General features: G+C 38.6%; 51 protein-coding genes, 2 riboswitches and 1 other annotated feature (1 of these 54 running past the window's edge). Of the genes, 32 read left to right on the forward strand and 19 right to left on the reverse strand.

The window, feature by feature from the left end:
* Positions 1-226: 226 nt before the first annotated feature.
* The 5 genes from M3Z76_RS12680 to M3Z76_RS12700 all read left to right on the forward strand — a co-directional run bounded on the left by M3Z76_RS12680 (position 227) and on the right by M3Z76_RS12700 (position 6027).
* On the forward strand, positions 227-1909 hold the full coding sequence (locus M3Z76_RS12680; RefSeq protein ID WP_293927616.1) for a methyl-accepting chemotaxis protein: 1683 nt from the start codon (positions 227-229) through the stop codon (positions 1907-1909).
* A gap of 119 nt (positions 1910-2028) precedes the next feature.
* On the forward strand, positions 2029-2694 hold the full coding sequence (locus M3Z76_RS12685; protein ID WP_293927615.1) for a response regulator transcription factor: 666 nt from the start codon (positions 2029-2031) through the stop codon (positions 2692-2694).
* On the forward strand, positions 2691-4070 hold the full coding sequence (locus M3Z76_RS12690) for a sensor histidine kinase (protein WP_293927614.1): 1380 nt from the start codon (positions 2691-2693) through the stop codon (positions 4068-4070). The genes M3Z76_RS12685 and M3Z76_RS12690 overlap by 4 nt, the downstream gene beginning before the upstream one ends.
* Positions 4071-4134: 64 nt before the next feature.
* Positions 4135-4521, forward strand: coding sequence for a hypothetical protein (locus M3Z76_RS12695; protein ID WP_293927613.1), 387 nt, complete (start codon positions 4135-4137; stop codon positions 4519-4521).
* Between the two features lie 75 nt (positions 4522-4596).
* A complete protein-coding gene (locus M3Z76_RS12700) occupies positions 4597-6027 on the forward strand; it encodes an o-succinylbenzoate--CoA ligase (RefSeq protein WP_293927612.1) in 1431 nt (476 codons plus the stop codon).
* A gap of 107 nt (positions 6028-6134) precedes the next feature.
* Here M3Z76_RS12700 and M3Z76_RS12705 read toward each other — a convergent pair whose 3' ends face one another.
* The 3 genes from M3Z76_RS12705 to M3Z76_RS12715 all read right to left on the reverse strand — a co-directional run bounded on the left by M3Z76_RS12705 (position 6135) and on the right by M3Z76_RS12715 (position 7589).
* Entirely contained in the window at positions 6135-7103 is a 969-nt protein-coding gene (locus M3Z76_RS12705) for a metal ABC transporter solute-binding protein, Zn/Mn family (RefSeq protein ID WP_293927609.1), read from the reverse strand.
* 103 nt (positions 7104-7206) lie between these two features.
* Positions 7207-7440, reverse strand: a complete 234-nt coding sequence (gene yidD / locus M3Z76_RS12710) for a membrane protein insertion efficiency factor YidD (RefSeq protein WP_293927607.1) — start codon at positions 7438-7440, stop codon at positions 7207-7209.
* The gene (locus M3Z76_RS12715) at positions 7437-7589 is read right to left on the reverse strand and encodes a hypothetical protein (protein WP_293927605.1); all 153 of its coding nucleotides are present in this window, start codon (positions 7587-7589) and stop codon (positions 7437-7439) included. Before M3Z76_RS12715 ends, yidD begins: the two co-directional genes overlap by 4 nt.
* Positions 7590-7687: 98 nt before the next feature.
* Here M3Z76_RS12715 and M3Z76_RS12720 point away from each other — a divergent pair, with 98 nt between their 5' ends.
* From M3Z76_RS12720 to M3Z76_RS12730, 3 genes are read left to right on the forward strand one after another with little or no spacing between them, the layout of a single operon-like run.
* Positions 7688-8002: a transposase gene (locus tag M3Z76_RS12720; protein ID WP_293927602.1), complete on the forward strand. Its 315-nt coding sequence runs from the start codon at positions 7688-7690 to the stop codon at positions 8000-8002.
* A 53-nt stretch (positions 8003-8055) separates the two neighbouring features.
* A complete protein-coding gene (locus M3Z76_RS12725; RefSeq protein ID WP_293927600.1) occupies positions 8056-8529 on the forward strand; it encodes an NUDIX domain-containing protein in 474 nt (157 codons plus the stop codon).
* Complete coding sequence (locus M3Z76_RS12730) at positions 8507-9292, forward strand: alpha/beta hydrolase family protein (protein WP_293927597.1); 786 nt, start codon at positions 8507-8509, stop codon at positions 9290-9292. The genes M3Z76_RS12725 and M3Z76_RS12730 overlap by 23 nt, the downstream gene beginning before the upstream one ends.
* Here M3Z76_RS12730 and M3Z76_RS12735 read toward each other — a convergent pair.
* From M3Z76_RS12735 to pckA, 5 genes are all read right to left on the reverse strand, one after another.
* Positions 9284-10375 (reverse strand): GerAB/ArcD/ProY family transporter, encoded by a 1092-nt coding sequence (locus tag M3Z76_RS12735; protein ID WP_293927594.1) that lies wholly within the window; start codon positions 10373-10375, stop codon positions 9284-9286. The two genes, M3Z76_RS12730 and M3Z76_RS12735, sit on opposite strands and share 9 nt — an antisense overlap.
* A gap of 15 nt (positions 10376-10390) precedes the next feature.
* Positions 10391-10627 carry a hypothetical protein gene (locus M3Z76_RS12740; RefSeq protein WP_293927592.1) on the reverse strand — a complete coding sequence of 79 codons (237 nt, stop codon included), beginning with the start codon at positions 10625-10627 and terminating at the stop codon, positions 10391-10393.
* Positions 10628-11830, reverse strand: a complete 1203-nt coding sequence (locus M3Z76_RS12745) for a Ger(x)C family spore germination protein (RefSeq protein ID WP_293927590.1) — start codon at positions 11828-11830, stop codon at positions 10628-10630.
* 21 nt (positions 11831-11851) lie between these two features.
* On the reverse strand, positions 11852-13405 hold the full coding sequence (locus M3Z76_RS12750; RefSeq protein ID WP_293927587.1) for a spore germination protein: 1554 nt from the start codon (positions 13403-13405) through the stop codon (positions 11852-11854).
* 192 nt (positions 13406-13597) lie between these two features.
* Entirely contained in the window at positions 13598-15184 is a 1587-nt protein-coding gene (gene pckA / locus M3Z76_RS12755; protein ID WP_293927585.1) for a phosphoenolpyruvate carboxykinase (ATP), read from the reverse strand.
* A gap of 248 nt (positions 15185-15432) precedes the next feature.
* Positions 15433-15550: riboswitch (SAM riboswitch) on the forward strand.
* Between the two features lie 183 nt (positions 15551-15733).
* On the opposite strand from pckA, the gene metK reads away from it, so the two are divergent.
* On the forward strand, positions 15734-16939 hold the full coding sequence (gene metK / locus M3Z76_RS12760) for a methionine adenosyltransferase (protein WP_293927582.1): 1206 nt from the start codon (positions 15734-15736) through the stop codon (positions 16937-16939).
* A gap of 114 nt (positions 16940-17053) precedes the next feature.
* Here metK and M3Z76_RS12765 read toward each other — a convergent pair whose 3' ends face one another.
* Complete coding sequence (locus tag M3Z76_RS12765) at positions 17054-17572, reverse strand: gamma carbonic anhydrase (RefSeq protein ID WP_293927580.1); 519 nt, start codon at positions 17570-17572, stop codon at positions 17054-17056.
* Positions 17573-17731: 159 nt separating this feature from the next.
* Between M3Z76_RS12765 and M3Z76_RS12770 the strand changes: the two genes are divergently transcribed.
* The 3 genes from M3Z76_RS12770 (at position 17732) to M3Z76_RS12780 (ending at position 20894) form a co-directional block, all read left to right on the forward strand.
* Positions 17732-18532: an alpha/beta hydrolase gene (locus M3Z76_RS12770; protein WP_293927578.1), complete on the forward strand. Its 801-nt coding sequence runs from the start codon at positions 17732-17734 to the stop codon at positions 18530-18532.
* A 324-nt stretch (positions 18533-18856) separates the two neighbouring features.
* Entirely contained in the window at positions 18857-20389 is a 1533-nt protein-coding gene (locus M3Z76_RS12775; protein WP_293927577.1) for an alanine/glycine:cation symporter family protein, read from the forward strand.
* A 232-nt stretch (positions 20390-20621) separates the two neighbouring features.
* Positions 20622-20894, forward strand: a complete 273-nt coding sequence (locus M3Z76_RS12780) for a hypothetical protein (RefSeq protein ID WP_293927619.1) — start codon at positions 20622-20624, stop codon at positions 20892-20894.
* 49 nt (positions 20895-20943) lie between these two features.
* On the opposite strand, the gene M3Z76_RS12785 is transcribed toward M3Z76_RS12780, so the two are convergent.
* The 3 genes from M3Z76_RS12785 to cydD form a co-directional block, all read right to left on the reverse strand.
* Entirely contained in the window at positions 20944-22116 is a 1173-nt protein-coding gene (locus M3Z76_RS12785; RefSeq protein WP_293927575.1) for an MFS transporter, read from the reverse strand.
* Between the two features lie 41 nt (positions 22117-22157).
* Positions 22158-22257: riboswitch (purine riboswitch) on the reverse strand.
* A 20-nt stretch (positions 22258-22277) separates the two neighbouring features.
* Positions 22278-23909 (reverse strand): thiol reductant ABC exporter subunit CydC, encoded by a 1632-nt coding sequence (gene cydC / locus M3Z76_RS12790; RefSeq protein ID WP_293927574.1) that lies wholly within the window; start codon positions 23907-23909, stop codon positions 22278-22280.
* On the reverse strand, positions 23897-25534 hold the full coding sequence (cydD, locus tag M3Z76_RS12795) for a thiol reductant ABC exporter subunit CydD (RefSeq protein ID WP_293927572.1): 1638 nt from the start codon (positions 25532-25534) through the stop codon (positions 23897-23899). The genes cydC and cydD overlap by 13 nt, the downstream gene beginning before the upstream one ends.
* Positions 25535-25775: 241 nt before the next feature.
* On the opposite strand from cydD, the gene M3Z76_RS12800 reads away from it, so the two are divergent.
* Genes M3Z76_RS12800 through cydS form a run of 3 tightly spaced genes read left to right on the forward strand, consistent with a single transcriptional unit; the run spans position 25776 to position 28254 of the window.
* Positions 25776-27119 carry a cytochrome ubiquinol oxidase subunit I gene (locus M3Z76_RS12800; RefSeq protein ID WP_483310166.1) on the forward strand — a complete coding sequence of 448 codons (1344 nt, stop codon included), beginning with the start codon at positions 25776-25778 and terminating at the stop codon, positions 27117-27119.
* Positions 27110-28138: a cytochrome d ubiquinol oxidase subunit II gene (locus M3Z76_RS12805; RefSeq protein WP_293927566.1), complete on the forward strand. Its 1029-nt coding sequence runs from the start codon at positions 27110-27112 to the stop codon at positions 28136-28138. The genes M3Z76_RS12800 and M3Z76_RS12805 overlap by 10 nt, the downstream gene beginning before the upstream one ends.
* An 11-nt stretch (positions 28139-28149) precedes the next feature.
* On the forward strand, positions 28150-28254 hold the full coding sequence (gene cydS / locus M3Z76_RS19835) for a cytochrome bd oxidase small subunit CydS family protein (RefSeq protein WP_483310167.1): 105 nt from the start codon (positions 28150-28152) through the stop codon (positions 28252-28254).
* Between the two features lie 28 nt (positions 28255-28282).
* Here the strand turns inward: cydS and mnmM are convergent, their stop codons facing one another.
* Both mnmM and mnmL read right to left on the reverse strand, forming a co-directional pair.
* Positions 28283-28861, reverse strand: coding sequence for a tRNA 5-(aminomethyl)-2-thiouridylate-methyltransferase MnmM (gene mnmM, locus M3Z76_RS12810; protein WP_293927563.1), 579 nt, complete (start codon positions 28859-28861; stop codon positions 28283-28285).
* Positions 28858-29802 (reverse strand): tRNA modification radical SAM protein MnmL/YtqA, encoded by a 945-nt coding sequence (gene mnmL, locus M3Z76_RS12815; protein WP_293927560.1) that lies wholly within the window; start codon positions 29800-29802, stop codon positions 28858-28860. The genes mnmM and mnmL overlap by 4 nt, the downstream gene beginning before the upstream one ends.
* 128 nt (positions 29803-29930) lie before the next feature.
* On the opposite strand from mnmL, the gene M3Z76_RS12820 reads away from it, so the two are divergent.
* The gene (locus M3Z76_RS12820; RefSeq protein WP_293927558.1) at positions 29931-31103 is read left to right on the forward strand and encodes an MDR family MFS transporter; all 1173 of its coding nucleotides are present in this window, start codon (positions 29931-29933) and stop codon (positions 31101-31103) included.
* A gap of 60 nt (positions 31104-31163) precedes the next feature.
* Here the strand turns inward: M3Z76_RS12820 and M3Z76_RS12825 are convergent, their stop codons facing one another.
* Positions 31164-31736: a transposase gene (locus tag M3Z76_RS12825; protein ID WP_293927556.1), complete on the reverse strand. Its 573-nt coding sequence runs from the start codon at positions 31734-31736 to the stop codon at positions 31164-31166.
* 260 nt (positions 31737-31996) lie between these two features.
* Positions 31997-32203: a binding site (T-box leader), on the forward strand.
* A gap of 98 nt (positions 32204-32301) precedes the next feature.
* On the opposite strand from M3Z76_RS12825, the gene leuS reads away from it, so the two are divergent.
* The gene (leuS, locus tag M3Z76_RS12830) at positions 32302-34716 is read left to right on the forward strand and encodes a leucine--tRNA ligase (RefSeq protein WP_293927553.1); all 2415 of its coding nucleotides are present in this window, start codon (positions 32302-32304) and stop codon (positions 34714-34716) included.
* Positions 34717-34773: 57 nt separating this feature from the next.
* On the opposite strand, the gene M3Z76_RS12835 is transcribed toward leuS, so the two are convergent.
* Both M3Z76_RS12835 and M3Z76_RS12840 read right to left on the reverse strand, forming a co-directional pair.
* Positions 34774-35121, reverse strand: a complete 348-nt coding sequence (locus tag M3Z76_RS12835) for a hypothetical protein (protein ID WP_293927551.1) — start codon at positions 35119-35121, stop codon at positions 34774-34776.
* 502 nt (positions 35122-35623) lie between these two features.
* Entirely contained in the window at positions 35624-36313 is a 690-nt protein-coding gene (locus M3Z76_RS12840; RefSeq protein ID WP_293927549.1) for a hypothetical protein, read from the reverse strand.
* A 464-nt stretch (positions 36314-36777) separates the two neighbouring features.
* Here M3Z76_RS12840 and M3Z76_RS12845 point away from each other — a divergent pair, with 464 nt between their 5' ends.
* From M3Z76_RS12845 to M3Z76_RS12895, 11 genes are all read left to right on the forward strand, one after another.
* Entirely contained in the window at positions 36778-37962 is a 1185-nt protein-coding gene (locus M3Z76_RS12845) for a class I SAM-dependent rRNA methyltransferase (protein ID WP_293927546.1), read from the forward strand.
* A 13-nt stretch (positions 37963-37975) separates the two neighbouring features.
* Entirely contained in the window at positions 37976-38164 is a 189-nt protein-coding gene (locus M3Z76_RS12850; protein WP_293927544.1) for a hypothetical protein, read from the forward strand.
* Positions 38165-38216: 52 nt separating this feature from the next.
* Positions 38217-39008, forward strand: coding sequence for a phosphotransferase family protein (locus M3Z76_RS12855; protein ID WP_293927542.1), 792 nt, complete (start codon positions 38217-38219; stop codon positions 39006-39008).
* 606 nt (positions 39009-39614) lie between these two features.
* Positions 39615-41075: an aminotransferase class I/II-fold pyridoxal phosphate-dependent enzyme gene (locus M3Z76_RS12860; RefSeq protein ID WP_293927541.1), complete on the forward strand. Its 1461-nt coding sequence runs from the start codon at positions 39615-39617 to the stop codon at positions 41073-41075.
* A gap of 1 nt (position 41076) precedes the next feature.
* Positions 41077-41943 (forward strand): polyamine aminopropyltransferase, encoded by an 867-nt coding sequence (gene speE / locus M3Z76_RS12865; RefSeq protein WP_293927539.1) that lies wholly within the window; start codon positions 41077-41079, stop codon positions 41941-41943.
* 1 nt (position 41944) lies between these two features.
* Positions 41945-43144, forward strand: a complete 1200-nt coding sequence (locus tag M3Z76_RS12870; RefSeq protein WP_293927536.1) for a saccharopine dehydrogenase family protein — start codon at positions 41945-41947, stop codon at positions 43142-43144.
* Positions 43144-44271, forward strand: a complete 1128-nt coding sequence (gene nspC / locus M3Z76_RS12875; RefSeq protein WP_293927533.1) for a carboxynorspermidine decarboxylase — start codon at positions 43144-43146, stop codon at positions 44269-44271. Before M3Z76_RS12870 ends, nspC begins: the two co-directional genes overlap by 1 nt.
* Positions 44272-44521: 250 nt before the next feature.
* Complete coding sequence (locus M3Z76_RS12880) at positions 44522-46684, forward strand: bifunctional diguanylate cyclase/phosphodiesterase (RefSeq protein WP_293927531.1); 2163 nt, start codon at positions 44522-44524, stop codon at positions 46682-46684.
* A 352-nt stretch (positions 46685-47036) separates the two neighbouring features.
* Complete coding sequence (locus M3Z76_RS12885) at positions 47037-49190, forward strand: bifunctional diguanylate cyclase/phosphodiesterase (protein WP_293927528.1); 2154 nt, start codon at positions 47037-47039, stop codon at positions 49188-49190.
* A 41-nt stretch (positions 49191-49231) separates the two neighbouring features.
* The gene (locus M3Z76_RS12890) at positions 49232-49663 is read left to right on the forward strand and encodes an SRPBCC family protein (protein WP_293927525.1); all 432 of its coding nucleotides are present in this window, start codon (positions 49232-49234) and stop codon (positions 49661-49663) included.
* Positions 49664-49773: 110 nt separating this feature from the next.
* Positions 49774-49911, forward strand: coding sequence for a hypothetical protein (locus M3Z76_RS12895; RefSeq protein ID WP_293927523.1), 138 nt, complete (start codon positions 49774-49776; stop codon positions 49909-49911).
* A gap of 67 nt (positions 49912-49978) precedes the next feature.
* Here M3Z76_RS12895 and M3Z76_RS12900 read toward each other — a convergent pair whose 3' ends face one another.
* Positions 49979-51244 carry a BaiN/RdsA family NAD(P)/FAD-dependent oxidoreductase gene (locus tag M3Z76_RS12900; RefSeq protein ID WP_293927521.1) on the reverse strand — a complete coding sequence of 422 codons (1266 nt, stop codon included), beginning with the start codon at positions 51242-51244 and terminating at the stop codon, positions 49979-49981.
* A gap of 132 nt (positions 51245-51376) precedes the next feature.
* Here M3Z76_RS12900 and M3Z76_RS12905 point away from each other — a divergent pair, with 132 nt between their 5' ends.
* The 3 genes from M3Z76_RS12905 (at position 51377) to M3Z76_RS12915 (ending at position 55705) form a co-directional block, all read left to right on the forward strand.
* Positions 51377-52990 (forward strand): putative polysaccharide biosynthesis protein, encoded by a 1614-nt coding sequence (locus tag M3Z76_RS12905; RefSeq protein ID WP_293927519.1) that lies wholly within the window; start codon positions 51377-51379, stop codon positions 52988-52990.
* Between the two features lie 12 nt (positions 52991-53002).
* Complete coding sequence (locus tag M3Z76_RS12910; RefSeq protein ID WP_293927517.1) at positions 53003-53716, forward strand: pseudouridine synthase; 714 nt, start codon at positions 53003-53005, stop codon at positions 53714-53716.
* Between the two features lie 504 nt (positions 53717-54220).
* Positions 54221-55705 carry a GGDEF domain-containing protein gene (locus tag M3Z76_RS12915; protein ID WP_293927514.1) on the forward strand — a complete coding sequence of 495 codons (1485 nt, stop codon included), beginning with the start codon at positions 54221-54223 and terminating at the stop codon, positions 55703-55705.
* Between the two features lie 66 nt (positions 55706-55771).
* Here M3Z76_RS12915 and M3Z76_RS12920 read toward each other — a convergent pair whose 3' ends face one another.
* Positions 55772-55993 (reverse strand): DeoR family transcriptional regulator, encoded by a 222-nt coding sequence (locus M3Z76_RS12920; protein WP_042474511.1) that lies wholly within the window; start codon positions 55991-55993, stop codon positions 55772-55774.
* A 355-nt stretch (positions 55994-56348) separates the two neighbouring features.
* Here M3Z76_RS12920 and pepV point away from each other — a divergent pair, with 355 nt between their 5' ends.
* Positions 56349-57671 carry the 5' portion of a dipeptidase PepV gene (gene pepV, locus M3Z76_RS12925; protein ID WP_293927511.1) on the forward strand. The gene runs 63 nt beyond the window's last position, so 1323 of the gene's 1386 nt are visible here — the first part of the coding sequence; it begins with the start codon at positions 56349-56351; the stop codon falls past the right edge of the window.

The following is a 57671-nucleotide window of genomic DNA, read 5'->3' on the forward strand; positions in this document are numbered from 1 at the left end:
TTTTTTTATTCGAAGAATAGATTACAGAAAATTCAGTATTATTTACCGTGTTAAATTATTTTAATGCGACGCTTGTGATAGTATATGACTAAAAATAGGAGTATGTAGGGTTATTAATAAGAGGGATTTTATAAAAAAATGATAGAAGATGGATAATATAGAGCAAGCTTAATAACTGTGTGACTAATAATACATAAAAATAGTTTTGATACGAGGAGGGCATATTATGAAATTTAAAACATTACGTGCAAAAATTTTATTTGGTTTTAGCATCGTTTTATTAATTGTGGCAATCCAAAGCATATATGTCGTATATGAAGGGATTAAAATGAACGATGAAATTGGTGAGATGATACAAACAGAGCTAGAGCTATCAATTTATGATCAACATTTAGCAAATTCTGTATCTGCACGTATTGCGGCGGCTAGAGGCTATGTGTTGTCTGGTGATCAAACATTTAAAGATCGTTTTCATGAGTATACAGAGCTATCATTAGCAAATGAGCAAGCTGCTCATCAAATTATGGCTTCTGAAAAATTAGAAGAATTTTCAGCAAGAGCGAAGGTGTGGCGTGAGCATGTGGAGAAAGATGTGTTTGCGGTTTATGATAGCGGTGATGAGGAAAGGGCTATTGCCAATTTAATGAGCTCTGCTACAGCGGCACGAGAAATTCAATTAGGCTTTGAGGAATTGGCAGCTGGACGTGAAGAAACTGTGCGCCAAACAGGAGCAGGACTTGAGCAAGATAATGCTAGAATTAATACAATAACTACTATCGCAGCAATCGTTGTCATTGCTTTAGCTTTAGTCATTGCATTTTATACAGCAACGGTTATTTCTTCACCAGTAAAGCGCGTTTCGGAGCGTGTACAGCGCATTGCAGATGGCGATTTAACAGACGATGCTTTAAAGGTGTTATCACAGGATGAAGTTGGGCAGTTAACCGTAGCGACAAATGCCTTGAGTGAAAAATTACATAGTATGCTGCGTCAAATTCAAAGCGTTTCGAATGAAGTTGCTTCACAAAGTGAGGAATTGCTACAATCGGCTGTGGAAGTGAAAGAGGGAACAACACAAGTTGCTCTGACAATGAATGAAATTGCAGAGGGTACAGAGGCACAGGCGAGCAATGCGAGCGATTTAGCAAGCCATATGGACGATTTTGTAGCGAGTGCCCGTGCAGCTGATAACAATGGTGATGATGCCAAGGGACATTCAGATAGTGTGCTAGCATTAGCTACAGCAGGGCGTACATTAATGGAAGCTTCCACACAGCAAATGTCAAAAATTGATCATATTGTCCATGATGCAGTTGTAAAAGTGGAAGGGCTAAATAATAAAACACAGGCGATTTCACAGCTTGTACTAGTGATTAACGATATTGCTAATCAAACAAATTTATTAGCATTGAACGCGGCAATTGAAGCGGCACGCGCTGGTGAATTAGGAAAAGGTTTTGCGGTCGTGGCAGATGAAGTGCGCAAATTAGCTGAGCAAGTTTCTGTTTCAGTTGTTGATATTTCGCAAATTGTGGAAGAAATCGTAGAAGAAACAGGCGATGTAACAAATTCATTGAAATCTAGCTATGGTGAGGTACAAAGTGGTACAACAAAAATTGCAGAAACAAACGAAACATTCAATCATATTGAACAAGCGATTTCTGCGATGTCTGCTAATATAGCAACAGTTTCACAAAACCTAGAGCAAATCGTTGAAAACTCAACAAGTATTAATAAAGCCGTTGATGAAATCGCAGCGGTAGCAGAGCAATCGGCAGCAGGGGTGGAGCAAACATCTGCAACGATGCAGCAAACGACTTCAACAATGGAAGAAGTAGCAAACAGTTCTAACGAATTAGCAAAAATGGCTGAGGAGCTCAATAAACACATTCAACAATTTAAGCTTTAAAACTAAATTACAGCTCTGAAAAGTCAGGCTATTAAGGCACACATCATGTGGTTTCTTAAATAGTTTGGCTTTTCATTTTACATGGCACATGGCATAATGCAGAAAAGGGTGATAAGTAAATGAGAAAAATTTTAGTTGTGGATGATGATCCAAATATTTTACAGCTAGTGAAGCTACATTTACAGTCTTGGCATTATGATATCATTTGTGCTTCAAATGGAATCGAAGCATTACAGCAAATGACAGAGGCTGTTGATTTAGCAGTTGTTGATGTAATGATGCCGCAGATGGATGGCTTACAATTAACGAAAAAGTTAAAGGAAGAATGGGAAATTCCAATTTTGCTGTTGACGGCTAAAGGGCAAATAGAGGATAAAAGAGAAGGTTTTAGCGTTGGGGCAGATGATTATGTCGTCAAGCCTTTTGAGCCAGATGAATTGTTATTCCGCATTCAAGCGATTTTACGGCGCTACGATAAACCAACAGAAACAGCCATTGAAATAGGAGATTTACTCATTGACAGGCGCACATTACAAGTAATCAAAGGGCAAATGAAGCTTGTTTTACCCCTTAAAGAGTTTGAGCTACTTGCTATTCTTGCAAGCAGGGCACAAATTTTTCAAAGAGATTATTTAATGGAGCAAATATGGGGATTAGATTATGAGAGTGATGATACGTTAAATACACATATTAAACGCCTAAGAGAAAAGCTTGTACGGCTTGAAAGCACTGTACAAATTACGACGATACGCGGCGTAGGCTACAAGCTTGAGGTTATGCAATGAAAATTTACTCTACTTTATATTTCAAATATATTGTCGTGACATTGGCTATTATGTTTTTTAGTGGTGTACTCGCATTGCTTGCAACAAATGCCTATTATCATCGCGTTATTAAAGAGCAAAACGATGCGAAAAATGTGGCGATTGTGCAAAAGATGACACAATATATTATGGAAAATGAGCAGCTAAATTTAGATGCCTATTTGCAAACATTGGCAAATGTCGGTTATCAGTTATATGTAGTTGATGGACAAGGACAGGATACCTTTTATGGTAGTGCTTTTCGCTTAACAGAGCTTGATGATAGCGTGAAGCATGCTGTTTTGGAGGGGCAGATTTATCATGGAATGCGCGATTATCCACGCCAGCTGTTTATTACAGGTTTTTTTGCCAACGATTTAACAAATTCTGTAGGTGTACCTTTTCATTATGATGAAGAAAAATATGCATTGTTTGTTCGTCCGGATATTCGTATGCTGTTCAGTGAAATGCATGTTGTACTTGGGAATATGATGCTGATTTCTTTAGTCGCAACGTTAATGGCTATTTTGCTTGCTGCTTGGTATTTAGTAAAGCCAATACGTGCTTTAACAAAAGCAACAAAGCAAATAGCGAAGGAAGATTATGATGTGACAATTGAGATTGCACGTACAGATGAGCTTGGGCTATTGGCGAAAAGCTTTAATAAAATGGCGCAGGATTTAAAGCAGCAGGATGAGACACGCAAAAGCTTTATTCGCAACATTTCTCATGATTTGCAAACACCGTTACAAAATATAAATGGCTATGCGAATTTATTAAAAAGTAAAGAGCTAACAGACGAAAATCGCTTGCATTATGCGGACATTATCGAAGCAGAAACAGGTCGTCTCTCAAGCTTAACAAAGCAGCTCTTACTGCTGAATTCACTAGACGAGCTTGCCTATAAAAGGCAGCAAACAGCTATTAATATATCTGAGCAAATTGAACGAATTGTCATGAAAAATCAATGGCTAATTGAGCAAAAAGAGCTTGCGATATGGCTACAATTGGACGCGGCGATATTTGATGGTGATGAAACATTGCTTGAAAACCTTTGGGAAAATCTTATTGCCAATGCGATTAAATATAATCGTCAAGGTGGCGAAATTAATATTACAGTACAAAGCGATTCGGCTGTAATTACGATCGAGATTGCCGATACAGGTATCGGCATTGAACAGGAGCATCTCCCGCATATTTTCAAGCGCTTTTATCGCGTGGATGAAGCAAGACAAACGAAGGGAACAGGCTTAGGACTGGCGATTGTTCAAGAGATTATTCATTTTTACAATGGCCAAATTACGATGAATAGCAAAGAAAATGCAGGAACAACAATAATCATTAAATTGCCTAAGTAGTTCAGCTTGAGTTCAGATAGCGATATTACAATACTTCCATACACAATAGTATGGAGGTTTTTTTATGGAAAAAGTATGGAGTATACGTTTAATTCGTTTAGCAGCAATTTTTGGTTTAATAGGAGCAGTATTAGGCTCTGATATGGCAGGTTCGGGCAACTACCAATTTAGAGCAATTCATGCACATATGCTTGTTGTAGGCTGGCTATCTGTTTTTGCATGGGGATTATTTTATAAGATTTATCGTGTTCGTGTGAAAAAGTTGGTATCTTTACATGGTTGGATGACCGTGATAGGTTCAGTCGGTTTAACAATCGGCATGCTATTTTACAATGTCAATCCACTGCACATGAATGAAGTGTTCACATTAATTACGTTTATTGCAGGAGGCACTGCCCTATTAGTAAGCTTTTCGTTGTTTATTGCAATTACATTTTTGCTGGAGGAGTGAATTGTGTGAGAATTGTGTGTGTGCCTGGCACCCACACAATATGCTACAATAATTCAATGAAGGAGGCGTTTAAAATTGCAGCCAAATTGGATTAAACAGCGTGCCTATTTAACACCAAATCGCATTGGACTCCGCTTTGGAGGAGAGGGCTGGACTTTTCAGCAATTGCATGAGGAAGCATTATATAAAGCAAGACAATTAGCCAAATTTGTTGGGCGAGGCGAGAGAGTAGCGATTTTTGCACCTTCTACCCCAGAGCTGATTAAAGTGATTTATGGATGTATGCACCTACAGCTAGAAATGGTGCTTTTAAATGGGCGCTTGTCTACGGAGGAGCTTGCCTATCAAATTGAGGATGCACAGGTAGCGATGGTATTAGCCGCAGCTAGTGACGTACATAAGTTACCACAAAATATCGAAGTCATGACATTTGAGCAGCTAATAGAGACGGAAGCAATTGACATCAATATTGCGACAGAGTGGCAGGACAATCAAACGATTTCTATTATGTATACTTCTGGTACGACAGGATTTCCGAAAGGTGTACGCCAAACTGTGCAAAATCATAGTATGAGCGCGATTAGCTCTGCATTGAATTTAGGCATTACAGAGCAGGATGTATGGCTTTGTACTGTACCAATTTTCCATATTAGCGGATTTTCCATTTTAATGCGGTCATTGTTGTACGGAGCAACGGTTTGCTTATATGAGAAGTTCGATGAGCAGGCTTGTGTGCAGGAAATTGTAGCAGGACGTGTAACAACTATATCGCTCGTATCAGTTATGCTCGAGCGTGTTTTAAGTGAAATGGAGCGCTTGCAGGTGCAGGCACATCCTAATTTTAAAACAGTGCTTGCGGGCGGTGGCTCGATTCCAGTTGATTATTTACAGCGTGCAGCGAAAGTACAGCTACCTGTTGTGCAAACATATGGAATGACAGAAACGTCGTCGCAAACAGCAACCCTTGCTAGCACTGATGCATTGCGTAAAATTGGCTCAGCCGGAAAGCCGCTATTTTTTAATGAGGTACGCATTCAAGGTGCTGATGAGCCATTTGCTGAAGGAGAAATTTGCATTCGTGGCCCGCATGTCACACCAGGCTATATTGGTCGCTTTGCTGAGCGTGCAAGCACAGAAAATGGCTGGCTACTAACAGGGGATATTGGCTATTTAGATGATGAGGGCTATTTGTATGTTGTGGACCGTCGTGCAGATTTAATTATTTCTGGTGGTGAAAACGTTTATCCAGCAGAAATTGAAAATGCCTTACTTGCACATCCAAGCGTATTAGAAGCCGGTGTCTGTGGTTTAATGGATGACAAATGGGGACAAGTACCGATTGCCTTTGTCGTTTTAAAGCAAGCGGTCACAGAGGCTGAGCTACAGGCATTTTGTCAGCAAAGGCTTGCGCGCTACAAGCTACCGAAGCAATTTTATTTCGTTGATAGCCTGCCACGCAATGGGGCAAATAAGCTGTTAAGAAGAAAATTAATCGAATTATTATAAGATAAAGCGCATGAAACCATAGATTTCATGCGCTTTACGTGTGAACATAAGCTGTTGTGTGCGAATTTCGCTTACTTACGTGCGAATCATGCCATTCTACCTGTGATTTATTGCAAAGCCTTTGCCAATTGCTCAATATTATGCTGCATTAATGTGAAATACGTTTCATTATTTTTAATATCATCCTTCGTTAATACGCTTAAATTATGCAATGTTAATGCTTCTGCTCCAACTTCCTTTTGAATGACAGATGTTAAATTAGAAGAAACATTTTGTTCAAAGAATATATATTGAATGTTTTCTGCCTTTGCTAAATCCACAATTTTAGCTAGCTGTTTTTGTGACGGCTCGCTTTGTGAGTTTAAGCCTGCAACAGGTACTTGGTTAAAGCCGTAATGTCCTGCAATATAGCCGAATGCTGCGTGCGATACGAAAAATGTTTTCTTTGCTGTGCTAGCAGCCATTTCTTCAAAATCAGCGTTCAATTGATCAAGCTCTTTTGTTAAAACCTCATAATTTTTTGTGAAGAAAGCCTCTTGTTCAGGCAATGTAGCGACTAACTCATCTTTAATTGCGAGCGCAAGCTCCTTTGAAAGAACAGGAGATAACCAAACATGTGTGTCATGCTCATGATGACCGTGTTCCTCATGCTCACCTTCATGGTCGTGATCATGCTCTTCCTCATCCTCTGCATGCACGTGCCCTGTAGAAATATGGAATTGAGCCTCTGAAATATTGTTTGCAGTTGCAACTAATTTGACATGCTCATTTGCTAATGTTTTTTTAGCATTTTCTACAAAGCCCTCTAACCCTTGCCCAATATAAAAGAACATGTCAGCATCTGCTAGTGCCATCATATCCTTTTGTGTTGGTTCGAATGAGTGCTCATTTGCGCCAGCAGGGTAAATCGACTGAACATTCACGAATTCACCGCCAATACGCTCTGTAAAATATTGCAGTGGGTAAACAGTTGTATAAACAGAAATTGTATCCTCAGATGAATTTTGCTCCTCACTACCACATGCTGCTAGCAATGCGACGATAGCGAATAAAAAGAAATAAAAGGTTTTTTTCATTGTTCAACTCTCCTAAATAGTAATTATTACGATTTGAATAAATCAACAATTTTTATCATATCGTAATCATTACGAAAAAACAACAAAAAAAGCCTTCGAAAATTTATTTTTTTTTCGAAGGCCATTTTTCTGGCACTGGATCAAAGCCACCTGGATGCAGAGGATGGCATTTTAGTATGCGCGTTGTTGTTAAAATGAATCCTTTTATTGCCCCATGCTTTTGAAAGGCTTCCAATCCATAGCTTGAGCAAGTAGGGTGGAAGCGGCAGGTTGGCGGTGTCATAGGTGAAATATATTTGCGGTAAAATTGGATAATCCAAATAAAGGGATATTTCATTTTCTATGGTGCTCGTCCTGTGATTTTGTAGGCATTGGATCAATCGTTTGTTTCGTTGAAAAATTATTTTGACGTGCAATCAATATAATAGCGATAGCGAATGTTGCCATTATAGCAATCACGATAATAAAAACTAATGGAAGACTCATCTAATTCACCTCATCATCATTATAGCAAATTCCATATATTTCGCTATATAATCGTTTGACAAAATGGGTATCATAAGAAAAATGAAAGGAGCATGGAAATGAAAAAATGTCCGATGTATGTTTCGATAACGGATTTGACATGTAGCCATATCCCAAATTTATCGTCAAATGAATTTAAAGTAGAGCTAGAGCCTGCAATCGCCCGTATTTTTACAAAGCTATTTCATCAAATCAATGGTCTTGAAGGGCATAATTTATGGCGTGCCCATTTGCCTTATATACCGTACCATTATGATGCCTTAAATCATGATATTGATCGACGTCTACAAAAAATTTATGTCCTGCTGCATGAATTTGGTGATGAGCGTACGAAAAAGTTTGTTGAGCAATTGCCTTATTTTAAAGCTATATAATTGAACGCTGCCAGCTCCTTCGGTACACTAATAGCAAGAAGGAGTTGGCTACTATGTTTACGTTTATAGATGAAAATGGCTATAAAGTTGTTTTGCGCTTTGATCAAGGCCCTTTTGAAATTGAGCCTCGCCACGTTTTAGCACTTGTTCAGCATCAAGGGAAATGGCTGTGTGCAGTACATAGAGTGCGTGGAGTAGAATTTCCAGGGGGCAAGCAGGAAGAAGGCGAAACGCTGTTACAGGCAGCAGCACGTGAAGTTTATGAGGAAACGCAGGTACATATAAAAGATGTGGAATGGTTTGCTTATTATGTAGTACATACAGAAACGCCATTTTGCAAGGCAGTATTTACAGCAAAAGTGGAGGATATTGAAGCATTTGTAGGTGAATATGAAACGGCAGGGCGGCTATGGCTAACAACAGATGAGCTATTGCATCATCCGAATTTAAGCTTTTATATGCGCGATGCAGGCATGAAAAAGATGTTACAGGAAGTGAACCGTGATGAAGAAAGATGGAATGATTGAGGAAATTAGGCGTTATCCATCACCAAACGAGCAGGTGCGCTTAGATGAAATTATTTATTGGTCCAATGGTTTGCGCATCAAAGGCTTATTGGCAAGACCGAAGCAAGAAGGGCAGTATGAGGCACTGCTCTATTTACGAGGCGGCTTGCAATTTATCGGCATGGTGCGTCCTGCACGAATAGCACAATTTGCTGCACAGGGATTTGTCGTATTTGCCCCCTATTATCGTGGGAACAGAGGGGGAGAAGGGAAGGATGAATTTGCAGGTGATGATCGTTATGATGCTGTTTATGCTGTAGATGTGCTTAAGCAATTTGCCGAAGTCAATCGAGTGCATCTATTTGGCTTTTCACGAGGTGGTATAATGGCACTTTGGACAGCGATTTTACGAGATGATATTAGCTCAATTGTGACATGGGCAGGTGCAGCAGATGTAACAGCGACTTATTGGGAGCGCATCGATATGCGTCGAGGGTTAAAGCGCATTATCGGTGGGACACCAAATAAAGTGCCGGAGCGCTATAAAGAACGTACGCCACTGCATCAAATAGCGAGCATCCAAGCACCTGTATTAATTATTCATGGTACAGAGGATGCGCATGTACGTATCGAGCATGCCTATAAGCTACAGCAAGCCTTGCAGAAGGTAAATAAAGCAGTGGAAACATGGTACGCACACGGCATGCAGCATCATTATCCGCCACAGCTAAATCGTCAAACGGTTCGTCAGCTATGCATGTGGATGCAAAAGCAATCACTTTAAGCGTCTTATTTTAGCAATAAGTAGTAGCAGAAGAGGCAAAACAATCGCAAATGTTGCAGAATAAGGTAGCCAAACGCCTTGATTGTAAACATTGGCATAAGTAATATTTGGATGAATGATTTGAGAAAGCCCGATAAGTAACAACATTAATGGGAAAAGAAGTGGCTTTGCATCTCGAATATGAAAAATTTGCTTTAGCCCAATAAAAGCTGCATAAAAATAAATAAAAGTACGAATATAAATCGTAATAATCCACATAAAGGTCATAATAACTTCAATTCTTTGAAAAAATTTGCCGAGGGAAACGCGCTGTGCAAGAATATAGCTCGGATAATTTTGAGAAGCGGTATTTACTACACCAAGCACTACTATACATAAAGTAATGAGTAAAATTAACACGACTCCACTTAGCAATGTGCCGATATAAAAGCCTTTGTTTGCGGAGTTGTTTTTATTAACAGTATAAGGAAAAATCATCAATAATATAATTGCTGGAAAAGAGAAAATGCTCATAAAATAAAGTATGCTTGCCACCATTGATCTCGGTGCAGTGTCCAATATAGGCTGTAAATTTTCAAATTGAATATTTGGTGTAATAAAAATCACTAAACATATAAATAAAAAAATAAATACTGGAAAAAAAATTTCAGCTGAGCGCGCAAAGGTTTCTAAACCTAAATAGCTCGCCATCATCACAATCACTATAAATAATAGGACAAAGGCAAGATTTGGAGTTTCGGGCATAATTTCGATTTGCATAAAGCTACCGATAAAATAAAGCAATTCGGCTGCATTCATAAATGCAAAAAGTACAAATAAAAGAGCGATACCTCTTCCAAGCCATTTACCAAATACTTTTTCAATAATTTCTACAAAAGAATGCTGTGGCGCAATACGAGATACTTTAATAAATAGCATCACTAGTAAAAGGCTAAAAACAACACCAATAATAGCAGCAATCCATGCATCCTGCTTAGACATTTCTGCTAAATAGGACGGGATAATTAAAATGGATGTGCCGATAAAAAATAGAAATGTAACAATCGTAAATTGCCGTGTACTAATCATTTGCTTATCGTTCATAATATGCATCGCTCCTTAAATGTGAAGGAATGCTTCAATAACATTGCTTAAAGGTTGATAAATAAATGTCACTAATTGTACAGGACTAGGTATGCGAAGGTGGAAGCTTAATGCAATTGCTATTGCTGTTCCTAATAGCAATATGATAAAAAATAACCATGTCGTTGCAGGCTCTTGATTGTTACGCAGCGTAGTCCAATGTAAACAAATTATAATGACTACAATAATGATAATTACGATAGAAAATATCATTTACTTTGACTCCTTTATTGGATAGAACGTGGAGTTTTGTATAGTGCCTGGTGTAATTGTATCTACCTTTACATTGACAGTTACTTTGGCATTTTGAAAAAGCGTTGGCCATTGCTCTTTTATCTTGCGCCACTTTTTAGGCTCTTGGCGATGGAGCACTTGACCGAAATGTACTACATCAGCATCATAGGTTTGCTGTAATGTGTGTAGTGTGTCTTCAATTTTTTTCGCAAGAGTAACAGATGTCTCATGATTAATATAATCCATCGTCTGCTTGGTTTGTAAATCAATCCTACATTTTACCTCACCTACATTTTGCTCTACATTAACTTTTATATCGAATGAAGGTACGTCATTCTCAATGGTTCCTTTAATAGTTGTCTTAGTAGCAGTAATTTCAGTTGCTAAATTACCCTCCTCTGGACAAGCAACGATTTCAACAGTGCTTTTAATATTATTCATTAAAAAATTATAGCTTTTGCTTTGTTCTTCTGTCAGTATGCCAATCATTTTTCCGTTTTTAATAACAGCTAACCCACTATATTGTAAAATGGCGGATATTGTAATCTGATCAACATTTGCTTGCGTCTTACCAATTTGCTTATTACCAAGCAATGTAATAGTAGATAACACAAGATTGTTATTGCCATCATGTAAAAAAGTGATTAAATCATTCATTGTCATTGTGACAGTTGAGCCCCATGCCTTTTCAGAAGTTTTCAAAGAGCTTGTTATTTTATTTGCTGGTATTTTTTCAATAGGTGTTAAGACACTGACAATATCTTTAGCAGTATCCTCATGTGCCACAATAATATTAAAATCATTGCGAAATTCATGATCACGCGATAAAAAATCTAAAACTGGACGAATATCCTTTGTGACAAGCTCCTTTCCTAATATAACCATTTGTAAATGTGCAAAATACGATTTACGTGGTGATTCCAATGTTACTTTTCGAATAGCTTCATATAATGTTGAGCCTGTTGCCGAATAGGACGTTACGGGAGAGCGTCCACTCGTTGGCTGTTTAGAGGAAATTTCACCAGGATTAACAACTTGGACGGTTATTTCATATTCATCATCCACCTGATCAATACCTAATGCGACAACAATGGCAATCTCGTTTAGTTCTTTTTTGCTCCAGCAAGCACTGAGCAGAAGGCAGAGTATCGTGCATAGCAAAAGAGCCGCTATTTTCTTCATAATCTCTACTGCCTCCTTCATTTATCGTTTAAATGTTCTTTCATACTTTGTTGCTCTTGTTGGATTGCTTTGGCTAACTAAACGTGGACGCTTTGTTAAAAATTTGCGTGGAAATAGTAAAACAGCATCTTTTTGATCTTCAAGAATTAGCGGTGCAAATGGACTTAAATAAGGAACGCCAAATGAACGTAAGCTACATAAATGTAAAACGAGTGCCAATGTAGCAATCATAACGCCAAATAAACCGAAGCCACCTGCGAGTAAAATAAATGGGAATCGTAAAATCCGAATAGAATTGGATAATCCATATGATGGAAATAAAAAACTACAGATGGCAGTTAAAGCAACAATAATAACTGTTACTGCAGATACAACTCCTGCTTCAACAGCTGCTTGCCCGATAACCAATGTACCAACAATGGACACAGCTGGTCCGATTGTGCGGGGCATACGTAGCCCAGCTTCTCGCAAAATTTCAAAGGCAATTTCCATAATCAAGGCTTCGATAACAGCAGGGAAGGGCACACCTTCACGCTGAGAAGCAATACTAATGAGCATAGGTGTTGGCAACATTTCATGATGAAATGTTGTAATAGCAACATAAAAGGACGGTGCAATTAATGAAATTCCGATAGCTACAATCCTTAATATGCGTATAAACGAGCTAACAAACACATTGGAATAATAATCTTCAGATGATTGTAGGAAGGAGGTAATTAAAGCAGGTACAATAAGAACAAAAGGTGTACCATCAACTAAAATTGCTACTTTTCCTTCAAGCAGCTCGGCAGCAATAACATCTGGCCGTTCGGTATTATACATTGTTGGAAACAGCGTAAATTGAGCATCTTGAATTAATGATTCAATATAGCCACCTTCTAAAATACCATCAATTTCAATTTTATCGAGGCGTGCTAGCACCTCTTTCACTACTTTGTCATTGACAATGCCATTAATATATACGATGGCTACATCTGTTTGAGTGACAGAGCCAATCACTTTCGTTTGAATCCAGAGGTTAGGGTTTTTAATCTTTCGACGAATTAATGCTGTATTTGTACGCAATGTTTCCGTAAAAGCCTCGCGTGGCCCACGTATGACAGACTCAGCGGCAGGCTCCATGACGGGGCGATCTTTTGCATCCTTCATACTTGCGGCAAGTGCAACTGCTACTCCATCTAGTAAAATAATCGTACTGCCATTGAAAAGAGAGCGATAAAGTGCAGCGAAATCTTTAATTTCCTGTATGTCACCAATTGTTAAACAATACTGTTTCAAATAGTCAGTCGTATTCTCCATATTGAGCTCAATTTCATCGGTAAATTGCCCTGTAAGGCGCTCTAGCAATGTATTCGTCAGCTCTTCTTTATTTACTAAACCATCAATATAAATAAGGGCGATGGACTGTTTGGCAGATTTGCCAACCAATAATTGCCGTACCATCACATCATTGCTATGACCAGTAGCTTGTTTAAGCGCATCAATCGTTTTGGATAATGAAGTGAATAGCGGCTGCGGCTGTGCATTTGGTGATAACTCAGAATCAGCACGATGTGGTGTATTCGAACCCTTCATTTTTATCTCCTCCAAACGACTTTCGTTGAATAAATTGAGGATGGGCAAAAAAAGGTCAATTTAAACAGCGAATGTGGAATTAATATTGAATTGTGTGAAAATTGTGTGTGTGCCTGGCACCGAAACAAAAACAAGAATAAGCTGTCAGGGAAGTAGCGAACTACTTTCCTGACAGCTTATTTTTTAAAATTATTAAGCTAATGGGCCACCTTTTTTCGAAATTTCTTCCGAAACGTTAGCGAATTTTTTAAAGTTATCATTGAAAAGGCTTGCTAAATGTTTCGCCTTTTCATTATATGCATCCTTATCAGCCCAAGCATCACGAGGGGTTAATACTTCGGATGGCACACCTTCGATTGCTGTTGGGATGTGTAGGCCGAATACATCGTCTTGCGTTGTTTCAACATCGTTTAGCTTGCCGTCAATGGCAGCGCGAACCATTGCACGTGTGTAAGAAAGCTTCATACGGCTACCTACACCATATTCGCCACCAGTCCAGCCTGTGTTAACTAAAAATACTTGAGAGCCATGCTCATCAATTTTCTTGCCTAGCATTTCTGCATAAACTGTTGCAGGAAGCGGTAAGAATGGAGAACCGAAGCATGTTGAGAATACTGGCTCTGGCTCTGTTACACCACGTTCTGTACCTGCTAGCTTTGATGTGAAACCGCTTAAAAAATGATACATCGCTTGCTCTTTTGTTAATTTAGAGATTGGAGGCAATACCCCAAATGCATCTGCAGTTAAGAACACAATTGTTTGTGGGTGTCCTGCTACAGAAGGTTTTGCAATGTTTTCGATATAATCAATCGGGTAAGCAACACGTGTATTTTCTGTTAATGAACCATCATCATAGTTGCAAATACGTGTATTTTCATCAACTACAACGTTTTCTAAAACAGCGCCAAAGCGGATTGCGTTATAAATTTCAGGTTCTTTTTCTGCTGAAAGGTTAATTGTTTTTGCGTAGCAGCCACCTTCAATATTAAATACGCCGTTGTCTGACCAGCCATGCTCATCATCACCGATTAACTTGCGGTCGCTATCTGCTGATAAAGTTGTTTTACCTGTACCAGATAGACCGAAGAATAGTGCAACATCGCCTGCCTCACCAACATTTGCTGAACAGTGCATTGATAAAATACCTTGCTCAGGTAATAAGTAGTTCATAATACCGAAAATAGATTTTTTCATTTCACCAGCGTATTCTGTACCACCGATTAAAATAACTTTCTTTTCTAATGACACGATAATGAAAGTTTCAGAGTCTGTGCCATCCACAGCTGGATCTGCTTTGAAATTAGGAGCGGAAACAATTGTGAAGTCTGTTGTATGTGCAGTTAGCTCTTCAGCAGTTGGACGGATAAATAATTGGTGGCAGAATAAATTGTGCCATGCATATTCATTAATTACTTTAATGCCGATTTGCGAATCTTTATCTGCTCCAGCAAAGCCATTAAAGACAAAAAGCTCATCGCGCTCTTTTAAATAATTAACTACTTTTACATATAGTTTTTCAAACACTTCAGAAGAAATTGGACGGTTCACTTTGCCCCAATCAATTTTATCTTTTGTGCTTTCTTCCTCAACCGTATATTTATCTTTAGGAGAACGACCAGTATATTTGCCTGTCTCAGCGCGCAATGCACCATCAACAGTTAAAATTGCTTCTCCACGAGATGTTGCTTTTTCTACTAACTGTGGAACAGAAAGTTGAACATGAACATTTGTACCATTTAATAAATCTTTCAGTTCGTTCGCAATTTCTACTGAATTCATCGTTTAAAACCATCCTTTTGTTTATAATATTCCCATTAATAAAGGGTATTTCTTTCTTTCGAATACAAAAAGTATAACACATTAAACGAAATAGTCTATACTAATCCGTTATAAATTTATGAAATTTTATGGCGAATTCGTGTAACTGTATAAAACGGATGTCATAGGATGTAGTCCAACGAAAAATAAACGTATATAGCATTTGACAGTAGAAAAAGAATTATGTATTATATGAAATTGAACGGATACTCTTATCCCGAGCTGGTGGAGGGTCAGGCCCTATGAAGCCCGGCAACCTGCATGACTTTTCACATCATGCGTTGGTGCCAACCTGATGCAAGGAGATTTCTCCTTGAACGATAAGAGTGAAAGGGAACGAACATACAATCCTTTCTCTCATACTATATGAGTGGAAGGTTTTTTTATTGCAAATTTGAACCATTACACCTTTCAAAATCCTCGTGTTAAGAAGCGATAGCGGCTTGAAATAAGCTTGACATGGGTAACGAGTACCGTATCATATTCGCAGGAATTATAGGAGGAAATAACATGACAAACCGTAGATTATTTACATCAGAAAGTGTAACAGAAGGGCATCCAGATAAAATTTGTGACCAAATTTCAGATGCAATTTTAGATGCAATTTTAGCAGCAGATCCAAATGCGCGTGTAGCATGTGAAACAACTGTAACGACAGGTTTAGTATTAGTTGCAGGAGAGATTTCAACTTCAACTTATGTAGATATTAAAGGCATTGTACGTGATACTGTTGCAGAAATTGGCTATACACGTGGTAAATATGGCTTTGATGCAGAAAACTTAGCTGTTCTTGTAGCGATTGGCGAGCAATCGCCTGACATCGCACAAGGTGTAGACCAAGCGCTTGAAGCGCGTGAAGGCTCAATGACTGATGAAGCAATCGAGGCGATTGGCGCAGGTGACCAAGGTTTAATGTTTGGTTATGCATGTAACGAAACACCTGAGCTTATGCCGTTACCAATTAGCCTTGCACATAAGCTAGCACGTCGTTTAACTGAAGTACGTAAATCGGGTGAATTACAGTATTTACGTCCAGATGGTAAAACACAAGTAACAGTAGAATACGATGAAAATAATGTACCAGTGCGTGTGGATACAATCGTTATTTCGACACAGCATGATGAGGAAGTAACATTAGAACAAATTCAAGCAGACTTGAAGCGTGTTGTCATTGCACCAGTAGTGCCAGCAGAATTATTAGATGATGCAACAAAATACTTCATTAACCCAACAGGTCGCTTCGTTATCGGTGGACCAAAAGGGGATGCTGGCTTAACGGGGCGTAAAATTATCGTAGACACATATGGCGGCTATGCACGTCATGGTGGTGGTGCATTCTCAGGGAAGGATGCAACGAAGGTTGACCGTTCAGCAGCTTATGCAGCGCGTTATGTAGCGAAAAATATTGTTGCAGCAGGCTTAGCAGAGCGTGCGGAAGTGCAGCTTGCTTATGCAATTGGTGTAGCACAGCCTGTATCGATTGCTGTTGATACGTTCGGCACAGGAACAGTGTCATCATCACAAATTGTAGAATGGGTACGTGAGCTATTTGATTTACGTCCAGCAGGCATTATTAAAATGTTAGATTTACGCCGTCCAATTTACAAACAAACGGCAGCTTACGGACATTTTGGCCGCACGGACTTAAATGTTCCTTGGGAGCAAACAGATAAAGCGGAAGTATTAAAAGAAAAAGCAGCATTATTAGTGAAATAATAAAATGATAAAAGGCTGTCATGAAATGTAGGTCAATACCTTACTTTCTTGACAGCTATTTATTATTTATCTAGTGTAAGACTCCCACTTCAAAATAGTTAAGTGGGGTGTGGTTCACACATCTTCTTTTAATGATTTATAATATTGGCCTTTTTCTACATATTCACGGATGATGCGATCCATATCTTCGCGGTCCTCTGCGTTTACTTCGCGCACTACCTTTGCAGGACGTCCCATTGCGAGCATATTGGCAGGGATTTTTTTGCCTGGAGGAACGAGGCTTCCCGCACCAATAAAGGCACCTTCCCCAATTTCAGCACCATCAAGAATGATAGAGCCCATCCCAACTAATGCACGTTTGCGAATTGTACAGCCATGCAATGTTACTTGATGACCGATTGTTACTTCATCTTCAATCACCACGGGATTGTTTGGGCTTTGATGGATACAGCTTAAATCTTGTATGCTGACACGTTTACCGATAATGGTTGGTGCTACATCGCCGCGAATAACTGTATTAAACCATATTGTAGATTCCTCTCCAATTGTGACATCCCCTGTTATTGTAGCGAAATCTGCGATAAATGCAGTCGAATCAATTTTTGGCATTATCCCTTTATATGGGTAAATCATGTTAAAAACGCTTCCTTTCTTTATGCAAACTATGCAACCATCGTATCAAAAGTAGGGAAAAATAGAAAATAAAATTTAAACAATCGTATAAATACCGATTATAATAAAGGCATCTATTTCATGATAAAAAGAACAGGTTAAAATATAGGAGGGATTGCAATGTGGAAATGGGAGGCTGAAGGACAGCCAAAAGCAGTTGTTGCAATTGTCCATGGAGCATATGAGCATCATCGTTGGTATGCTTGGCTAATTGAAAAGCTGCGAAGCGCAGGATTTCACGTTGTAATGGGGGATTTACCAGGACACGGAGCACAGGCGAAAAATATCAATTATCACGATGAGGATTTTTTTAAATATGAGGATTATGTAAAGCAATTAATAGAAATAGGCTTATCGGAAAATTTGCCTGTATTTGTTATAGGTAATGGTTTAGGTGCAACAGTATTAATGAATGTTTTACAAAAAAAGCAGCTGGAATGTGCAGGTGTAATCTTTATTTCACCATGGATGCACTTAAAGCTACTGCCTGGGAAAATGTCCAATGCCTTAACAAGTATTAGTGCATTAACGTCTAGTGTAAGGCTCAATCATGAAATTACGATGCAGCTGATGTCTCGAAATGCAGAGGTATATGAAGAGTTAAGAGATGACATACCGCATAATACAACTGTTACAGTGAAATGGTATAAAGATTTGCAACAGCTTTTAAAGCGCTTGAAAAATCCAGAAGTAAAATTTCACAATATGCCTGTTTTGATGATGACGGGTGAAAGAGATCAAATTACGGATATACAGGCAGCAAAAAGCTGGTTAATGCAGCAGCCATTATCGCATTTTCAATATAAAGAATGGGCTGATTGTCGCCATAGTTTATATTTTGAAATGGAAAGAGAAGAAGTATATTTATACACAAAAGATTTTATGAATAATGTGTTACGCTCACTAGGCTATATTATTTAAACATATATACATTATGTTTGTTTAATAATAAATTTTAAAGTTTTGTCATAGTAAACCACTTTACACAAATTGGCTTTTTTTGTTTGACAAATAAACAGTATAAGTCATAAGAATGCTTTAACCAATTAGTGAAGTAATAACAAGAAAGGTATGTTAGAAATATTTCTAACATACCTTTCTTAGTTTGAAAGCTGATAAAATCTATCTTTTTTAAAATTTCACAATGCGAAATATTTAGAATTTTTTAAAAATGTATTGCATAAAAAATGCATATGTAATATAGTAAACTTCAAAATAATACATTATTTTCAAAGGGGGATTTTAATGGATTCAATTGTAAGTTTTTTGAATGATATTTTATGGGGACCATGGTTTATTTATGGCATTATGTTAATCGGACTATTTTTCTCAATTATTACTCGTTTTTTACAAGTACGCCATATTAAAGACATGTTTGTACTGATGTTCAAAGGGGAGAAATCGGAAAAAGGTATTTCGTCATTCCAAGCGATGTCGATTGCTTTATCAGGACGTGTTGGTACAGGTAATATCGCAGGTACAGCAACTGCGATTGGTATGGGGGGACCTGGTGCTGTATTTTGGATGTGGGCAATCGCCTTTATTGGTGCTGCTACTGCTTATGTAGAGTCAACATTGGCTCAAATTTATAAAGAAGAGAGAGAAACTGAATATCGTGGTGGTCCAGCCTTTTATATTGAAAAAGGAACTGGTCAGAAATGGTTTGGGGCTTTATTTGCTGTCGTAGCTGTTATTGCGATGTTAATTTTAATGCCAGGTGTACAATCAAATGCGATTTCGGGTGCAGTTGAGAACGCTTTCGGTACAGCACCTTGGATTACTGGTATTATTATTGTTGTTTTATTAGGTGCTATCATTATCGGTGGTGTTAAATCGATTGCAAATGCAGCACAAATTATCGTGCCATTTATGGCGGCTGCTTATATTATTATGGCATTCATCATTATTGCAATGAATGCTAGTGAAATTCCTACAGTAATTGGCTTAATTTTCTCAAGTGCATTTGGTGCACAAGAAATTTTTGGTGGTATCATTGGCTCTGCCATTGCATGGGGTGTTAAGCGTGGTATTTATTCAAATGAAGCTGGTCAAGGGACTGGGGCTCACCCTGCAGCAGCAGCGGAAGTATCTCACCCTGCAAAGCAAGGAATTGTACAGGCAGCATCTGTTTATATTGATACATTATTAATTTGTTCAGCAACAGCATTTATGATTTTATTTACAGGTATGTATAATGTACATGATGAAAAAGCAGATCCAGTTGTTGTAGAGCACGAATCAAAAGAGTATGAAATTAATCCAACGATTTTTGTTGGTGAATTTGGTAAAGGTGAATACACTGGTGATACGCAAATTTCCTTTGCACAATCAATTGAAGCAGGGGCTGCTTACACACAGCATGCTGTAAATAGTGCACTTCCAGGGTTCGGTGGACCGTTCGTAGCAATTGCATTATTCTTCTTCGCATTTACAACAATTATGGCTTATTACTATATTGCTGAAACGAATGTTTCATATTTATTCTCAGGCAAAGCTGAAAAAATCGGTATTTGGATAGCCAAGTTTGCCATTTTAATTGCAGCATTTATGGGAACAGTCCGCACATCTGGTTTAGCTTGGGCTATGGGGGATGTTGGATTAGGCCTAATGGTATGGGTGAACGTTATCGCTATTTTACTGGTGATGAAGCCAGCGATTGTTGCATTAAAGGATTATGAGAAGCAGAAAAAAGAGGGCAAAGACCCACAATTCAATCCTACTGAGCTCGGTATTAAAAATGCAGATTTCTGGGTTGAGCGTAGTAAAAAATTAAAGTAAGGCTGCATTCAATGATAGTTCTACAATTCATTAATATGGGCTAAATAGAGATAACAGGTGCTTGAAAAGCGTGTTAGTGCATGCTTTTCAGACACCTGTTTGCTGTTTTAATGAGAAGAGATAAGCAGAAATTTTGTTGGTATTTTCCCCTCGTTCCACCAAATATGACTTTCCGTAGAGGAGAACATGACGTGCTGTCCAACTTGTAAAACTCTTTTTTGCTCTTGGTAGGATTACAAATAGTAAAGTAGTTGTAGATGATTTACCTGGTGTGAAGGATGAGGCAGGCGAGCTAATTGATGCAGCTAACAAAGGTGTTTGGAGCTTCGACGATATATATGGGGAGCTAGAACAGCTTGTTGCAGGTGAAAAAGTAGGACGTCAGCAACAAGAGGACATCACATTCTTTAAATCGGTTGGAGCCTCTTATTATGATTTAGCTGTAGCACAAGGTGTTTATAAAAAAGCGTTAACACTGCAAATTGGGAAAACAGTAGAGCTTTAAAGGGGTGTTCCGAAGCGACTTAGGCTTCGGAAGCACCCCTTTTGCTCTGCTAATTACTATGTTGCTCTGCTACTTGTGCAGAAGAAGAGCCTTTTAATGAAATGGCCGCACAGCCTAATGCTGCTAGCGCAAAAATAGCGCCAAAGATGGATAAATAAATAGCCGATGATGTAAAGGCGAATACAACACCACCAACTGCCGAGCCAATGGAAATACCGATTTGTAGTGCAGCTGTATTTAAGCTTTGCTGAACGTCGGATGTTTTTGGGGCAATTTGAATTAAATATGCCTGTAATGGTGGTGTTAAAGCCCAGCTTAGTGCACCCCAAAATACAGTGATAATTAAAAATAACGGCAATGATACGATTGTAAATGGAATTAACAATAATACAATTGCAAATGCTGACACAACAAATAAAATGGTTTTTTTCGTGCCAAGTTTCCCATTTAACCAGCTACCAAGCGCATTCCCGCTTACAGAGGAGACACCGAATAATAAATAACAAGCGCTAATCCATGAAGCGCTCATATCAAAGGCTTCAACTAAAAACGCAGTTAAATATGCATAGAGCATATAGTGCCCTGCTAGCATAAATAATGTTGTAAATTGTGCGCTTAAAATTTTTACATCTGCTAATGATTTAATCTGCGCTTTTAATGGAAGTATTTCAGCAACAGGCATTCTTTCTAGGAAAATAATATTTAAAATAATCGATAAAACCGATAGTACCGCAATTCCTAAAAAGACGGAGCGCCAGCCGAATGATTCTGTAATAAAAATGCCAAGTGGCACACCGATAACAAGGGCTGAGCTGACACCGATAAAGACATAGCTCAATGCTTTTGCACGGTAGCGTGGCTCAACGATTTTCGCCGCAATTGTTAACGATAAAACAATAACAAGCGCTGTACTCATTGCAGAAACAATACGGGCAATCATAACGATTGTAAATGTCGGGCTGACATACATCATTAAATTACTTAAAGCAAAAATAACTAATGCAATAATAAATAGCTGCTTTCGTTCAATTTTGGCTGTTAACGATAAAAGTATCGGCGCAGATAGGGCATAAATAAAGGCGAAAACAGTAATCAACTGTCCTGCTGTCGCAATGGATACGTTTAAATCCTCTGCAATGCTAGGCAAAATCCCTCCAACGATTAATTCAACTAAACCAACTGCAAATGCAGTGATGGACAGAATATATACTCTCCAATTCATTTTTATCAATCCTTCCTTTCAAAATAAAAAAAACTTCCGATTACAAAAATAAAAATTTTTGTAATCAGAAGTTTACGGTTTCTGGTAGAGACCCTCAATCCATATTATTGAGGTTATACATTTGTTATCCTAGCATAAAGTGAGTCGTCTGACAACCCATTTTATTTTAGCTGCTGCATATGATAAAAAATGCCCTGTTTTTTAATCAGCTCATCGTAATGGTCTGCTTCTACAAGCTGATGCTCGTAGATGACAAAAATGCGGTCAAAGAGGGCAAGGGCATCAAGCTTATGTGTAATACAAATAACCGTTTGTGGCAATGTGAGTAACAACTCCGTACAATGTGTTGTTAATGAGCCGTCTAAATGTGCAAATGGCTCATCCAATAAATAAATGGGCGCATCGCGCAGTAAGACGCGGGCAAGTGCTAGACGCTGCTGCTCCCCACCTGATAAATTGCGCGCATTTTCCAATACCTCTTGCTCAAGTGAAAAGGGGAGCTGCAATTGCTCTAACAGTTGCTCCATTTGTCCGGCCTCTTTCTCACTTAATAAATTTTCCTTAATTGTGCCGCTAAAGAAATGATTATGCTGTAGCATAATGCCCATTTGACTCCATAGCTGTTCATGCTGAATTTGTGCAGTATTGTCCCCATTCCATAAAATTTCTCCATTGCTTGGCTGCAAATTTTGAATTAACAGTTGGAACAAGGTCGATTTTCCTGCACCGCTTGGCCCAACAATGGCAATTTTTTCACCAGCATTAATCGTAAATGAAATATCCTGCAATGCTTGAAAATCACTATTTGGGTAGCGATAGCTGACATTATTAGCTTGCACTGTTTGCAATTGTCCTTGCGGCAAAGCTTGTGTTGATATTGCTGCAGCATTAAATGCTGTTAAACGATCAAAGGCATCCTTTGCTTTTGCTTTATGCAAAGGGACTGTGCCAAGCGGGATTGCTACCTCAAAAACAGTTAATGCAATTAATAGTAGCATCGCTAAATAAAGCCCGTCTAAAGCCCCAGTGGTTACAAAATAAGCACCGAGAATGACGACCGCAAAGGCGGTTGATAAGGCGGTTGCTTGATTGACAAGCTGTGACTTTAACGCCTGTTTTTCTTCGTTTTGTATATTTTGCTCAAAATCAAGGCTGAGCTGCTGTAGTGCTTGCTCTGCAGCAGGGCGTTTCCCTGCAACTGTTAAATCGGTTAAGCCGTAAAAATATTCCGTCAAGCTTTCTGTGTAGTGCTGCTGGCTTGTTATTTCTTTTGGCTTTTGCCAAAGCAACGGCAAAATTATGCTGCAGAGAATAACGCTAACAAGCAACAGCAATGTAATCCAAATTGAAAACCAAATAGTAAATAGCATTGTGCCGAAAAAAACGAGCAATGCAACGAGCGGTGGATAGGCAACGCGTAAAAAATATTGCTGTAATGTATCAACATCCTTCGTCATACGCGTTAATAAATCGCCCCCTCGGTAGCTCGAAAGTAAAGAGTGTGCATATGGTTGCAAGCTTTGGAAAAAGCGGAGGCGAATTTTTTCTAGCAACGAAAAAGTAACACGATGTGAAATATAGCGCTCCGCATATTTGCTTGCCGATTTCGCCACACCAAACAATTTTAAAAAGGCGGTTAAAATTAAAATGATATAAAACGGTGGCAATAATGCTGCCTTGGAAATTAGAAAGCCGCTTTGTGCAAAGAGTGCCACCGCTGTTAGGCCACTGATTGTGCCAGCTAAAAGGGCGAGTAAAAAGTCTCTTTTTTCACTTAAAATCATTTGCCACATGCTGCTTCACCTCTTTCCAGTTGACCGTTCCGTACTTCATAAATTGCATCTGCATGTGCAATGCTTTCATGACGATGTGCAACAATAATGACGGTGCTACGATGATGGAACTGCTTAATAAGCTGATGAACGGCTTCGGCTGTTTGCACATCAAGTGCAGCAGTTGGTTCATCTAGCAATAAAATAGATGGCTGCTTTAACCATGCTCTTGCTAAAGCGATGCGCTGTTGCTCCCCACCTGATAAGCCAAGCCCACCTTCGCCAATTTTTGTGTCAAAGCCATTGGCAAGCTGCTTAAACCATGTTATTAACTGCACTTGCTGCAATGCTTCAAGCAACTGCTTCTCTGAATAATTGCCACCCATTTGTAAATTTTCTCGCAATGTCGTTGCAAATAAATACGGTTTTTGCGAAACGAGCATCATTTCTTGCCGCCATTGTTGCTCATCAACTGTTGATTGGGGCTTGCCGTTGATAAGTAGCTGTCCAGTATCAGGCTTCATTAATGCTGCGAGCATATGCAAAATCGTCGTTTTTCCGTGTCCAGATGGTCCAACAATGGCGATTGTTTGTTTTGCTGGAATCATCAAGGTAATTGGACCAATTGCTTGCTGCTCGTATTGAATCAAAGCATCCTTTAATGCGAGGGAAGGTGCTTCAGAAAAAGCTTCTGTTCCCCATGTAGGTGCACGCTTCGGCTCATGAAGTGCCTCCTGTAAAATTTCTGCCGCTGCTAGGCTACCACGTCCTGTGTGAAAGGCTGCGCCAAGCTCCTTCAATGCTTGGTAATATTCAGGTGCTAATGTTAAAACGAAAAAGGCTGGTGCAAAGGCAAGCGTTTGGAAGACAATCATGCGAAAGCCGATTTCCAGTGCAACAAGGCCGATACCAAGCGTTGTAATCAGCTCAATAAACAATGTAGAGGCAAAGGCAATTTTTAAAACAGTTAGTGTTGCGGCTGAAAATTGCTTGTTATGCTCATTCAGCTTGAGCTCTTGCTCACGCGCTTTACCAAATAATTTTAATGTTTGTAGACCGTAGAGCATTTCTAAAAATGTGCTGGAAAAGCGATTCATTTTCGTTAGCTGTTGTTCCACTTTTGCCTTTGTTTGAATGCCAACTAAAATATACGTTAAAGGAATAAACGGTGCTGTAATTAACATAATAACAGCACTTGTTGGATGCACGAAAAACAATGAGATAACAATGATTGCAGGTAGCATCAACGTTTTAATAAATTGTGGGATATATTGCGCATAATAAGCATGCAGCTCCTGTACCGTATGCTGTAAAATAGCAATTTTTTCGCCAGCAGGCTTGGCAGATGGCGTAGACCAATGTGCCAATAATTGTTGACGCACCTTCGTTTTGACGCTTCCTGCATAGCGATTCGCAGCAAGCTGCATGAAAGCCTGTGTTGCAAGCCTCACGCAAATTGCGACAGCTAAAAGTGCCGCATAAGGCCATATCACTTCAAAGGATGCTTTGTTGATAAAGACGCTATCCACAATTTTGACGATACTATACGCTTGCCCAATAATCGCACTAGCGAGCAGCAAGCTAAACAACATAAAAAGTGTAATATATTTTTTTTCTGAAAATGCGAGCTGCCTGAGCCAAGCCATGTTGTATCCTCCTTAATTGTGTGGGTGCCAGGCACACACACAATTCTGACAATTAACTACTATTAAGGTATACTAAGTTTGTGCTTTTTGAAAAGGAATACACTTGCAAGAATCAGCGTTTTTTGCGCTTTGTGACAAATTTCTGTATGTCGAATATGTGAATATGTACGGAAGCAAAGTAACGACAATAGATTACGCTTATATTTAATGCTACGATGAAGGAAAAATAGGCAATAAAGGAGTGAGGGAAGTGGATTCTGTTTTTTGGAGTAGGGCTTTAACGGAGCTGACGCTATCGTTCCATATTATTTTTGCAACAATTGGTGTCGGTGTGCCGTTAATGATTTTAATTGCACAATATGTAGGTTATAAGAAAAATGATATGCATTATACGATGATGGCTAGACGTTGGGCACGAGGCTTTACAATTACCGTAGCGGTTGGGGTTGTAACAGGTACGATTATTGGCTTGCAGCTATCGTTATTATGGCCACAGTTTATGGAAATGGCTGGGCAAGTGATTGCATTACCGTTATTCATGGAGACATTTGCATTCTTCTTTGAGGCGATTTTCCTTGGCATTTATTTATATACTTGGGACCGTTTTAAAAATCCAAAATATCATATGTTGCTGCTAATCCCTGTAAGTATTGGCGCTTCGATGTCCGCTCTTTTTATTACGATTGTTAACGCTTTTATGAATGCACCGCAAGGCTTTACGGTAAAGGGTGATGCATTAATCGATATTCAGCCGTTTATGGCGATGTTTACACCTGCGATGCCCACAAAGGTTGGGCATGTTTTAACGACAGGCTATATGACGGTTGCCTTTATTCTTGCAGCGATTGCTGCCTATAAATTATTGCGCGGTGAAAACCACGTCTATCATAAAAAAGCACTTGTTTTGACGATGAAGCTAGGCTTAATTTTTGCACTCGCTTCAGCAGTTGTTGGCGATTTTTCTGCAAAGTATTTAGCGGAGTACCAGCCTGAAAAACTAGCTGCGGCAGAATGGCATTTTGAAACAGAAGAGGGTGCCGACTTAATTTTATTCGGTGTGCTAGATGACGGTGAAGTGAAATATGAAATTCGCTTACCGAAGCTGCTTAGCTTCTTATCGCATACCGATTTTAACGCAGAGGTAATTGGGCTCGACCAATATCCAAAGGATGAGCATCCACCCCTTATTATCCATTACTTCTTTGATACGATGGTAGGGATAGGTGTCTTTATGATTTTACTGTCTGCTGCCTTTGTGCTTGGCAAATGGAGAAGCTGGTCATGGGTTGAAGCAAGGTGGTTTAGATGGCTTATCGTGTTAGGGGGACCGCTATCCGTTATCGCCATTGAAGCGGGCTGGTGGCTTGCTGAAATGGGGCGTCAGCCATGGATTTTATACGGCATTATGCGCACATCAGAAGGGGCAACAACCGCCACAGGTGTTGAATATTTATTTATCGCCTTTGCCGTTGTCTACTTTATTTTAGGTGTCGGCAGTGTCGTTATTTTACAGCGCATGTTCAAAAATAATCCGATTGAGAAGGAATTAAATTCAAGACAGGACGGTGAAGGCTCATGGCATTAGAAATATTAGGTATATCTGTGTTGTGGCTGTTCTTGTTCGGCTATGTGATTGTAGCGTCCATCGATTTTGGCGCAGGCTTCTTCAACGCGTATAGTTTAATTAGAGGAAATCACCAAACATTAACGAAAATTATTAAGCGCTATTTATCACCAGTTTGGGAAATTACCAATGTCTTTTTAGTATTTTTCTTTGTTGGAGTTGTTGGTTTTTTCCCGCAAACTGCTTACTATTATGGAAACGTCTTAATTGTACCTGCCTCAATCGCTTTAATTTTATTGGCAATTCGAGGAAGCTATTACGCATTTGAAGCGTATAGCGGTGTTAGTGGGCATAAAGGCTATGCGCTTGCTTACGGTATTGCTGGGCTATTTATTCCTGCAGCTTTTTCGGTCGTTTTAACCATTTCAGAAGGTGGCTTTGTTAGTATGGACAGCGGGCATCCGAAGCTAGATTATGGTGCCTTATTCGCCAGCCCTTTATCTTGGTCGATTGTGGTGCTGTCAGTTGTTGCGGTGCTGTATATCTCCGCAGTCTTTTTAACATGGTATGCGCACAAGGCTGGAGAGCGTGAGGCAACTGAAGTAATGCGAAAATATGCCTTAATTTGGGCGGGACCATTAATTGTCAGCGCATTCGGTATTATTATCGAAATGCGTCAATTAAACAATTGGCATTATGAAAATATGTTCGATGTGTGGTGGCTCTTTGCACTATCTGGCTTATTATTTGCGGGTACAGTTTATTTCATTTATAAGCGCATTCGCTATAATTGGGCGCTCGTTTTACTTATCGTCCAATTTGCGCTCGCCTTTTTCGCATATGGCGTTTCGCATTATCCATATTTACTCTATCCGTATTTAACGATTCACGATAGCTTTACGAGTGAGGCAATGGCGATTGCCTTAGTTGTCGTGTTTATTGCAGGGCTTGCATTACTATTGCCTTCGCTTTACTTAGTGTTCCGCTTATTCGTATTTAATAAAGAGTATGTATCAGGCAAATCTGATCACCATGTATAGGAGGGCAAAACATGAGTAATTTTTTAATATTTGTCGCACCATTTCTCATTGTGATTGCATCGATTGTCGCTGCTTTTTTCGTAGCGACACGCATGAGCTGGGTGGATGAGGAATAAAAATGGGGGTGTTGGCTAGCCAACACCCCTATTTGTTGCCCATTTCCTTGACCTTTTCAAGCGCCACCACAAACGGTGGGCTGTTTTGCTGATTTAAAAATTCATAGCGCAAAACATGCACATGCTTTTGTGGAAGGCTGCTAACAAAGCGTAGCACCTCATCGCGTTCCTCAGCGCCACCATCATGCCCATGATAAATGACTAAGACGATAATGCCGCCAACTTTTAATAATTGCAGCAAGGTTTCTAGTGCGGTAATCGTTGTGTTTGGCTTTGTAATAATGGAATGGTCACTGCCTGGTAAATAGCCGAGATTAAAAATTGCACCAGCTACAGGCTTTGTCACATATTTGGCGATGTTTTCATGCCCATCCTTTAAAACGAGAGCTCGGTGTTCAAGGGCATTGTCCAACAGACGATGCAAAGTTGCGTCAACCGCCTCTTTTTGTACATCGAAGGCATATACATAGCCATCGTCACCAACTAAATTGGCTAAAAATAATGTGTCATGCCCGTTACCAGCTGTTGCATCAACGGCGATATCGCCTTCTTGAATCGCGTCTGCTAAAAGGCTTTGAGCATATTGTAAAACGCGTTGTAATTTCATTTTTTCACCTCATAAAGTCTACTTTGCCATGTGTTGCGGCGTTCTAGCTCTGCATCAATACCGTTTAACACGCTCCATTTATTGACACTCCACATCGGCCCAATCATTAAATCAATCGGCCCATCGCCTGTAATACGCTGCACAACCATGTGTGGTGGTAACACTTCAAGCTGGTCAACAACGAGTTGAATATAATCTTCCTGTGTCATAAATTGCAGCAAGCCTTTTTCGTATTGCTTGACTAAAGGTGTACCTTTTAATAAATGCAGCAAATGAATTTTAATGCCTTGTACATCGAGCTTTGCTACTTCACGTGCTGTTTCGAGCATCATATCGTATGTTTCTAAGGGCAAACCATTAATAATATGTGTGACGATGCGAATATTGTGACGACGCAGTTTTTCTACACCTTCTACATATGTTGCGTAGTCATGTGCACGATTAATTAAATTTGCCGTTTTTTCATGCACCGTCTGTAAGCCAAGCTCCACCCATAAATAGGTACGCTCATTTAATTCAGCTAAATATTTCACGACATCGTCAGGCAGACAGTCAGGGCGCGTTGCAATACTAATCCCCATAACACCTTCACAGGCGAGTGCCGCTTCAAATTTTTCCTTTAATACGGCGAGGGGCGCATGTGTATTTGTATAGGCTTGGAAATAAGCCATCGTTAAGCCATCTTTCCATTTATGCTGCATTTTTGCTTTGATTTTTTCGAATTGAACAGGAATCGGATCCACTTTGTTACCAGCAAAATCACCGCTACCAGCAGCCGAGCAAAATGTGCAGCCTCCAAAAGCGACCGTGCCATCGCGATTTGGGCAATCAAAGCCCGCATCTAAAGCTACTTTATAAACCTTTTGTCCAAATTCATTGCGTAAATAGCGATTCCATGTATAGTAACGCTTTTCGTCAGAAGGAAAAGGGAAATTTGTCATCGTTGTCACTCCTCTAAAAAATGATTGTAACACGCATTGACGTAGTGAAAAACTTTTTCTTGTATATTTTGCAAAAGAGGCATAGACTGATATTTTGAATATCGAAGGAATTTGGAAGGAGAGAGGATATGCCAAGACAGGTATGGTATTTAGTCATCGGGATGTTTTTAAACACAGTAGGTAGCTCCTTTTTATGGCCTTTAAATGCTATATACATACACCATCATCTAGGAAAAACGTTGACGATTGCGGGTTTTGTGTTAATGCTTAATTCATTAGCGGCGGTCGTTGGTAATTTATTAGGTGGCTATTTGTTTGATAAAATTGGTGGCTTTAAAACAATTGTGATTGGTGTCACATTAAATATAGGCGCATTAAGCTTATTGATGTTTTGGCATGATTGGTGGCCTTACGTTATTTTGTTAACGGTTATCGGCTTTAGTGGAGGGGTAGTTTTTCCTGCAATGTATGCGTTGATAGGTGCTGCGTGGCCAGAAGGTGGGCGCAAAGCGTTCAATACGTTATTTTTATCGAATAATGTTGGGGTAGCGATTGGTCCTGCACTAGCAGGCTTTATCGCAGATATGAATTTTGAATATGTTTTTAAAGCGAATTTCTTTACTTATTTAATTTTCTTCCTGCTTGTTGTCACAACATATAAACGCTTTGATACGAAAAGTATGGCACCGAAAAATGTACTTGCAGAAAGAGGGGGCAAGGAGTCGAAGGCAGGACTTTATGCATTACTTACTTTGTGTCTCGCTTTAGTATTATGCTGGATGTCGTATTCACAATGGAGTGCGACGATTTCTTCTTACACACAAGGCTTAGGCATGTCGCTCTCACAATATAGTGTGATTTGGACGATCAACGGCTTGCTCGTTGTCGGTTTCCAGCCAGTCATTCGTCCACTCGTTCGACGTTGGGAGAAGAAGCTCAAGCATCAGCTCGCATTGGGACTTGTCTTAATGTCATTCTCCTTCTGTATCGTGGCGGTTGCAGAGGAATTCACAATGTTCGCGGCAGCAATGGTCATTTTAACATTAGGGGAAGTATTTTTCACACCTATTATTCCGACAATTGCTAATCAACTCGCCCCGAAAGGTCGACAAGGCTTTTACCAAGGCATTGTCAATAGTGCCACGACAATTGGACGAATGATTGGTCCACTCTTTGGTGGGATGATGGTCGATATATTTGATATGCAGACATTGATGTGGAGTGTCGTTGTGCTGCTGCTTGTAGCAATTATCCCTGCATGTGCCTGGCACACGAACAATAAAGAAAATTCAGAAAACTAAATACAATTCAATCGAAAAGCTAGTGTCACAACGAGTGAGGACACTAGCTTTTGTTATAGCTCAAGTCAATTGCAAATCATAATCATCCTCACAATGCATTAAATAGAGCTCTAGGGTAGCGTATCTGGAATGAGGTAAATAGGATAGAAGTGAATTTTTATGCAAAAAATTAAATGGTGCTGGAACGTTATGGTAGTAATAATAGAAAGAGCTATAAGGATAAAGAGCTAGGGCCTCTACCAAGGGGATAGTGGTATTGATTGGATTACGGTGAATATAGCGGCTAACAGCGATAATATCGAGGGCTGAAGGAACAATATCTGAAAAAAACCTTTTTTCATAGAGGTGACCAGTGTAGTCATATCTCTTCTTGAAATAATCACTATAACGACGATTAATCATCGCCATGATTTTGCTGTGGGAAGCATGAGAAGAGCGCAGTAATAAATGATAATGATTTGGCATAATGCAAAAAGCAATAATGGAAAATTGATATTTTTGATACGTGTACTCTAAAATTCGCAAGAAAGCTTGATAGTCAGCATGATGTAAAAAGATTGTTTGTCGATTATTTCCACGCATCACGATATGAAAATAGTGATGCGGCGACCAAAGACGATGTTTTCTAGGCATAGCAGCCCTCCTTTTATATGAATTGAATATAGTGTAAAAACAATGATAAATCTTGTCAAATGGCTCAAGAAAGCACTTATTGTGCAAAATGTTTGAAATTAGAAATTTGACTGTGAAAAACGAATGAAATTTGTCATTTGAATAGTAAAGTGCATAAAAAATTTTTTTTCATGAATTGTGTGGAAATTGTGTGTGTGCCTGGCACGCAAAAAAAAAACTTGTACTTTCAAGCTAATTCCTTTAGAATGAAGGCATTATATACAACGACTATGACAAGGAGTAGTAAATTTCGACACTTTTTAGAGAGTTAGCGGTTGGTGTAAGCTAACAGGTGAACAAATTGAACTCGCCTTTGAGTTTGCTTTTAGATACTAAAAGCCGTGTTTTCGCGTTAAGAAGCTGGAGCTGAGTGCAGTGTCACTAATTTGGGTGGTACCGCGGGAGTCAAATATACTCTCGTCCCTTTCTACGGAAGGGGGCGAGTTTTTTATTTTTCTAAAAATTCAGTCACTTCGGTTTGGGCGATAGAAAACAAGTCGATACTATGATTTTGAGGAGGAGTAATATGAGTTTCAATCATCAAGAAATTGATAAAAAATGGCAGAAGTATTGGGCAGATAATAAAACATTTAAAACGGTGAACGACAACAGCAAGCCAAAATTTTTCGCGCTAGATATGTTTCCATATCCATCAGGTGCAGGCTTACACGTAGGGCACCCACTAGGCTATATTGCGACAGATATTTTAAGCTCATTTAAGCGTATGCAAGGCTATAACGTGCTGCATCCAATGGGCTGGGATGCGTTCGGCTTACCAGCGGAGCAATATGCGTTAGATACAGGCAATGACCCAGCGGAATTTACAGCGAAAAATATCGCAACATTTAAGCGTCAAATGAACGATTTAGGCTTTTCGTATGATTGGGATCGTGAAATTAATACGACAGACCCGAAATATTATAAATGGACGCAATGGATTTTCATCCAATTATTCAATCGTGGCTTAGCATATGTTGATGAAGTGCCTGTCAACTGGTGTCCCGCATTAGGTACAGTGCTTGCTAACGAGGAAGTAATCGATGGCTTATCAGAGCGTGGCGGACATCCTGTAGAGCGTCGCCCAATGCGTCAATGGATTTTACGCATTACGGAATACGCGGATCGTCTATTAGAAGATTTAGATGAGCTTGATTGGCCAGAAAGCTTAAAAGAAATGCAGCGTAATTGGATTGGGCGCTCTGAAGGTGCAGAAGTAACATTTAAAATCGATGGTACAGAGCATACATTTGATGTCTTCACAACGCGTCCAGATACGCTATTTGGTGCAACGTATGCAGTATTAGCACCAGAGCATAAGCTAGTTGCTGAAATTACAACAGCAGAGCATCGTGCACAAGTAGATGCATATCTTGATAAAGTAAAAACAAAATCAGACCTTGAGCGTACAGATTTAGCGAAGGAAAAAACGGGTGTCTTCACAGGCGCATATGCAGTGAATCCAATTAACGGTGCCAAAATCCCTGTATGGATTGCGGACTATGTGTTAGCAACTTACGGTACAGGCGCGATTATGGCGGTTCCTGCTCACGATGAGCGCGACTATGAATTTGCTAAGCAATTTGGCTTAGAAATTAAAGCGGTGCTTGCTGGTGGTGATATTGAAAATGAAGCATTCACTGGTGATGGCGAGCATATTAATTCTGATTTCTTAAACGGTTTAAATAAAGAGGATGGCATTGCTAAAGCGATTGCATGGCTAGAGGAAAACGGTGTCGGTGAGAAGAAAATTTCATACCGTCTACGTGATTGGCTATTCTCACGTCAACGCTATTGGGGTGAGCCAATTCCTGTTATTCATTGGGAAGATGGCACAATGACGACTGTTCCAGAGGAAGAGCTACCATTAATGCTGCCAAAAACAAATGATATTCGCCCAAGCGGTACAGGTGAATCACCACTTGCTAATATTGAAGAGTGGGTAAATGTAGTAGACCCTGTGACAGGGAAAAAAGGTCGTCGTGAAACAAATACGATGCCGCAATGGGCTGGTAGCTGCTGGTACTACCTACGCTATATCGACCCGAATAATGATGAAATGATTATCGATCCAGAGCTAGCAAAACGCTGGTTGCCTGTTGATATTTATGTTGGTGGTGCAGAGCATGCGGTGCTGCATTTACTATACGCTCGCTTCTGGCACAAAGTGCTATATGATATCGGTGTTGTGCATTCAAAAGAGCCATTCCAAAAGCTATTTAACCAAGGAATGATTTTAGGTGAAAACAACGAAAAAATGTCAAAATCAAAAGGCAATGTGATCAACCCAGATGATATCGTTGAATCACACGGTGCAGACACGCTACGCCTTTATGAAATGTTTATGGGACCACTTGAAGCCTCAAAAGCATGGTCAACAAATGGCTTAGATGGCTCACGTCGCTTCCTAGAGCGCATTTGGCGTCTATTTATTGATGATAATGGCACGGTAAGTAGCAAAATCGTGGACACAAATGACGGCAAGCTAGAGCTTGTTTATCATCAAACAGTGAAAAAGGTAACAGAAGACTTTGAAGCAATGCGCTACAACACAGCGATTTCACAAATGATGGTATTCATTAACGAATGCTATAAGGTGGATGCTGTACCAAGAGAGTATGCAGAAGGCTTTGTCCAAATGATTTCACCAATCGCTCGTCATATTGCAGAGGAGCTTTGGCAAAAGCTTGGTCATGCTGAAACAATTACGTATTCTACATGGCCAACATTCGACCCATCGAAGCTTGTAGAAGATGAAGTGGAAGTGGTTGTACAAGTACTAGGCAAAGTGCGTGCAAAAGTAAAAGTTGCAAAAGATATTTCAAAGGAAGACTTAGAAGCTGCTGCATTAGCAGACGAAAAAGTACAAGAATTTATCGCAGGTAAAGACGTTGTCAAAGTGATCGTTATTCCAGGTAAACTAGTGAATATCGTTGTGAAGTAATAAAAAAATCAGCCACCTCTCCATTATCGAGGTTGGCTGATTTTTAATATGTCGAAATTAAGGTTCATTTAACCTTCTAGCAACTTTGAATTTTTCATCGACTTTAACAGCCATCATCCCATCAAAGCTATGTGTAATTTCGATATCTTTTATTTTGTATAGCTCAGTACCGATAGGCAGTGCAAATCCTTCTCCATGACTAGATGGCAGCTCCGTCACTTTAGTAGTAGTTTCTCCTACTTTTTCCTCCACGTCAAATTCAGGTAAAGGCTCATTTGTTACAACATAATTGGCTCCCTCCCAATTAAATATGGGATTAGACAAACCCTCCTTTTTATTACAGCCAACTAGCATAATAAGAACAAAGAGTAATGATACTACAAAAAATACCTTTTTGTTTCTCATAAACTTCACCTCTTTTCTGAATTAAATGGTAATATTTTGTTGAAATAGGCTTGTGAAATCCATAGTTTGTTTTTAGTGTAATATATATTTTTTTTACACGCTCAATTTTTCGTTAAAATACAGAAAATTAAATAATATATCAATGTGGGGTAAATCATAAAAGGGGCAAAAATACAAATGAAATAATGAAAGAGTGATAGATAGAATCATACCTCTCTTTCACTGTATTTACTGGTGGTGTTGTTTTACAAGTAGAGATTCTATTTCATCTTGAGAAAGCATTTTTGGAGATGTAGTTTTAGTGGTTAAAGCTTTTCGCAAATTCAAGAGACTAACCAATAAACTAACCAATCCTAATATGGAAATAAATATCCATATTATGGGGCTTATTAAAATGAAATAAGAATCTTTAAGATGTTTGCTTTTCATTTTATACTCCTAAATAATTTGAAATAAAAAAACTCCTACAAAATCCATTTACTAAGAGCTAATGTTGAATTTATTACTGAGAAAAACTACCGTTTGGATGACTTATAGCTCGATTGAATACACTTGTTGTTGCGCCACCATCATTCACGATTGCTGAAATTTCGAATTTTGCATCTTTTTGGAAATGGGGTACAGATTTTACGCTTGTTACTACTATTAGACCATGTTTAACTTTTAATTCAGAAAAATATGTACTATGTTGTAGCACATAAGCATTAGCGTTTGGTAAAATAGAGTAACCTCGTAGAAACCCGGCAATTTGATCAAGTGTTGTCAAAGGAAGAACATTTCGAACATGAGCTGCTGTTTCAAAGTTAAAGCTTGTACGTGAATAATTGGTAAAGCCAACTGAACCTATTCCAGCAGATGCTGAGCTAAAATAATTTACTTTATCAAATTCTTCTTGTTTTACAAATCCGATATCGTTTAAATCTAATTCTTCTAAAATTTCTTGTATATCTACCTCTTCATGTGGGTTTTCATTTGTTTTTTCATCTACCATCTGAGCTATTTGATTAAATTCATATTCTGTAGCAGGTCTAAAATTTTTGTCGGATTGATAGAATGGATTTTCAGAAAGTAATGTATCAATCTCATCTTTGGACAATTCCCGCATTGAAGCTTCTGTGGAAATACTTGTGGAAATAAAAATAAATAAAATTAACGCTGTAAAAAACACTGAAAACCATCTTAATTGTTTCATAAAATTCCTCCTCGTGTATGCCTTGGCAAATTAATAGCCGTACTTAATGATTCCTTTTGCGTAAGTGAGCTTGCCTAGTCAAATTGTGAAAATCATTCCTAAAAATAGAATTACATATCTTGCTTTTTATCCATTTTATAAGCTTGTATTTCATTATTTGTATACTGCAAAACACACATCAGTTGGTTTTATTACATAAAAACTAATTTTCGCAAATCTACCTTTTAAGTAAATATTATGTAATCCCTAGGTTATTTATAAAGTAACATGTATGCTTTATTTTCTCAATACTAATATTCCGCCATTTTTTGTCGCTAACCGCCAATATTCCGCCAAAATGTAGAAAATCAAAAAATATAGCTACACTTTTTAATTCATTTCATTTAAAGAAATTTAATGATATTTTATTAGGTAACTAACGAATAAGTGTATAATAAAGAAATACCAAAACAAAGGATGACGATATGCTAACATTATTGATAAAAGACAACTACGTAAAAGAATTGCAAAATGGCTATCCATTAATTTTAAAAGATGCGACAGAAAATGAGGATACTGCAATTGAAGAGGGGACGCTTGTACAATTAATAGACAAGCAAGGGCAATACATCGCAACAGGCTATTATGGCGTGCAAAATAAAGGCATTGGCTGGGTACTCACACGCAAGGAAAATGAACAGATTGATGCGGCATTTTTTGCGAAGAAAATTCATGATGCTGTCACGCGCCGAGAAAGCTTTTTTGATGCGGAGGATACGACAGCTTTTCGCGTCTTCAATGGCGAAGGAGATGGCGTTGGTGGCTTAACGATTGACTTTTTTAACGGCTTTTATATGGTGAGCTGGTATAGTGAAGGTATTTATGCATTCCGAGAAGCTATTTATACAGCACTTGCAGAAGTAGTCAATGCCCGTGGCGTTTATGAGAAGAAGCGTTTTCATACGAATGGTCAGTATGTAGAGCAGGATGACTATGTGTCAGGCGAAAAGGGCGAGTTTCCAATTATTGTGCAAGAGAACGGCATGAATTATGCGGTTGACTTGAACGATGGAGCGATGACAGGTATTTTCCTTGATCAGCGTAATGTGCGTAAGGCATTGCGTGATTCGTATGCGGCAGGGAAAACGGTGCTCAATACTTTTTCATACACAGGGGCATTTTCGGTTGCGGCAGCACTTGGTGGTGCAGTGAAAACGACAAGTGTCGATTTAGCAAAGCGTAGTTTAGCAAAAACGATTGAGCAGTTTAGCGTCAACGCTATTGATTATGAAGCACAGGATATTAAGGTGATGAATGTCTTCGATTACTTTAGCTATGCAGCACGCCATCAATTAACGTTCGATGTTGTTGTACTTGATCCACCAAGCTTTGCGCGCACGAAAAAAATGACATTTAGCACAGCAAAGGATTATCCAAAACTACTAAAAGATGCACTGGCAATTACGGCGGAAAACGGCGTTATCATTGCCTCAACAAATAATGCGAGCTTCAATATGAAAAAATTTAAAACCTTCATTGATAAGGCATTTAAAGATGCGAAAAAGCGCTATAAAATTTTAGAGCAGCATCAACTGCCAGAGGACTTCCAAGTTCCACATAATTACCCAGAATTCAATTATTTAAAGGTTGTCTTTATCCAAGTACTATAAGGAGGCAAAAGCCATGAAATATAATAAAAATACAATGCTCAAGCTAATTAATGAGCATCGTGAGCTTCATGATGAGCTAAAGGCCATCAAAAAAGAGATGGGCTTAGATAAAACGGCTGCTGTTAAAGCGCTTTACCATTCTGCTGTAGCAGATGGTGGACGCTTTATGCAGGATTATCAGGATTTAGAAAGAATAAGATAAATGAGCAAGCTGGCTGTTAAGGCCAGCTATTTTTTGTAAAGAGGCGATAATCATGTGTCCAATAAAAATCGAAGAAATACCATATGAAATTCAAGCATATTTACAAAATATAAATTCTATGAAATTTCCAAGACAGGGTCACGCTTCTAACGTAGCTATCATTGAAAATAATCAAGGGCTGCATGTATTAAAAAGAGCAAAAGGTCAATTCTCTTCATGGTTAATGAAAGAAGTAGCTATAATCAATTGTTTAACAAGCAAAACGAATTTACCTATTCCACAAGTGAAGCTTGCGATTGAGCAAAAAGCTAGCAATGAATCATGGGCTCTTATTGAATTTTTACAAGGAGAAACGATTAGAAGTGCTTTAGCTAATGAACGAAAGCAAGAAAAACGACAACAAATAATCTTTAATTTCGGGCAAATATTGCAGCGCATTCATTCAACACCTTGTCCTAATGAGTTGAGGGGCGAGCAGCCTTGGCTCAAGCAAATGTTAAAGCAAGCACGCTATAATTTTAATAATAATCAAGCAGATGGAACGCAAGAATTGCTGGAAAAAATTCAAGCAACTCAACCTTCATATGTTAAACAAACGCTTATTCATGGCGATTTCACAATTGATAACATTCTAGTTGAGAATGGTATTATTACAGGTATAATCGACTGGAGTGGAGGCGCGTTTGGAGATCCAAGATACGATTTGTCGCTAGCTATTCGTCCGAAACCAAATGCTTTTGACAATGACATGGACAAGCAAATCTTCTTTGAGGGATATGGGGAAAGGGGAATGGATGATGATATATACCATTATTTTGCGAAGGGCTTATATGAATTTTTCTAATAAAACCTCTTGCAATCAAATTGTAACAATTGTCCGAAAGGTTGATATTATCAGTATTGTATTGCATTTTTCTCACATTTTTCAAAAAAACCTGCCTCATGTAATTGACAAATAAAACGTCCATTGTTAAACTGAACGAGTTGTTAAATTGGAAAGCCAATATTCATGAAGGAGTCTTTCCAGCAAATACTTTTTGACCACTTTCGGTAAGCTTCATTTGCTGAGGAAAGTTAAGGCCATACGGACAGCCGGGTCAACTGCCGACTGGCAACGTCAAGTTGCTTTATTGATTGAGTTAGAAGCTCAAATTTTATAAGTTGGTTACTTTACAACCAGTGTAGAAATGCACATCAACTTGTGAAACGGTCAATAAGAGTGGTAAAAGTAATGATTTGCTATATAGACTCTAAAAAAACCTATTCGGTTATGTATGAATATTGAAAAAGAACTCCTCCTAGCAGCGCTACGGGTCTATTTGTGCCCGCTGTAAATGGAATTTTTTTCATAACGATACATACAAAAGCAAGTGATGGTGCGTATACCATTCACTTGCTTTTTTTGCGTGAATGGGGATAAGCACTAAGTTTCAGTAAAGAGGTGAGAGAGATGAGTACGCGATTGTCACAACATAATGCGCCAATCTATGAAGCGTTACAGCAATTTAAAAGTCAGCGCATTGTGCCATTTGATGTACCAGGACATAAACGAGGACGCGGCAATCCTGAGTTGACAGCATTTTTAGGCGAGCAATGTGTGGGCATTGATGTCAATTCGATGAAGCCGCTCGATAATCTATGTCACCCTGTGTCAGTCATTAAAGATGCGGAGGAGCTAGCTGCAGAAGCATTTGGTGCAGCCAATGCCTTTTTTATGGTGAACGGTACAACCTCAGCGGTACAATCAATGGTGTTAACTGCATGTAAGCGTGGAGAAAAAATTATTTTACCACGCAATGTGCATCGCAGTGTCATTAATGCACTCGTTGTTTGTGGAGCAGAGCCTGTTTATGTAAATCCAGATATGGATTATCAGCTTGGTATTTCACTTGGCATGAAAATTTCACAGGTGGAAAAAGCGATTAAGGAAAATCCTGATGCGAAGGCGATTTTAGTGAATAATCCAACGTATTATGGCATTTGCTCGGATTTACAAGGCATCGTTAACTTAGCACATGAGCATGGTATGCTTGTACTTGTCGATGAAGCGCACGGCACACACTTTTATTTTGGTGAAAATATGCCGATTACAGCGATGGCGGCAGGTGCGGATATGGCGGCTGTTAGCATGCACAAATCAGGTGGAAGCTTGACGCAAAGCTCATTTTTATTAATGGGGCCTGCGATTAACGCTGGCTATGCTCGCCAAATTGTTAACTTAACGCAAACGACAAGCGGTTCGTATTTATTATTATCTAGTTTAGATTTATCCCGTCGTAATTTAGCGTTAAATGGCAAAGGCATTTTCGAGCATGTCGTGCAGCTATCGCAATATGCGCGCGATGAAATTAATAAAATTGGTGACTACTATGCCTACTCCAGTGAGCTGATTAATGGTGATAGCATTTATGATTTTGATGCAACAAAGCTGTCGGTGCACACATTGGATATTGGCTTAGCTGGGATTGAAGTGTATGACATTTTGCGTGACGAATATGATATTCAAATCGAGTTTGGGGATATTGGCAATATTTTAGCCTACGTTTCTGTCGGTGATCGTAAGCGTGATGTCGAGCGTTTAGTGAGTGCATTAGCAGAAATCCGCCGCCGTTATAAAACGGATAAAGCGGGGTTAATTACACAAGAATATATCGACCCACAAGTGATGACAACACCACAATATGCATTTTATGCAGAGAAGGAATTGCTGCCACTACGTGAAACGATTGGTCGCGTTTGTAGCGAGTTTGTTATGTGTTACCCGCCAGGCATTCCGATTTTGGCACCAGGTGAAAAAATTACCCAGGAAATTGTCGAATATATTGAATATGCAAAAGAAAAGGACTGCACAATTATCGGTCCTGAAGATGTGGAAATTGCACGACTCAACGTATTAACGGAGGTGCTGTGAAATGGATTTATGGTTTAGCGAAAATCATACACCGAATGTGCGGCTGTCGATTAACGTAGATAAACAGCTATATAGCGCACAAAGCGAATTCCAGCGAATCGATGTTTTTGAATCAAAGGAATTTGGACGCTTTCTCACATTAGATGGCTTTATGATGCTAACAGAGAAGGACGAATTTATTTACCATGAAATGATTACACATGTGCCAATGGCGGTGCACCCGAATCCGAAAAAGGTATTAATTATCGGTGCAGGCGATGGTGGTGTTGTACGTGAGCTTGTGCAATATCAATCGGTTGAGCATATCGATTTAGTAGAAATTGATGAAATGGTTATTGAGGCAGCGAAAACTTATTTGCCACAAACAGCAAGCAAGCTAGATGATCCGCGTGTCCATATTCATATTGAGGATGGCTTAAAATATGTACGTTTTTGTGAAAATGAATACGATATTATTATCGTTGATTCAACAGACCCATTTGGACCAGGCGAAGGGTTATTCACAAGAGAGTTTTATGGCAGCTGCTATAAAGCCTTAAAGGAAGACGGCATTATGGTTAATCAGCATGAGAGCCCGTTTTACGATGAGGATGTTGCTGCAATGCAGCGTGCACATCAGCGCATTATCGAGTGCTTCCCAATTAGCCGCGTTTATCAAGCGCACATCCCAACATATCCGTCAGGGCATTGGCTTTTTGGCTTTGCCTCTAAAAAATATCATCCTGTGAAGGATATGAGTGCAAGTGTTTGGAAATCGAATAATATTCCAACAAAATATTATAATTCGAATTTGCATAAAGGTGCGTTCTATTTACCGAATTACGTACAAAAACTACTAACAGAAGTTGAACATAAAGGAGACATGTAAAATGGCAAAAGCATTAATTATCGGAGCAGGCGGCGTAGCGTCTGTAGCAGTTCATAAATGTGTACAAAACAGCGAGGTATTTGAAGAAATTTGCATCGCAAGCCGTACAAAATCAAAATGTGATGACTTAAAAGCAAAATTAGATGGTCAAGGTACAAAAATTACAACAGCACAGGTTGATGCAGATAACGTAGAGGAGCTAATTGCGTTAATTAACGAAGTGAAGCCTGATATCGTGATGAACCTTGCATTACCATATCAAGACTTAACAATTATGGACGCATGTTTAGCAACAAAAACGCACTACATGGATACGGCAAACTATGAGCCAGAAGATACAGCAAAATTCGAATACAAATGGCAGTGGGAATACCATGAGCGCTTTAAAGAAGCAGGCATTACAGCACTTTTAGGCTCAGGCTTCGACCCAGGTGTAACAGGTGTATTCACTGCACATGCATTAAAGCATCATTTCGATGAAATCGAATATATCGACATTTTAGACTGCAACGGTGGCGACCATGGTTACCCATTCGCAACAAACTTCAACCCAGAAATCAACATTCGTGAAGTATCAGCGAACGGTCGTTACTGGAAAGAGGGCGAATGGATTGAAACAAAGCCAATGGAAATTAAACGCGTCTACAACTTTGAAGAAGTTGGCGAAAAAGATATGTACTTGCTATACCATGAGGAGCTTGAGTCATTAGCGAAAAATGTGCCAGGCTTAAAGCAAATTCGCTTCTTCATGACATTCGGTCAAAGCTATTTAACACATTTACAATGCTTAGAAAATGTAGGGATGACTTCAATCGAGCCAATTATGTTTGAAGGCAAGGAAATTATTCCGCTACAATTTTTAAAAGCGGTATTACCAGATCCAGCATCATTAGGACCACGCACTAAAGGGAAAACAAATATCGGCTGTATTTTCCGTGGTAAAAAAGATGGCGAAGACAAAACATATTATGTTTACAATATTTGTGACCACGAAGCTTGCTACGCAGAGGTTGGTTCACAAGCGGTTTCTTACACAACAGGCGTACCTGCAATGATTGGTGCGATGCTAGTTGTCAATGGTGAGTGGAACAAGCCAGGCGTTTACAATGTAGAGGAATTCAACCCAGACCCATACATGGACGCATTAAACAAATGGGGCTTACCTTGGAAAGAAAGCTTCAATCCGGAGTTGGTTGACTAATGAAATTCGAACAAGTACCAACACCGAGCTACGTTGTAGATGAAGTGTTGATTGAAAATAATTTAAAGATTTTACACGGTGTGATGGAACGCACAGGCTGTAAAATTATTTTGGCACAAAAAGCTTTCTCTATGTTTTCGTTGTATCCACTTATCGGCAAATATTTGAGTGGAACAGCGGCAAGCGGCTTGTATGAGGCGAAGCTTGGACGCGAGGAAATGGGTAAGGAAAATCACGTCTTTTCACCAGCATATCGTGAGGACGAAATCGATGAAATTATCGAGCTTTGCGACCATGTCGTCTTCAATTCCTTTGCACAGGTGGAGAAGTATGCTGACAAGGTACGAGCGGCAGGTAAAAGTGTTGGTTTGCGTATTAACCCTGAATGCTCGACACAGGAAGGGCAAGAAATTTATGACCCTTGTGCGCGTGGCTGTCGCTTTGGTGTGACATTAAAGCATTTTAAGCCAGAGCTTTTAGACAAAATCGATGGCATTCACTTCCACACTTTATGTGAGCAGGATTCAGACGCATTAGCAATTACGCTGGAAGCAGTGGAAGAGAAATTCGGTCAATGGCTGCCACAAATGAAATGGATTAATTTCGGTGGTGGGCATCATATTACACGCGATAGCTACAATATCGAGCTGCTGGAATCTTGCATTACACGCATGCAAGAGAAGTATGGGCTTGAAGTGTATTTAGAGCCAGGTGAGGCGATTGCTTACAGAGCAGGCTTCTTAGTGACGACTGTTTTAGAAACGCTAGAAAACGGCATGGAGTTAGCAATTTTAGATACATCAGCCTCTTGCCATATGCCTGATGTACTAGAAATGCCATACCGTCCACCGCTTCAAAATTCGGGTGTTGTTGGCGAAAAGCCTTATGCTTATCGCTTAGGTGGACCTACTTGCTTAGCGGGTGATGTCATCGGTGATTACTCATTCGATCAGCCATTAGCAGTAGGTGACCGTTTAGTATTTGAAGATATGGCGATTTACTCCATGGTTAAAAACAATACATTTAATGGCATGGCATTGCCTGCAATTGTTTTGCAGGATGCAAATGGTGACTGCCGCATTCAAAAACAATTTAGCTATGAGGACTTTAAAGGTCGACTTTCTTAATGTAAAGAACCCTGAAAATTTTTAATGCAAAATTTTCAGGGTTTTATCGTTTTAATAAGTATTTGTGCTTATTAAAATAGGTGAATTTACTTAACAATATCAGTTTGTACCTATTAACATATATAATCATCTAGTAAACTTTTATCATGTTTGATTGCTACAAATTTATTATAAACAGTAACGAATAGGTGGTAGATATGATAAGATAACTGCAAGAGCGGAAACATGTTATTAAAGAGGAGAGCAATTTATGAGAAAAATAGATGAGAAATTTCCTTATATTAAACATCCAACTAGGCTTTTTATCATAATTATTGCAGTATTAGTCATAACACTATTGTTACAAGATCATTTATATGCTCTCTTCGGTGAACATAATTATATAATGGTTCATCTTATCGTTGAAATGTTTATTGTGGCAGCAACCGTTTCCATTGTTATGCAAGTGCTAACAAGTGCACATTATAAACTAACAAATAGGGCGGTGTATTTAATTGCGTTATTCGGTTCCATTACGCTTTTAGAAATTTTACATACATTATCATATGAAGGAATGCCCTTCCTTCTTTATGAAAGTGAGGCATATCGAGCAACTTGGCTCTATATGGTTATTAGAATACTGTTGCCGATAGGTCTGATTTTTATTTTTTTAGTACCGTTAAAAATTGTTCAAAAAAGCTTTGCATTATTAGTTGGAGCTGGGGTTGCTATTGCTGTATTCGGAATTGCTTATACTGTGTATGCGCCAGTGAAAATATTGCCGCTACTTGCTAATGAACAAGGTCCAACTGCATTAAAAAATAGCTTACAAGCAACTGCTGCAGCTTTACAATTTGTATTAATTATCATTATTTTAGGTGGTAAAAAAAGAGATACCAACTTGTATTATGTATTTGCCTCTATTTGTTTAATTTTTAGCGATATCTTATTTATCTTTTTTGCAGATGTTCATAATATTAGTAATTTTTTAGGGCATATTTTTCATTTATTTGCTTTTTATTTATTTGTACAAGCGATTTACTATTCAGCTATTGAAAGACCTTATCGAGAAATTTCCAAGGCGAAAAAATCGCTGGAGCAATCTGAGCAAGCAATGTATAAAATGGCTTACTACGATGAGCTTACACAGCTCCCAAATGAGCGTTTCTTTATGGAGCAGCTCCATAAATTCACTAAAAATGAAGATACGAAAACGGTGTTGATTTTAGAACTAGGGCGACTGTCCATGATTCAATCAACGTTAGGCTCTCATTATGCAGATCGTTTAAAATGTAGCGTAGCAGACCGCATACGTGAAATGTTGCCAAATAAGTATAGTATTTATTTTCTTGGGGAAGATCGCTTTGCTATTTTGATGCTAGATGATTTAGGCGATGAGACTATTTTAAATGTTGTTGATAGCTTGCAAAGCATTATGCAGAAGCCATTTCCAATTCAACATTTTTCATTGATGAGTCACTTTAATGTAGGAATCGCACAATATCCAAAGGATGCTATTGATAGTCAAACTTTATTTAAATATGCGGAGTTTGCCATGTATGAGGCAAGACAGCACCAAAAAAATGTATTATTTTATGAGCCTGTAATGTCGGAAAAGCGCTCAGCAAAGTTAGTGCTTGAAAACGATTTACGTCAAGCAATTGCTAGAAATGAACTAATTGTAGAATATCAACCACAGCTCCATTTAGCATCAAGAGAAATTGAATCTGTTGAGGCATTAGTAAGATGGCAGCACGGTCAACTTGGTTTGATTTCACCAGCGAACTTTATTCCAATTGCTGAAGAAACGGGGCTTATTATACCGATAGGGCAGTGGGTATTGAAAGAAGCTTGTATGCAGGCGAAAAAATGGCAAGCACAAGGAATGTTTATCAAGGTGGCTGTAAATATATCATTAGGGCAATTGCTGCAAGATAATTTAACGCAATATGTGCAGGATATTTTGGCTGAAACAGAGCTAGACGCACGTTATTTGCAGTTGGAAATAACGGAAAGTATGACGATGAATATTGAATCTATTACAACAGTTATTCAAACATTGCAGGAATATGGTGTGACAATTGCAGTGGACGATTTTGGGACAGGCTATTCATCACTATCTTATTTAAAAGATTTTCCACTCGACTGTTTAAAAATAGATCGCAGCTTCATCTGGAATATGGACCAAAATACAGAAGGAGATGCGCTCGTTTTGATGATATTATCAATGGCGAAGCATTTAAAGTTAAAGGTCGTAGCAGAGGGGATTGAAACAGAGAAACAGCTAGTATACTTAACAAAGGCTTCTTGTGATACAATTCAAGGTTTTTTAATTAGCAAACCATTACCTGCTCAAGTATTAGAGGAAACGTTCAATGAAATTGAAAGTAAAGCACAGCGATTATTAGAAAAAATATATGAGGAAGCAAGATAGGCATTTAATAATTTAAAGAGGTTGTTTGAGAATGCATCGTTTTCAGACAACCGTTTGCTATTTTATCCTGATTCAGTAGAAAGCATCCACCGCTGCAGGTGCAAGCTATAATTTTGGTTAATTTCTAAAATCTTAAATCAATTACGCCAAGACATAATTAATTTAAGGAAATAGTTGTAGAATTTGAATTTTTTAATCTATTAAAAATAAATTTCCTTTTTTGTTTTTATTATTTCATACCTCTGTTATAATTGACGATTATTTTTTATGAAAAGGAAACAAAGTAATCAATTTATGTTAAAATAACCTGTAGATAGCCATTTAAAGGAAATGACTGCAAAGGGATGAGACAATGGGAACTAATGAAAGATTTATATATATTGAACACCCCATCCGTTTATTAATCATAATCATTTTGACCGTCATTATTTCTTTAGTCATGAATGATTATTTATATAGTATTTTTGGGATGAATAATTATGTAATTATCCACCTTATTTTAGAGTTGTTCATTATTGCAATGGCGGTCTCCATTGTTATCCAAGTATTTATCTCTATGCGTTATAGCATAAGCAATCGTCTCACTTTTTTAGCAATGATTTTTTCGGCTGTGACAGTAGTAGAAATTTTACATACAATCTCTTATCCAGGGATGCCGTTTTTCTTTTATGAAAGTGATATGTCTCGAGCAACTTGGTTTTATTTATTTATGAGAATCATTGTGGCAGTGGGTTTAAGTTCATTTTTAATGGTCCCATTCAAATATGTAGGCGTTCGATATGTCGTCGTTTTCGCTGCGGTTGTAACAAGTATCTTAAGCATTTTTACATTCCTTGTTTATTCAGGACAATTGCCACCGTTAATGGATGCGCAAGGAGCTACTCCTTTAAAGCATCTTTTACATGGAATCGTTATATGTCTACAAATTATGTTTCTTGTTGTGACAGTGAAAAAAGGAACGAAACGAAAAAATTTATATTATATTTTTGCCTCTATTTGTTTTATTGTGAGCGATGTTTTATTTATTGCCTTTCCAGATGCGTTGAACATTAATAATTTCGTCGGTCATTTTTTTCAGCTTGTCGCTTATTTTTTAATTGTGCAAACGATTTATTATTCAGGAATGGAGAAGCCATATCGGGAAATTTTAGAGGCGAAGGATTCCTTGGAGCAATCTGAGCGAGTTGCACATAAGCTAGCCTATTATGATGAACTGACAGGGCTTCCAAATGAGCGTTATTTTAAAGAGCAATTAAATCATTCTTTAACGGTTGATCAGCGTGTGAAGACGGTGGTTGTCTTAGAAATAGATCGACTATTAATGATTCGTTCAACGTTAGGTTCAAGCTATGCTGATATTTTTAAACAAAGCGTCGCACAAAAAATTGCGCAAATACTACCATCGCAATATTCGGTTTATTTATTGAGAGAAGAGCTTTTTGCTATATTTATAGAAGACTTAGATGATTGGCATGTATGCCGACTTGTTCAAGATTTGCAAAATATAATGAAAGAGCCATTTCAAATTCAACATTTTTCATTAAACAGTCATTTTAACGTTGGCATTGCACAATATCCAAAAGATGCAGAAGAGGCAGACGGACTATTAAAATATGCACAATTTGCTATGTATGAGGCACGGGAGGATAGCGGTAGTGTACTATTTTATGAAGAGAAAATGTCAGAGTCGCGTGCCAATCGCATTTTATTAGAGCATGATTTGCGTCAAGCGATTGAAAGAAATGAACTATATATTGAGTATCAACCACAATTGAATTTGCAAACAGGTAAAATTTATTCTGTAGAAGCCTTAGTAAGGTGGCAGCATGGTAAACGAGGCTTTATCTCTCCTGGAGAGTTCATTCCACTTGCAGAGGAATCAGGGTTAATTATTCCAATTGGACAGTGGGTATTAGAGCAAGCATGTAAGCAAGCAAAAGCATGGCAAGCGCAAAATCGCTATTTAAAAGTTGCTGTTAATTTATCATTGGGACAACTATTACAAGATAACTTTGTTGAGCATGTTCAAGATATTTTAGACGAAACCGATCTTGATGCGAGCTATTTGCAGTTAGAAATTACCGAAAGCATGACGATTAATACGGATTCTGTTATGGCTGTTATTCAAAGCTTACAGGAGCAAGGAATTACAATAGCTGTCGACGATTTTGGAACAGGCTATTCCTCGCTATCCTATTTAAAGGATTTTCCTGTCAATTGCTTGAAAATCGATCGAAGCTTCGTATGGAATATTGATAACAGTACAGAAGAGGATGCGATTGTGCTATTGATTTTATCGATGGCAAAGCATTTGAAGCTGAGCGTTGTTGCAGAAGGTATTGAAACAGAGCAGCAGCTGGCTTATTTAGAGCAGGCACAATGTGATTCCATTCAAGGTTTTTTAATTAGCAAGCCTTTACGAGGAACTGTGTTAGAGGAGCAATTTGAAGAAATTGAAAATAGGGCACAACAATTACTAGTAAAAATTAAGCCCCAGCCTATATAATGGTAGAGGTAATAACGATATAGAAGGAAAGTAGTGAAAAAATGGCAACAGCATCACATTCAGTAACAATTCCTGTACCTGTTGAAACGGTATGGAAGTATGTAAGTAAAATTGAGCATTGGGCAACATTGGTTCCTGCATATAAGGAACATGAGCAAATTGATGAACAAAAATCACTTTGGACATTTGAAGGTAATTTTAAAGGCTTGAAAAAGACAGTGAAAATGGAATTAAGCATTATTGAATTTAATGAGCCATCAAACATTAAATTCGAGCTAAAGGGCTTAACGGATAACTTTACAGGAAGCGGTAAATTTACGGCTGAAGAAGATGCTGGAAAAACAACGATGACAGGTATTCTCGAAGTAAACGCTGGCGGCTTGTCAGGTGCGGTTTTAACACCGGTTATTAAAATGGTGCTACCAAAAGTAACATCACGTTTGACAGAGAAAATCGCACGACAAATTAAATAATGTATGAGGGACTGTCTAAAAAATGGGCAGTCTTCTTTTTTTACGAAAAATATGAAACTTTTTTATAAGAGTGGCAGTCTAACTACAAATTGCTTTTAGGAGGTGAGTGTGTGAAAGGGCATGACGAGCAATTGCGGCAAGCAATGGAGGCATACGGAGATTATTTAGCAATACCTGTTAGCATGCAAGAAAGTGATGGACATTTTACCTTTCACTACTACGACCAACAAGGGAATTTGTTAGAGTAGTTCAAAGGTAGTGATTCGCACATTAAACATTAAAATTCGCCCGTAAGATAGCAAAAAACTGCGGGATTCAATGCCCCGCAGTTTTGCCGCCTGCGCTCATCCCCGCAATGCGTCCTGTGACAAGTGCTGACGTAATGTTATAGCCACCTGTGTAGCCATGGATATCTAAAATTTCGCCGCAGAAATAAAGTCCGTGCTTTTTCTTTGATGCCATCGTTTTTGGCTCAATTTCTTTCACTGAAACGCCGCCACCTGTGACGAATGCTTTTTCGAGTGGCTGTGTGCCATGTACATTCATTGTGAAGGCAATGAGCTCATGAGCAAGTGCACGAATTTTTTCTTGTGAAAGGTCTGCACCTGTTAGAGCGCTGTCAATGCCTGCTCGCTCTAATAAAAATAGTAGCCAACGTTCTGGCACAAGCGATTTCCATAAATTTTTGACTGCTTTTTTTGGCTCTGCTTTTATCGTTTGCATGAGCATTTGGAAGCAGCCTTCCTCGTTATAGGCAGGCAGCGATTGAATGCGAACCTGTACTGGTGCCCCGCCATTTTTTTTGCGTTCTTTGACGATAAATTGGCTACAGCGTAAAATCGCTGGGCCGCTTAAGCCGAAATGGGTGAAGAGCATATCCATCTGATGTGTCACAAGCGGCTTACCTTTTGCATTTAATACAGACACAGCAACGTTGCGTAATGCGAGTCCCTGTAGCTCACGTGAGGCGATGAATGGCTCCTTCGATAAAACAGGCACCTCTGTTGGATATAGCTCTGTGACAGTATGACCCGCACGCTCTGCCCATGGGTAGCCATCTCCCGTGGAACCCGTTTGTGGAACAGCTTTGCCACCAACCGCAACGATAACGGCATTTGCGCGAATTTCAGTACCATCTTGCAAGCGTACACCAAAAACGCGTTCCTCATCGATTAGCAATTTTTGTACTGCGGTATGAAGACGGACTTCAACAGCTAATTTTTTGAGCTGTTTTTCAAGTGCGTCAACAACGTCCTGTGCACGGTCAGATACGGGAAACATGCGCCCGTGATCTTCTTCCTTTAATGCTACACCTAAGCCTTCGAAAAAGGCGATAATGTCCTCGTTGTTGTAAACGGTAAAGGGGCTATATAAAAAGCGACCATTGCCAGGGATATGACGAATAATTTCCTCTGCGGGTAGGCGATTTGTCACATTGCAACGACCACCACCAGAAATGGCTAGCTTTTTACCGAGCTTGCCGCCTTTTTCGATTAATAATACTGTTTTTTTTTGCTCTGCCGCTGCAATGGCGGCCATTAAGCCAGACGGACCACCGCCGATGACGATAATATCATACATAGTTATATGCTCACTTTCTAGTACAATTGATTTTTCTTTACCATTATACACAATTTGTTTGAGTTAATGGTCACATAGATGTAAACTTACAGGTAGGCTAATTTTAGATTGAGAAAAGATAGGAAGAATAACATGTCATCATTAATGAAGGGAACTGCGATTTTAACAATCGGGTTATTTTTATCAAAGCTTTTAGGTCTTGTGTACTTATTCCCATTTTATGCGATTGTTGGTGAAGAGAATATGGCTCTTTATCAGTATGCATACATACCTTATACGATTATGCTGTCGATTGCCATTTCTGGGCTGCCACTTGCGGTTTCAAAGTTTGTTGCCAAATATAATGCACTCGGCGATTATAAGACGGGCGTACGTTTAATGAAATCAGGCACAATTGTCATGCTATTGACAGGCTTGGCATCATTTATTTTATTAAATTTACTGGCAACACCGCTTGCCAATATGGTCATTAAAGATGATGAGCAACTGTACAGTGTGGAGCAAATCGCTTCAGTCATCCGTTGGGTGAGCTATGCGTTACTTGTTGTCCCTTTGATGAGCTTAATTCGCGGCTATTTCCAAGGCTACGGTCATTATATGCCAACGTCTGTTTCGCAGTTGATTGAGCAAATTGCGCGTATCGTTGTGTTGCTCGGCGGCTCGTTCGTTGTCGTTGTGCTGTTTGGTGGCTTGCCAGAAACAGCAATTAAATTTGCCGTATTTGCCGCATTTATTGGAGCGCTCGGTGGTTTATTTGTGTTATATCATTATTGGAAAAAGCTTAAACCTGAATTTCGGGTGCTACAAGCTAATTCCATTGCGAGCCAACAAGTATCCTATAGCGAAATTTATAAGGAAATTTTCACCTATTCGATTCCTATTATTTTCGTGGGCATTGCCAATCCACTATTCCAACTAGTGGATATGCTAACGTTTAATGGTGCAATGATTGCAAAAGGTGTCGATGCGAAGCTAACAGATATTTACTTTTTAATGCTCAATTTATTGACGCATAAAATCGTTATTATTCCTGTTATGCTAGCAACTGGTTTATCAATGGCTTTAATTCCAACGATTACGAAATATTTTACACTTGGTCAGCTACATACATTGCGCAGTACGATGGATAAGATGTATCAAGTGTTATTGTTTGTGACGATTCCAGCTGTTGTCGGCATTATGATTTTAGCGCCATCGTTGTACCATGTTTTATATGAACAAAGTGAAAATGGTGCGATGGTCTTAATGCATTACGCACCAGCAGCAATTTTATTTGCCATCTTTTCTGTGACAGCTTCCTTGCTGCAAGGTATCAACTATCAAAAATGGATTATTTTTAGCTTGCTGACAGGGATTTTAGTAAAGCTTGTTTTGAATATTCCGCTCATTAAATGGTTGGAAGTAGATGGAGCAATTTTAGCGACGATGATTGGCTATGCGGTGACTTGTGTGATTAATATTACTGTTATTCATCGTACGTTGCAATATAATGCTAAAGTGGCGATGCGTCGCATATTATTAATTTGCATTTTAACGATTGTAATGACGCTTGTCGTATCAATTATTTATGCCGTTTTACAATGGATTGCGCCAGCTGATAGCAAAATGTTAGCACTTGTTTATTTATTAATTTGTGCAGCAGCAGGTGCAGGCGTATATGGCTATTTATCGCTACGCCTTGGATTAGCGCAAAAGCTATTAGGTGCTAGAGTTAAAAAAATCGCCGATAAATTAGGCATGAATTAAGGCGGAGGAATTATGCGTTTAGATAAATTATTAGCAAATATGGGCTATGGCTCCCGTAAAGAAGTAAAGCAATTATTGAAGCAAAAAGCTGTGACGATTGATGGTGCTGTGGCGAAGGATGCTGCAATGCAGGTTAATCCAGATGAGCAGCATGTGACAGTTTTCGGTGAGCGCGTGCATTATGTAGAATTTATTTACTTAATGATGAATAAACCACAGGGGGTCATTTCCGCTACGGAGGATAATTATGATAAAACAGTTATTGACTTATTAGACCCGCTTGCTCAGCATTTTAAGCCTTTTCCAGTAGGACGTTTAGATAAAGATACGGAAGGTTTACTGTTAATTACCAATGACGGGCAGCTTGCACATAATTTATTGTCACCGAAAAAGCATGTACCAAAAACATATTATGCAAAAGTAGACGGACAAGTAACAGAGGAAGATATCAAGGCATTTGCTGCAGGTGTTACATTGGATGATGGTTATGAAACAAAGCCAGGACATTTGGTCATTTTGAAATCTGATGCACTATCAGAAATTGAATTGACAATCCAGGAAGGTAAATTCCATCAAGTGAAGCGTATGTTTGAAGCTGTTGGGAAAAAGGTAACATATTTAAAACGCTTATCAATGGGCTCACTTTTATTAGATGAAAATTTAGCGTTAGGACAATATCGTGAAGTGACAGCAGAGGAATTAGAACTATTAATGAATAATAAATAAATATTTTTTAACGAAAAATAGAATGAATACGAGTAACAATGGGAAAAAATTATTCCTTATTGTTACTTTTTTTATCTTCTTAGATATATAGAACTAATATAATTTGATATTTATTCTAAAATAGTTAAGACTACTAGAAATATACATACTTTATAACTACATTATTAACTCATTTTTCCTTTTGATAATATTTTACTCATGTTTTATAATAATTCAAAAAATATAAATTATTTTATAACCAATTTGTTAAGTTGCTGTAAAATATTTCATTTAATTTTAATGAATAGTTTATTTTTTACTGTAATCTTATTTTGATAAGGGAAGTAAGGTGCTTGATATAAGCGGAAAAATTTATACATAGAATACAACTTCAATTTAGTAGGAGTTGTTCTCAAGTTTTAAAGTGGGTCGTTGCGCTCTTACAATTATTCATCGCATGTCCGTTAAATGCGAAATAAATAATTCATTTTGGTAATTCAATTTCAATGAGGGAACGTGTTTAACATGAAAAATTTACATATTAAGCTTCTTTTATCTCTTATCATTTTTGCAGTGATTTTAGTAACTGTTGTAACGTTCACTAATCGTAAGCTTGTACAAAATGATATTCAAGAACGGACAAAAGTCAATTGGTCATTAATTGAAAATCAAATTTTAGATAATTTAGAGGCGACTGATACTGTGCAATATCATTTAGAGCAAGACCTTTCGAAAACTGTAGAAACAGAGCTTCGTAAAATGGCGATGCTGTATAAGGAAAATCCGGATATATTGTCATGGGATTTAGAGAAAATGAAACAGCAACATGGTATGGAAATATTTATTATGGACAATACCAATACAATCGTTCATACAACATACCCACCGGATTTAGGTATGAATTTTAAAGAGTGCTGTGCAGAATTTGATCGTGTCCTTACACAAAGAAGATTGAGTGGGGAATTTTTCACAGAGGGAATAGATATTTCAACACAGCTGAATGAAATGTGGAAATATAGCTATTTAGCAACCCCTGATCATGAATATTTAATGGAGCTAGGTATACGAGCAAAGGATGTTGCTTTGTTCAGTGATTTCAATTTTTTTGATATTGCGACAAAATTACCAAAAGAATATGATGATTTATTAGAAGTGAAAATCATTAACCGTGCAGGCAATTATTTAAGCAATTCAGAGGGGGAACATGAATCTGTCAAAAGCAATGATACAGAGTTTCAGGCAGCTTTCCGACGCGCGCTTGAAACATCAAATATTATACAGTATGAAAGGCATATAGGGGATGGAATTATCGAAACCTATCGCTTTTTACCTTATGATAATGTGCAAAATAGAAGCTACTCTACGAAGCGAGTAGTTTTTCTAAAATATAACAATGCATCAGAGCTAGCATGGCTGAAAAGAAATACACAGCAGTTTTATTTCATTTTAGCGGTCGCTATTTTTACATCGATTATCGCGCTCATTGTATTAAATTTAATTTTAATGAAAACAATTCGACAGGCAGAACGTGATCCATTAACAGGTGTATACAATCGCGCAACTTATTTAGAGCAAGTAGAAAAGCTATTAAAACGACAACAGCGCAAAAAAATGGGCGTATTGTTATTTGATGTAGATAATTTTAAACAAGTAAATGACCAATATGGCCATATAAAGGGGGATATTGTTTTAGTAGAGCTTGCTAAAATGCTTGAGCAACTTGCTCGAAAGGAAGGCTTTGTCGTTCGATTTGGCGGAGATGAATTTGCTATCGTTATTAAAGATGCAACCATTGAAAAGTTAGAGCAAATCGCCAATCAAGCGATTGAGGAAATTACTCTAAAAAGGCAAGGAAGCGACTTAGCGTGGGCAGTGCTGTCATTAAGTATTGGTGGTACGTTGCAAGCCGATTTGCAAGAAACAGAACGAGACCTATATTCAAGAGCAGATGAGGCATTGTATATGTCAAAGCATGGTGGTAAAAATCGCTATTCGTTAAAAGTATTATAATGCAGAAAAAGAATGCCCCCGACGAAAAGGGCATTCTTTTTGTTACGTTCACCTAACAAGGTGAAACTAGGATGTCAGTTTTACTTTTTTCTTCGTCGTTGTCCATTTACCTCGACTTGGGCTCATAACCAAGTCGTTGAAGGCTAACACATTCAAATCTCTTTGAATGGTGCGAGGAGTGATGTTGAACTCTTCGACTAAATCCTGTGTAGACACTTCTCCTTTTGTAAGAATAAACATGTACACGTCTTTAATACGATTAAGCATTCTATCAGTAGTTGGTTTCATCATTAGTGAACCACTCCTTCGATCTTAATTCTCATGGCAAAGACTAGCGGACGACAATATGTGCGGAGTGCACGTAGGCTTTTCGTTGATGCCCCAGACAACCCCTTTTCAAAAGTAATCTATCAGAACAAATATTCTGATAATATGATTATAACGCATATTTGTAACAATTTCTATTAGTTTTAAATGATTTCATAAAAAATTTACTTCTTATTTACATTTTTTATGCGCAATACCAATTCATTATGTCTTCGATATGAAGGGGTAGCATTTGCTTAAAAAAGTATAATATTTTCCGTTGTTTTTTCACGAAGAAGGCGTAAAATAGACGGTATTAGAAAATGAGGTGGAATACATGAATTGGTTACAAATTGCGCAAAATCGTCAGGATGAATTGCTGACAGAATTACAGCAGCTTATTCAAATTGAAAGCGTGCTAGATGAAAACAATGCAACGGCAGACAAGCCGTTCGGGCAAGGTCCACTTGATGCCCTCCGCTTTATGCTAACTAAAGGTGAGCATGCAGGAATGCAAGTGAAAAATATTGATAATATGGCTGGCCATATCGAGATGGGGGAAGGTCAGGAGTTACTCGGACTTTTATGTCATGTAGATGTAGTACCTGTTGGTGATGGTTGGACATATCCACCGTTTGAAGGACGCATTGTGGATGGCAAATTGTTTGGTCGTGGTGCGATTGACGATAAAGGACCAACAATGGCTGCATGGCTTGCGATGAAAATGGTGAAGGATAGCGGCATTCAGCTTAATAAACGAGTTCGTATGATTATCGGAACGGATGAGGAAAGTGGCTTCCGCTGTGTGACACGCTATTTTGAAAAAGAGGAAATGCCAACAATTGGCTTTGCACCAGATGCAGATTTCCCTCTAATTAATGCGGAAAAAGGTATCGCACATCTTATTTTTTCACAAAAAAATAAGGCAACTGAAAAAGATACACTCATCTCATTTAACGCAGGAAAACGAACGAATATGGTACCGGATTTTGCTGAGGCGAAATTAGTGACTATTTCCGCAGATGGAGCTACAAAATTCCAAGCATTTTTACAGGAAAATGGGGCGGAAGGTGCTTTAACAAAAGAACAAGACCACTATATAATAGCTGTTAAAGGAAAATCAGCACATGCAATGGAGCCTGAAAAAGGTATCAATGCAGCGGTATTACTAGCGCAATTTTTAACGACAGAGCTAGCAGGTAGCGGCTTGGCATTTGTACAGTTTATTGCAGATGTCTTTGGAGCAGATCATTTTGGTACAGCATTAGCGCTGAACTATCGTGATGAGATGTCTGGAGAAACAACATTGAATCCAGGCATCCTTCGATTTGATGACAATGGTGGCACAATTGAAGTGAGCATGCGCTATGCTGTTACCTATTCATTTGAAGAGAAAATAACGGCTGCGCAGCAAGTGTTAGCGCAAACAGATTTCATATTAGATATCGCAAGTAATTCAGCGCCGCATTATGTACCTGAAGATGATGAGCTTGTTCAAACATTAGTAGGTGTTTACCAAAAGTATACAAATGATTTTTCGAAAGTGCTATCAACAGGCGGTGGCACATATGCTCGCGTATTAAATAAAGGGGTAGCATTTGGTATGTTATTCCCAGGTGAAGCAGATGTGGCACATCAAAAAGATGAGTTTGTGGACGTG

The organism is Metasolibacillus sp., from assembly GCF_025291715.1.
Classification (GTDB): Bacteria; Bacillota; Bacilli; order Bacillales_A; family Planococcaceae; genus Metasolibacillus; species Metasolibacillus louembei.

Coding starts and splice junctions, on each gene's coding strand:
- M3Z76_RS12890 (WP_293927525.1), top strand. CDS start 49,232: ATGGCAACAGCATCACATTCAGTAACAATTCCTGTACCTGTTGAAACG.
- M3Z76_RS12845 (WP_293927546.1), top strand. CDS start 36,778: ATGCTAACATTATTGATAAAAGACAACTACGTAAAAGAATTGCAAAAT.
- M3Z76_RS12900 (WP_293927521.1), bottom strand. CDS start 51,244: ATGTATGATATTATCGTCATCGGCGGTGGTCCGTCTGGCTTAATGGCC.
- M3Z76_RS12880 (WP_293927531.1), top strand. CDS start 44,522: ATGAGAAAAATAGATGAGAAATTTCCTTATATTAAACATCCAACTAGG.
- M3Z76_RS12785 (WP_293927575.1), bottom strand. CDS start 22,116: ATGAATTGGAGAGTATATATTCTGTCCATCACTGCATTTGCAGTTGGT.
- M3Z76_RS12695 (WP_293927613.1), top strand. CDS start 4,135: ATGGAAAAAGTATGGAGTATACGTTTAATTCGTTTAGCAGCAATTTTT.
- metK (WP_293927582.1), top strand. CDS start 15,734: ATGACAAACCGTAGATTATTTACATCAGAAAGTGTAACAGAAGGGCAT.
- M3Z76_RS12725 (WP_293927600.1), top strand. CDS start 8,056: ATGTTTACGTTTATAGATGAAAATGGCTATAAAGTTGTTTTGCGCTTT.
- M3Z76_RS12840 (WP_293927549.1), bottom strand. CDS start 36,313: ATGAAACAATTAAGATGGTTTTCAGTGTTTTTTACAGCGTTAATTTTA.
- M3Z76_RS12850 (WP_293927544.1), top strand. CDS start 37,976: ATGAAATATAATAAAAATACAATGCTCAAGCTAATTAATGAGCATCGT.
- M3Z76_RS12805 (WP_293927566.1), top strand. CDS start 27,110: ATGGCATTAGAAATATTAGGTATATCTGTGTTGTGGCTGTTCTTGTTC.
- M3Z76_RS12720 (WP_293927602.1), top strand. CDS start 7,688: ATGAAAAAATGTCCGATGTATGTTTCGATAACGGATTTGACATGTAGC.
- M3Z76_RS12825 (WP_293927556.1), bottom strand. CDS start 31,736: ATGCCTAGAAAACATCGTCTTTGGTCGCCGCATCACTATTTTCATATC.
- M3Z76_RS12860 (WP_293927541.1), top strand. CDS start 39,615: ATGAGTACGCGATTGTCACAACATAATGCGCCAATCTATGAAGCGTTA.
- leuS (WP_293927553.1), top strand. CDS start 32,302: ATGAGTTTCAATCATCAAGAAATTGATAAAAAATGGCAGAAGTATTGG.
- M3Z76_RS12775 (WP_293927577.1), top strand. CDS start 18,857: ATGGATTCAATTGTAAGTTTTTTGAATGATATTTTATGGGGACCATGG.
- M3Z76_RS12715 (WP_293927605.1), bottom strand. CDS start 7,589: ATGAGTCTTCCATTAGTTTTTATTATCGTGATTGCTATAATGGCAACA.
- cydD (WP_293927572.1), bottom strand. CDS start 25,534: ATGGCTTGGCTCAGGCAGCTCGCATTTTCAGAAAAAAAATATATTACA.
- pckA (WP_293927585.1), bottom strand. CDS start 15,184: ATGAATTCAGTAGAAATTGCGAACGAACTGAAAGATTTATTAAATGGT.
- M3Z76_RS12885 (WP_293927528.1), top strand. CDS start 47,037: ATGGGAACTAATGAAAGATTTATATATATTGAACACCCCATCCGTTTA.
- M3Z76_RS12735 (WP_293927594.1), bottom strand. CDS start 10,375: ATGAACGATAAGCAAATGATTAGTACACGGCAATTTACGATTGTTACA.
- M3Z76_RS12730 (WP_293927597.1), top strand. CDS start 8,507: ATGAAGAAAGATGGAATGATTGAGGAAATTAGGCGTTATCCATCACCA.
- M3Z76_RS12820 (WP_293927558.1), top strand. CDS start 29,931: ATGCCAAGACAGGTATGGTATTTAGTCATCGGGATGTTTTTAAACACA.
- M3Z76_RS12910 (WP_293927517.1), top strand. CDS start 53,003: ATGCGTTTAGATAAATTATTAGCAAATATGGGCTATGGCTCCCGTAAA.
- cydS (WP_483310167.1), top strand. CDS start 28,150: ATGAGTAATTTTTTAATATTTGTCGCACCATTTCTCATTGTGATTGCA.
- mnmL (WP_293927560.1), bottom strand. CDS start 29,802: ATGACAAATTTCCCTTTTCCTTCTGACGAAAAGCGTTACTATACATGG.
- M3Z76_RS12770 (WP_293927578.1), top strand. CDS start 17,732: ATGTGGAAATGGGAGGCTGAAGGACAGCCAAAAGCAGTTGTTGCAATT.
- yidD (WP_293927607.1), bottom strand. CDS start 7,440: ATGAAATATCCCTTTATTTGGATTATCCAATTTTACCGCAAATATATT.
- M3Z76_RS12870 (WP_293927536.1), top strand. CDS start 41,945: ATGGCAAAAGCATTAATTATCGGAGCAGGCGGCGTAGCGTCTGTAGCA.
- M3Z76_RS12680 (WP_293927616.1), top strand. CDS start 227: ATGAAATTTAAAACATTACGTGCAAAAATTTTATTTGGTTTTAGCATC.
- M3Z76_RS12835 (WP_293927551.1), bottom strand. CDS start 35,121: ATGAGAAACAAAAAGGTATTTTTTGTAGTATCATTACTCTTTGTTCTT.
- nspC (WP_293927533.1), top strand. CDS start 43,144: ATGAAATTCGAACAAGTACCAACACCGAGCTACGTTGTAGATGAAGTG.
- M3Z76_RS12690 (WP_293927614.1), top strand. CDS start 2,691: ATGAAAATTTACTCTACTTTATATTTCAAATATATTGTCGTGACATTG.
- cydC (WP_293927574.1), bottom strand. CDS start 23,909: ATGTGGCAAATGATTTTAAGTGAAAAAAGAGACTTTTTACTCGCCCTT.
- M3Z76_RS12740 (WP_293927592.1), bottom strand. CDS start 10,627: ATGATATTTTCTATCGTAATTATCATTATTGTAGTCATTATAATTTGT.
- M3Z76_RS12915 (WP_293927514.1), top strand. CDS start 54,221: ATGAAAAATTTACATATTAAGCTTCTTTTATCTCTTATCATTTTTGCA.
- mnmM (WP_293927563.1), bottom strand. CDS start 28,861: ATGAAATTACAACGCGTTTTACAATATGCTCAAAGCCTTTTAGCAGAC.
- M3Z76_RS12685 (WP_293927615.1), top strand. CDS start 2,029: ATGAGAAAAATTTTAGTTGTGGATGATGATCCAAATATTTTACAGCTA.
- speE (WP_293927539.1), top strand. CDS start 41,077: ATGGATTTATGGTTTAGCGAAAATCATACACCGAATGTGCGGCTGTCG.
- M3Z76_RS12855 (WP_293927542.1), top strand. CDS start 38,217: ATGTGTCCAATAAAAATCGAAGAAATACCATATGAAATTCAAGCATAT.
- M3Z76_RS12765 (WP_293927580.1), bottom strand. CDS start 17,572: ATGATTTACCCATATAAAGGGATAATGCCAAAAATTGATTCGACTGCA.
- M3Z76_RS12745 (WP_293927590.1), bottom strand. CDS start 11,830: ATGAAGAAAATAGCGGCTCTTTTGCTATGCACGATACTCTGCCTTCTG.
- M3Z76_RS12750 (WP_293927587.1), bottom strand. CDS start 13,405: ATGAAGGGTTCGAATACACCACATCGTGCTGATTCTGAGTTATCACCA.
- M3Z76_RS12920 (WP_042474511.1), bottom strand. CDS start 55,993: ATGAAACCAACTACTGATAGAATGCTTAATCGTATTAAAGACGTGTAC.
- M3Z76_RS12905 (WP_293927519.1), top strand. CDS start 51,377: ATGTCATCATTAATGAAGGGAACTGCGATTTTAACAATCGGGTTATTT.
- M3Z76_RS12705 (WP_293927609.1), bottom strand. CDS start 7,103: ATGAAAAAAACCTTTTATTTCTTTTTATTCGCTATCGTCGCATTGCTA.